The organism is Bradyrhizobium sp. UFLA05-109 (assembly GCF_054185165.1).
This window is the reverse complement of sequence record NZ_JBBIAR010000077.1, coordinates 1-44,021: the sequence shown is the minus strand read 5'-3', so window position 1 is coordinate 44,021 and position 44,021 is coordinate 1. Positions and strand designations below refer to the sequence as shown.

The window sequence follows — 44,021 nt, the reverse complement described above, 5'->3', positions numbered from 1 at the left end:
AGACCCAGACGATGCCGAAATACGTGTCGCTGAGCCCGAGCTGCTGGTAGTACAGTGACAGCGGCAGCAGCACGAGCAGAGGCGGCGCAAAGCGGAACGACAGCAACGTGAAGGCGATGCTTTCGCCGAGCCGGAACTTGAACCGCGCGAACGCGTAGGCCGCGGGCACGCCGAGCAGCAGGGCCAGCAGCACCGCCGCGCTCGACAGCACGAAGCTGTTCATGAGGTTGCGCATGAAGGAGATCTCGAGATTGCCTGCCGTGGTGCGAAGCTGGCCCGAGATCAAAGCCTGATAGTTGGAAAGCGTCGGCTCGAACAGGATGTGCGGTGGAATCCGCAGGATCTGTTCATTCGTCTGGAACGACATCATGAGGATCCAGACGATCGGGAACATGAAGAAGACGAGCACCAGCGCCAGCGCGACGCCCCGGAAGATGCGACCTGCAAGACTGGAATGATCCATCGCTGCCCCCGCCCTTACGCGTGACCGTGGGCGCGTGCACGCAGCCGCAGCCAGTTCTTGATGAAGATGTTCGACAGGATGTTGGTGATCAGCCAGAGGATCATCAGCAGCGCCGCCGAGCGGCCGACATTGGTGTACTGGAAGAATTCGAGATAGGCCTGGACCTGGAACACCATCAGCCGGTCGCCGGGGCCACCTTGCGTCATCGCATAGATGATGTCGAACTGCTGGATGGAATCGAGCAGGCGGAACAGCGAGGCCGTGATGATGTAGGGCGCGAGCATCGGCAGCGTGATGCGGAAGAACACGAAGCTTGCCGGAACGCCATCGAGCGCCGCGGCCTCGAACGGCTGGCGCGGCAGCGAGCGCAGGCCGGCGAGCAGCAGGATCATGATGAAGGGCGTGTAGACCCAGACGTCGACCAGGACGACCGTGAACAGCGCGCTCGATGGGTCGGAGGCCCATTTGAAGTCGTGCACGCCGAACAGGCTGACCAGATAGGACAGGATGCCGAAGCTCGGATTGGTCATCAGCTTCCACATCAGCGCGGCAATCGCGGGCGCCGTCATCAGCGGCAGCAGAAGCACGATCGACACCGCATTGTGGAAGCGTGTCGGCCGCCGCAGGAGCAACGCGATGCCCAGGCCGAGCAGAAGCTCGAGCACCACCGTCAACGCGGTATAGACGAGCGAGATACGCAGCGTATTCCAGAATGCGGGGTCGGTGAGGAAGTCGATATAGTTGTCGACCCCGATGAAGCCGCGCAGGTAAGGCAGGTTCAGCCGGTAGCGCTGGAGTGAATAGACCGCGGCCGTCACGAACGGCACGAGGATGGCGATGCAGACGAGCAGAGCCGGCAGGCTCAGCAGGTAAGGCAGCATGCGACCGCGCAGCCTCGTGGTGCGGCGCGGAAGCGCAGAGGTCTGAAGGAGTTGAACCATGCTCATGATGATACGGGATCATACTCTCACTGCAACACCGCCGGCCCGGATCGTAGGCGTTCCGAACCGGCGGGTTGTCGTGGCGTGGAGGAATTAAGACACCACGAAAGGCGTCAACCGAGGCGAGTTCATCCAAGACCTGCTTGTTTGAGCTGACGGTTGATGCTGTCGGCGAGCTTATCGAGGCCTTCGTCGACGCTGATCTCCTTGGCGACCATCTTCTGGAGCGAGGCTGCCCATTCGGTGGTCAGGTCGAAGAACAGCGGCTGCGCCGTGAAGTAGATCTTGGCGCCCGGGGCCGAAACGTCATGCTGCTCCAGATAGCCGGGATAGGACTTTGCGATGCGGTCGCGGAACTCCGAGTCCTTCCAGACCGAGGCGCGCACCGGGTTGACGAAGTCCATCTTGCGGGCGCCGAACAGGTCGTGCTCGACGGAAGCCGCCCATTGCATGAACACCCAGGCTGCATCCTTCTGCTTGGAGAAGCTCGACATTGCGAGCGACCAGATCCAGACGTTCGGTGTCGGCGCCTTGGCGGCCGGATTGGCGGCAAACGGCGCGTAGCCGAGATTGCCCTTCTCCTTGTTGTCGCCGCCGTTCATGAAGTAGCCGAGAATGTCGGCGTCGAAGATCATGCCGGACGCGCCGGCGCCGAGGTCGGTGCCGACCTGGTACCAGGTGTAGGTCGACCAGTTCTTCGGGCCCGAGGTCTGGATCATCTTGACCCATTTCTCGTGAAAATCCTTCGAAGCCTTGGTATTCATCGCGGCCTTCAGCTTGCCGCCCTCCATCACAAAATCCCTCTGGCCGAAGTTCGAATAGGCCGAGAGGAAGCCCGGATGGATGGTCGCCCAGGAGCGCGAGCCGCGAACGCCGACGCCGTAGGGCCCGCCGGCGTCCTTGGTGATCTTCGCGGCCACCTCGAGCATTTCGTCGAGGTTCGTCGGCGGCTTGACGCCGACCTTGCTGAAGATGTTGCGATTGTAGGTGATGTTGTTGAGCTCGTAGCCCCAGGGGATGCACCACTGCTTGGCCTTGCCCGAGCCGAGCTCGGAACCCGCAACGCCGTCCCACGCGGTCGATGACCGCAGGCCGGGCAGAACATCGTCCCAGGCGAAGGCCGGGTTGGTCTTGGCGGGATCCTTGATGTAGGTGTTGAGGTCCTCGATCCAGCCGGCCGGACCGTAGGTCCAGGTCATGTAGGCGCCGGTCATGAAGGCGTCGTACTGATCCGATTTCGAGGACAGCGCCGCGGTCACCTTGTCGAAATAGACGTCCTCCGGGAAGATGTCGTAGGTGACGTTCATGCCCGTCAGCGTCTTGAACGCTTCGAGATCGCCGATCATCGCATCGACGTAGGGATGCTTGTTCAGCAGCAGCTTGATGGACTTGCCGCTATAGGCCTTCCAGTTGAAGTCCGCGGCCATCGCCCGCGACATCGCGGAGGCGAAGCCTGCGTTGGCCGCTGCGCCGGCGATGCCGAGCTTGGCGGCTCCATCCAGTAGATCACGCCGGCTGATACGTTTGCCGGCGTAGGAATCGAACAGATTCTTCTCGCGGTCGTGCATTGTAACCTCCCATGGTGCGCGTTTACGTTCCCTTCCGACCCTTGTTCTTGGTTTTGCCGGATGTTGCCTCCGGCTTGTCGGTAGCGAGTGCCTGCGCTGTCACCTCATCGATGATGAGGCCGTGCAGGAGGCCGCTGCGCAAAACCGCGCGCAGCGCCGTGACTTTTGCCAATCCGCCGCCGATGGCGACGATGCGATGTTTCCGTAAGTCCGCCGCCTCCATCGAGGTGGCGCGCGCCGACAGATCGATGTCGAGCATCTTGCCATCGGCGTTGAAGAAATGGCCGAGCAGATCGGCGCAGGCGCCTTCCCGCTTCAGTTCCACGACTTCGTCCGGCTTGATCATGCCGCTAGAGACCAGAAAACCCTCGGCGTGGATCTGGCCGATGCCGACGAACAGCAGCGAGGCCTTGCGGGCGAGCGCGAATACGTCGGCGATGCCATATTGCTGCATCAGCACGGCGCGGTCGGCGACGGAATTGGCGAACACGGGAACCGGCAGAAGATAAGCCTCCGCGCCTGTGCGCTCGGCGAGGCGATGGATGACGTCGAAGGGATTGGCCGCGAATTTCCGCGTAAGTCCGCCAAGCAGCGACACGAATTGCACGCCGCGCGCCGGCGTCTGGGGCAATTGTTCCACCATCGCGGCGAGCGTGCGGCCGTGGCCGACGCCGATGATCCTGTGCTCGCCGCGCTCGAGGAGTTGCCGCAGGAAGCTCGCGCCCTCCAGCGCCAGCGCCTTCAGCGGCAAGTCGCCCTCGCCGAGATCGGGCGCGACGCGGCAGAAGGAGAGCCCGTAGCGCTCGATCAGCGTGTTCTCCAGCGCGACGCATTCGGCGACCGGCCCTTCCACGAAGACCCGGATCATGCCCTCGCGGCTGGCGCGCGCGATCAGCCGGTGCGCCTTGGTGCTCTGGATGTTGAGGCGGTCGGCGACCTCCGACTGGGTCAGTCCGGCGGCGAAATAGAGCCACGCCGCGCGCGTCGCGAGCGACGCTTCGCCGTCAATCGTCGCCAGCCTGTCGGGTTGCATCACCACGGCGAAAAAGCTCGCTTGCAAATTTCTTCACGCCCTGCAAAAAATTGCAGAGGCCGGCCGGGACGTCAATCCCCCAAACGTGCTGCAGTGCAATCGCGGCGGTGATTGTGATCTGGGCCGCAATCGTCAGAGGTGCCAAAGGGAGGTGAGATCCAATGACGGGTATGTTCCTCGGCATCGACGTTGGAACCAGCGGCGTCCGCGCCTGCGCCGTCGATGTGCGCGGCGACATCCTGGGCATGGAAGCGGCCACCCTGCCCCCGCCGCGACAGGACGGTGATGCGATCGACCAGGACCCCGAATTTTGGTGGCACGCGAGCGTCGTTGCGATCAGCAAGCTCGGACGCAGCATCGATCTCGAAGCCGTCGAGCGCATTTGCGTCGACGGCACGTCCGGCACGCTGCTCCTGATCGACGCTGCCGGCCGGCCCTGCACGCCGGGGCTGATGTACAACGATGCCCGCGCGGCGAAGGAAGCCGGGCGCATTGCGTCGGTTGCGCCGAAGGAAAGCGGCGCTCACGGCGCCAGCAGCGCATTGGCGAAACTGCTTCACTTGCTGGGCCACAGCGAAGCGAGAGGCGCGCGTTTTGCCGTGCATCAGGCCGATTGGATCGCCGGCCGGCTGGCGGGCACCCACGGCGTCAGCGACGAGAATAACGTGTTGAAACTCGGCTACGATCCCGTCACGCGCAGCTGGCCGGCCTGGCTCGATCAGCTCGGCGTGCCACACACACTTTTGCCGCGCGTGTTGGTGCCGGGGACGCCCTTTGCCGAGATCGATCCAGCTATTGCCTCGGAGCTCGGCTTGTCGAAAGCGGCCCGCATTACGGCCGGCACTACCGACGGTGTCGCCGCTTTCATCGCGACGCGCGCCGACAGCCCCGGCGATGCCGTGACCTCGCTCGGAACGACGCTGGTCGTCAAGCTGCTGACCACGCAGCCGATCTTCGCTGCGGATCAGGGCGTCTATTCACACCGGCTTGGTGAGCGCTGGCTTGCCGGCGGCGCCTCCAATTCCGGCGGCGGCGCGCTGCTCGCGCATTTTTCGGCGGCAGAGATGGAACGGCTGACCCCGCAGTTGCGGCCGGAGGAACCAACCGGGCTCGATTACTATCCGTTGCCAAAACCGGGCGAGCGCTTTCCGATCGCCGATCCGGCCTTGGCCGCACGCATCACGCCGCGCCCGGCAGAGGATCATCGCTTCTTCCAGGCCCTGCTCGAAGGCATCGCGTCGGTCGAATCCCTCGCCTATCAGCGTCTCGCTGCGCTCGGAGCCCCGCAACTGCGCCGCGTCGTCAGCATTGGCGGCGGTGCGAAGAACGCGGCATGGACCGAGATCAGACGCCGCGCGCTCGGCGTTGCCGTCACGACGGCCGAGCAAACCGAGGCAAGCTATGGCGCTGCGCTGCTGGCCTTGCACGGCAGCCCGTCATGAGAGCCGGCACCGTCGAAATCGATGCGCTGAGCGCGATCGCCGACCGGTTCGATCACGTTCTGCTCGACCAATGGGGCACGCTGCATGAAGGCGGCGACGTCTTTCCGGCCGCGCGGAATTGCGTGGCGAAGCTCAAGGCCGCAGGCAAGCGCGTGCTGGTGCTGTCGAATTCCGGCAAGCGTGCACGCAGCAACGAAGAGCGGCTTGTAAGGCTCGGCCTGCCGCCGGAGGCCTATGACGGAATCCTGACCTCCGGCGAGGTGACCTGGGCGGGCCTGCGGCAACGTGTACGCGCCCCGTTCACCGATCTCGGCCGATCATGTTTTCTCATCACGCGCGGCGGCGATCATTCGGTTATCGACGGTCTCGACCTTTCGATCGTGACCGGGATCGAGAACGCCGATTTCATCTTGCTCGCTGGCCTCGATGATGACGTCGCCGAGCCCGAGCACTGGCGTGCGCGTTTTGTCACGGCCGCAGCGCGGCGATTGCCGATGCTGTGCGCCAACCCTGATCTGGCCATGTTCAGCGCGAACGGATTGATCCCGGCGCCGGGCGCCTTGGCGCGGTTCTACGAGAAGCTTGGGGGTGCCGTGGCGTTCGTCGGCAAGCCGCACGCGCCGATCTTCGAGGCGGCGCTGGAGCAACTCGGCCATCCCGATCCGAAGCGGGTCCTGATGATCGGCGATTCCCTCGATCACGACGTCGCCGGCGCGCGGGCGAAGGGAATGCTGACCCTGCTCCTCGGTGCGGGCGTGCACCGGGACGCGCTCGCAGGCGCGCCCGATCTGCCGGCGGCGATCCGCATGCTGGCGGGATCGGAAGGCGCGGCGCCGAACTGGCTGATGAATCACTTGACCTGGTGAGGCCTTTCCATGCGGGAGCCTGCGCAACTCGACGATCTCCGCCAGATGTCGGCCCGCGTCGGCCGCAACATCCTGCTGGTGCAGGGCGCCGGCGGCAATTCCTCGATCAAGGATGACGACGTGCTCTGGGTGAAGGCGTCCGGCACCTGGCTTGCGGATGCGGAAGCAAAGGACATATTCGTTCCGGTGCCGCTTGGTGCAGCACGCGCCGCGCTCAGGCAAGGCGAAGAAAAGATTCCTCTCGCTCCCGATGCCAATACCACGTTGCGCGCCTCGATCGAAACCTCGCTCCACGCGCTCATGCCCCATCCCGTCGTGTTGCACGTCCATTCGGTCAACACGATCGCGTGGGCGGTGCAGTCCGATGCGCGCGAGGAGCTTGCAAGACGCCTCGACGGATTGGCCTGGCGCTGGCTCGACTATCATCATCCGGGACTGCCGCTGGCGAAGGCCTTGAACGATGTTCTGGCCGAGGATGCCGTGGATGTCCTGATCCTCGGCAACCATGGGCTGGTGGTCGGCGCAGAAAGCTGCGCGGCGGCGGAGGTGCTGGTGGACGAGGTGGAGAGACGGCTCGCACTCAGCCCGCGCAGTGCCATACCCGCCGATGATGAGGCGCTCCGTTCAATCTGCGCCGGTACGGATTATCGTTCGCCAAAAGATCCGCTCTGCCACGGCGTCGCGATCGACCGCTTCAGCCGTGCCGTCGCGACGAGCGGCTCGCTGTATCCGGACCATGTCGTCTTTCTTGGTCCCGGCCTGCCCGTGCTGGACCACGGCGAGGACCTGCGCCTCCTGACGTCGAGAGCCCAGGCGGACAGGCTGCCGCCTCCGGTTGCGCTCCTCGTTCCCGGCCTCGGCTGCGTCATTCGCAAGGATGCAAGCGATGGTGCCGAAGCTATGCTGACCTGTCTCGGACTCGTGACCTGCCGTCTGCCTCTGACGGCACAGGTCCGCTATCTCTCGGCGGAGAACGAGCACGCGTTGCTAAGTTGGGACGCGGAACGGTATCGCCAGCAATTGACCGCCGATCGCTGACCTAATGAAGCGGCCTCGCCCATTCAGGAGTCCCACCTGCCGACGAGGAGCGAGGCGGCTGCGAGATCCTCGGACGCCGCCCCGACTGACTTGAACAGGGTGATCTCGCTCTCCTCCAGACGACCCGGCCGCGCACCGCTGGTCAGCTCATGCAGATCGCCACAAATCCTGCCGGCGTCCCAGCGTCCGGCAGCGATCGGCTGGAGCAGATCACCGGCTTCCGCGAGCGCGCCGCCATAAGTATCGACGAAGACGCGGCTGCGGCAGACGGCCTCGTCGTCGCTCTCACGCATGTTGCGCGTGAACGCGCCGACGAGATCGAGATGTGTGCCGGGCCTCAAATATCGACCCAGCACGATGGGCTCGACCGATGTCGTCGCGCAACTGATGATGTCCGCCTCGGCCAATGCCGTCGGCAGATCGACAACCGCCTCGGTGGCGAACCCTTGCCGGGAGATCTCGCCTGCAAAGGCCTGCGCGCGTTGCAGATTGCGGCCCCAAACGAGCACGCGTGCGATCGAACGCGTGGCGCGGTGCGCGACCGGCAGACAGGCCGCAATGCGACCTGTCCCAATGACAAGCAACGTGCTGCTGTTCGGGCGCGAGAGATACCGCGAGGCAAGCGCGGAAGCTGCAGCCGTCCGCCGGTTTGTCAACGTCTCGCCGTCGATCATCGCACGCGGCCAGCCGGTCGTGCCGTCGAACAGCGTGTAGAGCGACGACACGGCACCGAGGCCGCGGGACGCGTTCGCGGGGAATACCGTCACGAGCTTCACCCCCAGCGCCTTACCCCGCTCCCAAGCCGGCATGGTCAGGAGGTGGCCGGGTGTGTCGGGAGTTCCGACGTCGTAGCTCTGCCGAACCGGCATCGCCTCGCCGCCGCGCCGGAAGGATTCGGCCAGCGCGTCGATCAGTCTGGCATAGTCGAGGCCGGCCTCGACCTCAGCAGCAGTGAAGTAACGCAGCAAGGCATCCTCTTTCATAATTCGACGACTCAGAGCCGCGCCTCGGTCAGATGAACGAGCTGGGATCCGGCGCGGTAGAGGGCCTCCTGCGCGAAGCGGAAGCGCGGCTCCTCGCAAGCTGCAACCGGCAGCGGAAGGTCGCTTTCAGCGACATGGCCGAGCACGTAGGACGCCAGCACACCGCCAAACACCGTCCCCGGCGCGATGCCCCGGCCGTTGTAGCCGCTGAAGGCAATGACGTTGCGGTCGAGCTTGTGAAAGCGCGGCAGATTGTCCGAGGTCATGCCGATCATCCCGAACCAGCCGGCCTCGAACCTGATGTCGGCAAGCTGCGGAAACAATTTTCGCAGCGAACGAATGGCCCACGCGCGGTGGATCATGGCACCGCTTCCATCGAGCGCACCGACGCTGCCGAACACGAGCCGGCCCGCGCGGTCGAAGCGGAACGAGGAGAGCACTTGCTTGGTGTCCCAGGCCCCCTGCCTTTCCGGCAGGATCGACGCCTCCAGATTGTTCGACAAAGGCTCAGTCGCAAAGTTGAAATAAGGCAGATGAATCTGCTCCTGCCGAACCTGCGACCACGGTCCCTGCGCATAGGCATCGGTGGCAACGATCACCCAATCCGCTCGGACCAATCCCGCTTTGGTGTCAATCTTCCAGCGCGAGCCGTCCTTGCACGCAGCGAGAGCGGGACTTTGGGTGAAGATCTTCGCGCCCGCCCCGAGCGCGACACGCGCGAGGCCCCGGACATAGGCGAGCGGCTGAATGGTGCCGGCGCGCTTGTCCAGCAGCGCGCCAGCGTAGTCGCCGCCGCCGATCTTGGCGCGCGTCACCTCGGCGTTGAGCACCTCGACGGGCGCACCGCGCCGCCGCCATTGCTCGGCACGGGCCTCGATCTCGGCCAGCCCCTTGCTTCCGACGGCGCAATGCAGCGTGCCCGCCCGCTCCGGCTCGCAATCGATGCCGTGCTTTTCGATGAGATCGAACACCTTCGCCGGTCCGTGACCGAGGAGATCGATCAGGCGCTCGCCAAAGGTCTGCCCCAGCGTCGCGGTGAGAGCATCAGGCATGACCCACATGCCCGCATTGACGAGGCCGACATTGCGTCCCGAGCCGCCGAAGCCGATGTCGGACGCTTCTAGCACAGCAACGCCCGAGCCTGCCTCGGCCAGATGAAGCGCGGACGAAATGCCAGTGTATCCGCCGCCGACGACGACGACATCGACATCCAGCTCGCCCACGAGCGGTCTGGTCTCAGGCGCGGCCGGGGCCGTCAGCGCCCAAAGACCGTGCGATCGGGGATCCTGCATCAGGTCTCACACCACGTCGAACTTGACGCCCTGGGCCAGCGGGAGCGTCCGGCCATAATTGATGGTGTTCGTGGCCCGGCGCATATAGGCCTTCCACGCATCGGACCCGGACTCGCGTCCGCCGCCGGTTTCCTTCTCGCCACCGAAGGCACCGCCGATCTCCGCGCCGGACGGACCGATATTGACGTTGGCGATCCCGCAATCGGAGCCGCGTGCCGACAGGAACGTCTCGGCCTCGCGCAAATCGTTGGTGAAGATCGACGAGGAGAGCCCTTGTGGAACTGCATTGTGCAGTTCGAGGACGGAATCGAAATCGCTGTATCTGATCACATAGAGGATCGGCGCGAAGGTCTCCTGCTCGACAGGCCCGGTCTGCAATGCAATCTCGACCAGCGCGGGACGAACGTAGTGCGCATCCGTGGCTCCCTCGACGGCAATCCGCTCGCCACCGTGAACGGCAGCCCCCGCCGCTTTTGCGGCCTCGAGCGCGCCCTGCATCGCACGATAGGCCGCGCCATCGATCAACGGACCAACCAGCGTGCCGGCTTCCAGGGGACTTCCGACGGCAACAGAGGCGTAGGCCCGCTTCAGCCGCGGAACGAAGCTGTCATACACACTCTCATGAACGAAGAGACGCCGAAGCGTCGTGCAACGCTGGCCGGCTGTTCCCATCGCGGCAAAGGCAACGCCGCGCAGCGTCAGGTCGAGATCGGCCGTCGGCGCGACGATGGCCGCATTGTTGCCGCCGAGCTCGAGAATTGCGCGCGCGAACCGCTTGGCGAGCCGCGGCCCCACGGCTCGACCCATCGCGGTCGAGCCCGTGGCCGATACCAGCGGGACTTTCGTATGGTCGACAAGCAGCTCGCCGAGGTCGCGGCCGCCAATCAGCAGCGCCGCGAGCCCTGCAGGCGCGCTTCCGCCGTCCTTCGTAAAGCGCGTCAGCGCGCGGTCGAACAGCGCCTGTGTCGCCAGCGCCGTCAGCGGCGTCTTCTCGGACGGCTTCCACACGATGCTATTGCCGCAGACGAGTGCCAGCGCCGCGTTCCATGCCCAGACGGCGACCGGGAAATTGAACGCGGAGATGATGCCGGTCACTCCGAGCGGATGCCAGCTCTCCATCATCCGGTGCTCGCCGCGCTCGGTGGCGATGGTCAGGCCATAGAGCTGGCGGGACAGCCCGACGGCGAAGTCGCAGATGTCGATCATCTCCTGGACCTCGCCGAGGCCCTCGGACACGATCTTGCCGACCTCGATCGACACCAGCCGACCCAAAGCCTGCTTGTTGGCGCGCAGCTCTTCGCCGAACAGCCGGACCAGCTCACCGCGCTTCGGCGCTGGCACCAGCCGCCAGATCTGGAACGCCGCATGCGCCTTCGCAATCAGCGCGGCGGCATCGGCGGCGCTGACTTCCCTGACCTTCCCGACGATCTTGCCAGTGATCGGCGTCTGCACGGCGAGCGTGCCTTCGGTGTAGCTCGCACGGCTCACGCCGAGGTCGGTGAGGAGCCTGTCGACCTCAGCGGCAAGATCGGCGGTGTGAGCTTGGGTCTGAGGGGCTGATGTGACGGACATGACAGGCTTTCCGAAGTCGGCGTTGATTTGGATGGCGCCGTTGCGCTTGGCTGGGCGCGCCGGCCCCTTGATCGAACTGAAGTGGCATGCTGGTCAATGGCTAATTTTCGACAGGCGGCAGCTCGGGCATGCCGCGCAGCCATCGAAAACTCGTTGCTGCCCGGCCAAGGAAGCGCCACAAGGAAGTCATGCGGTGTTTGCATGAGCCTGCCGAAGTATTCTAGTCTTTTCAAGGCCGTCAAACGACGATTGCTCAACAGGTCATTCCAACACGGAATAAGATCAACCGTCCCACCGGTTCCTGCCAGATCGATGAAATCCTTGCTGCCATCCACCGCGCCTTGATGACCATAGGCTGAGCAGACCCGAGCGGTCATCTCCAACCTGCTCTCCAGTTTCGCGCTCACGACTCGACGCCAGCCTTAACGAAGATTCATCGACGAAGGCTGCAACTCACACCGATTTGTCTACCCGCGTGAATTGTCAGAGGGATAATTCGCGCGACGCCGAAGTTGACGCCGGGCAAATTGAATGGAGGCTAACATGCAGAGAGCCACGGTGCATGTCGCAGCAGTAATTCTTGTTCTGGTTGCAGCTGCCGCAGCCTATGCAAGAGGCAGCGCACACGGCGGAGGTTTGGCGGCGCCAGCCAATCCGGCGGTCCCGCCTTTCCTAACGCCCAGCTCGCGCCTCTTGGACTATGCGCCTCTGCCCGCCGAGCGGCAGGTAACACGGAACGAGGATCCGTCTCTCGCAAGCGAACTGGGGCCCACGCGCGAAGAGAACACCGTCGACAGCAAGCTGGCGATCTGTCGAGGCTGCTGATCGTGCTGCCCGGGGACCGTCACCGAGACGCGACCTCTCAGGAGGTTGGCCTTTACGGCGCCACCAGCCTCTTGCGAATGGCATAGCGGACCAGCTCAGCCGTCGACGACATCCCGAGCTTGCGCATCGCCGAGGCGCGGTGCGTCTCGACGGTCTTCACGCTCAGCTTCAGGATCGTGCTGATGGACCTGTTGGTATGCCCTTCGGCGATGAGCTGAACCACGCTCTGCTCGCGCGACGTGAGCAGCATGGCCGACTTGTTCTGCTTGTTGAGCTGGTAGTCGTGGAGCAGCTTCTCCAGCAGCAGGCTGGTGAAGTAAGGCCGGCCGTCGAGCAGTGCCTCGATGGCCGAAATCAAGTGGTTTCTGGCATCCGACTTGAACAAGAACCCGCGGACCCCCGCCAGGATGGCTTCGGTCAGCAGTTCCTCGTTCTCGTGCATCGTCAGGATCAGCACTTCCGTGCGCACATGCAGCGCCTTCAGACGACGGCTGACCTCCAGCCCGTTCATGAGCGGCATCGAATAGTCGACGATCACGATATCGGGCCGCGTCTCCAGCGCCAATGCAACCGCCTGCTCACCGTTGGTCGCCTCTCCGCTGACGATCCAGTTGGAGCGGGTTTCGACGATCGCCCGCAGCCCGGAGCGCACGACTTCATGATCATCCGCAATCACGATGCGCTTCACGACGCCGTTCCCGTATGCCGGCCCGCGGGCCCATCGGGCGATCGATGGAGGCGACCGGCAGGAAGATCGAGCGATCATACCGGTCGCGGTCCAGCGGGTTATCCCACAAAACCCTGAAATCCCACGGCGATTGTACTCAAGGGCCTCATACCTTGGGCCTCACACATCGATCAGCCCGGCCCGCACCGCGTAGCGGACCAGCCCGGCCGTCGAATTCACGTCGAGCTTGCGCATCGCCGCTGCCCGGTGCGCTTCCGTCGTCTTGACGCTGAGGTCCAGGATGGAGCTGATGCCTTTGTTGCTATAGCCCTCCGCAACCAGCTTGACGACGAGTTGCTCCCGCGGGGTGAGCGCCTGCCTGCTGTCCATGCCGGGGCTCAGCCCGCGATCCAGTTCGTTCTGACAGCTCCTGGTACAAAACGGCTTGTGCGCCAGAAGCGCCTCCACCGCCGCCAGCAGCAGCTTGTTGGCGTCGGACTTCAGCAGGAAGGCGCGCGCGCCTGCCTGGAACGCCTCCTGCGCGAGCAGGCTGGAATTGTGCACCGTGAAGATCAGCACCTCGGTCTGAAGCGGGTATTCCCTGATCCGCCGTGCGACCTCCACCCCCGTCATGCGCGGCATTGAAAAATCGACGATGGCGACGTGGGGCTGGTTGGCGATCGCAGCTGCAACCGCCTTGCTGCCGTCGTTGGCTTCAGCGACCACCTCCCAATCCGCCCGCTGCTCGAGCACGGCTCGCAAGCCCGACCGCACGGCCTCGTGATCATCTGCGATGAGAAATCGCTTCATGGCAGCGCACTCCAACTTTTTTGACACGGTGGCAGCCCCAGGCGCCAGGCGCGACAGATGATTTCGGCCACCACCGGTGATCAGTTTTCTTTCACGATGTGCCTGCGTGGACCCTCGCGACTGTTGTAGCCTTCCTGTTGCGTTTGCTTTCGACGTAATCGCGCGGGAACACCGCCAGCAATGTGGCGCCGGAATGTCGCGCCGCGGAGTCGGATCGGATATGAAGCGTGCCTCCGATCTGCTGCAATCTGGCCCGCATGGCCGGAATGCCGACGCCCATCACAGCCTTCGTACCGGATCTTGCCCGATCAGCGGGAAAGCCCCGCCCGTTGTCGCTGACCGTCAGTTGAAAATGGCTGCCGGTCGAGGCGATGGCGATTCTCACTTGCGTCGCTTTCGCATGACGAAAGACGTTCGTGAGAGCTTCCTGGATGACCCGGAGCAACGAATGCTGCTTGTCGCGCGACAAGCGATCGATATCTGACGAAATCCGGGTCGTGACGTGCAGCGATGTCCGCGCGGCAAATCCCCGCGAATAGCGTTCGATCGTCGCTTTCAGACCGTCGACGGTCAGATTCTGCGGGTGCACCAGATAGGCGAACGCCCGGATCTCCCGCAGCGCTTCGTCGATCGAGGCATCAATCTCGTCACATAGCTGCGCGGCTCCTGCCTGATCGTTCAGGCAGGTGCGCAGGCGCATCAGGCCGAGGCTTGCAGCAATCAGATACTGGCAGGTTGAATCGTGAAGATCGGACGCGATCCGCTGCTGGATGCGCTCCTGGAGGGACACCAGGCTGGCGCTCGGATGCACGTCGCCTAGTCGTTCTTCCGGACCAATCGACAGCCACTCCCTGACGCTGGCACGGTTCGACTCGCAAGTAGGGGAGCCACGTAGCTTCACGGTACGCACTCACTCTTTGAGCGACCTCGGCATCGAAGCTCGATGCCGAGCCTTCAACGTTCCCGAACGCGTGAGTTGCTCCCTGCCCCGTGATCATCTCTGGATCAGAACCCGCGCCCTCGGGCTTGCGTGATTATACACCGCCGGATCAGGTACACTACCAGGTAGCACCCTATGCCGATTGAAATCCCGAATATGTGAAAGATGAAGTCCGGGTGCGCGTGATTGTGCAGTTCGTGCCAAATCGGCCGCGAACCGACGCTCAACATCGATGCAACAGAGACTAAAACGCCGTCAAACGGGGGGGTGTGGTGGCGGAAACATATTCCGCACCACACCCAAGCGCCCGAGCCCGTCCGCCCCTAATAGTCCACTGCGTCCCGAGTGATCGGGCAGGTCATGCAATGACCGCCACCCCGGCCGCGGCCGAGTTCTGCGCCGACGATGGTGATGACCTCGATCCCCTCCTTGCGCAGCAAGGTGTTGGCGTAGGTATTGCGGTCATAGGCGAATACGACCCCGGGCGACGCGCAGACCAGATTGGCGCCGCTGTCCCACTGCGTACGCTCGCGCATATAGGCGCTGCCGCCGGTCTCGATGACGCGGAGCTTCTTCAGGCCCAGCGCCTCCGCAATGACCTGCACGAACGGCTTGTCGTCCTTGCGCAGTTCGATGCCGGTGGCGTTGCTAGCGGGCCGGTAAGAGAACGCCCTGATGGTATCGACGATGTCGGGATAGATCAGCACACAGTCGCGATCGGCGAAGGTAAACACTGTATCGAGATGCATCGCTGCGCGGAGCTTGGGCATTGCGGCCACGATCACGCGCTCCGCCGCCTTCTTCTTGAACAAGGCAGCCGCAAGCTGGCTGATCGCCTGCCGCGAGGTGCGCTCGCTGAGGCCGATCAGAACGTTGCCCTTGCCGATCGGCATGACGTCGCCGCCTTCCAGCGTGGCAAGACCATGATCCTGGGTCGGATCGCCCCACCAGACGTTGACCTTGCCCGCAAAATCTGGATGGAACTTGTAGATGGCCGTGGCGAGGATCGGCTCTTCATGCCGCGCTGGCCAGTAGAGCGAATTGAGGGTGACGCCGCCATAGATCCAACAGGTCGTATCCCGCGTGTACAGCGTATTCGGCAGCGGCGGCAGCAGATACTCGGTCATCCCGGCTGCCTCGCGAATGAGCCGCAGCGTCTCGCCGCCATGGGCGTCCGGAAAATCGTAGGTCGAAACACCGCCGATCAACGTTTCGGCCAGTTCACGCGGCTTGAGGCTTTCCAGATAGGCGCGCAGGTCATCGACGAGATCCGGCCCGACCTGGTTGGGAACGACCTGATTATCGAGAATCCATTTCCTGGCCTCGGGGATCGCGACGGTCTCGGTGAGAAGGTTATGCATCTCGACCACTTCGATGCCGCGGTCGCGCATCTTCTGCACGAAATCGAAATGATCGCGCTTGGCGTTGTCGACCCACAACACGTCGTCGAACAGCAACGTGTCGCAATTGGACGGCGTGAGGCGTTGATGGGCACGGCCAGGCGAGCAGACCATCACCTTGCGCAACTGTCCGACCTCAGAATGCACGCCGAAAGCAGTGGAGGAGTCCGAAGCTTGCTTTGCCATGGGGGCTGCCTTGCCTAGATGGTGATGTAGCCGGTGACCAATCCGTGAATTCCGACCACGGCGCCGATCACGGCCACGATGAAGATGATCCATTCGACCGGCTGAAAGACCTTTGCCTTCTGCTCCAGGCGAGCCCAGAAATACAAAACCGTACCGGGCGCGTAGAGAATGGCGGCCAGCAGCAAGTATTTCATCCCAGCCGCATAGATCAGGAAAAGCGTGTAGACGACGGCGATGCCGGTGAAGATCAGGTCGCGCCTGCGCTGGTCCGGACGTTTCTCGTAGGTCTCGCCCCGCTTGACCAGCAAGAGCCCGTAGGCGGCAACCAGGAAAAACGGAATGAGATTCATGACGCTCGTCAAATTGAGCATGAATGCGAACGCGTCTCGCGACCAATAGGTGCTGATCACGAAGAGCTGGACGACCACGTTCGTCAACCACAGCGCCGCGGCCGGCACCTTGTTCGCGTTCTCGGTGCCGAACACCGCCGGCATGTCTCGGGTCCGGCCGGCGGCAGAGAGCACTTCGGCGCAGATCAGCGACCAGGCAAGATAGGCGCCCAACACCGAAATCAGGAGTCCGATACTGACGAAGACGGCGCCCCAGTGCCCGACGACCGCCTCCAGCACCGTCGCCATCGACGGCTGCCGCATGTCCGCGATCTCGGCGCGCGGGAGCACGGCATAGGGCAGCATGGTGACGAACACCATCAGGGTCGTCACGATTACGAAGCCAAGGATCGTTGCGGCTCCGACATGGGAACGCTCCCTGGCATAGCGCGAATAAACGCTGGCGCCCTCAATGCCGAGAAAGACGAACACGGTGACGAGCATGGTCGCGCGAATCTGCTCGAACAGGCTCTTGTCCGGCATGCCCTCGCCGCCCCAGAAATTGGCGCGGAACATGTCCGCCTTGAAGGCGAAGATCAGGATCGCGATGAAGACCAGGATCGGCACGATCTTGGCGATGGTGACGATGGTGTTGATCGCGGTCGCCTGCTGCACGCCGCGCAAGATCATGAAGTGGAACAGCCAGATGCCGATGGAGGCGACAATGATCGCGGTGACGGTGTTGCCATCGCCGAACACGGGAAAGAACGCGCCGAGCGTCGACTTGATCAGAACCCAGTAGGACACGTTGCCGATGCAGCTCCCGGACCAGTAGCCGAGCGCGGACAGGAAACCGGGATAGTCGCCAAATCCCGCCTTCGCATAGGCATAGACGCCGGCATCGAGATCGGGCTTGCGCTCCGCCAGCGACTGGAAGACGCGGGCCAGTGTGTACATGCCGCCGCCGGCGATACACCAGGCAAAGATGGCTCCGAACGGGCCGGTTGCGATACCGAAGGTCCGCGGCAACGAGAAGATGCCAGAGCCGACCATCGATCCGACCACCATCGCGGTCAGCGCGAACAGCGAAAGCTTTTGCGTCGATGACGTCGCGGTCATGGAGGCCTCGCACAGCCGGCAGCGTCTTCCAGCACCTTCGGGTTGCGACTATGCGCCGTCGATGTCACAGGGAACATCGGGTGATTACCTAATCGCGGATCAGGATTCCCCTCGCTGGACACCGGCTTCAGGCGATCGCAATCCTAGCTTCGTCCTTGTTGACCGAACCAGGTCACGTACAATGTCGGCAGGAAAACGAGTGTCAGAACGGTCGCAACCAGAAGCCCGCCCATGATGGCGACGGCCATCGGTCCCCAGAATACGGTCGGCGCAATGGGGATCATGCCGAGAACGGTCGATACGGCCGTCAGCATGATCGGCCGAAATCGCGAGCTGCTGGCATCTACGGCCGCCTCCCAGGGACCCTTGCCTTGCGCACGCTCCGCGTCGATCTGGCTGATGAGGATCACGGCGTTCTTGCTGATCATGCCAAGCAGCGCGAGCACGCCGAGAATTGTGACAAAGCCCATCGGCCTGCCCGAGAGCAGCAACGCGGCTACCACGCCGATCATCCCGAGCGGCGCCACGCTCAAGACCATCAGCAATCGCGGGAAGCTCTGCAACTGAACCATGAGAACCGTGAGCATGACGAACAGCATCATGGGTACGACCGCGATGACGGACGCCTGCGACTTCTGACTCTCTTCCACGGTCCCGCCGACGACCACATCGTATCCAGGGAGAAGCGTGGTCCTCAGCTTCTCCATGGCGGGCGACAGTGAGTCCACGACGGCGCCCGGGAGTACGCCGCCGGTGATGTCGGCACGGACCGTCAGGGTCGGAACGCGATTGCGCCGCCAGATCAGGGGATATTCTTGCTGGTATTCGAATGTCGCAAACTGGTTGAGCGGCACCGTCTTCCCGCTCGGGAGCGGCACCTGGAGCGTACGCAGGGTGGACAGCGAGACCCGCTCTTCATCGAGTGCTCGTGCCACGACATCGACCAGATAGATGTCGTCCCGGACCTGGGTCACAGTTGCACCGGATATGACGGTGTTCAACACGCCGGCGATCGCCTGCGAGCTCAATCCAAGCAAGCGCGCCTCATCCTGATCGACGCGGATGCGCACCTGGCGGTCGGGCTCCATCCAGTCGAAATTGACACTTTTCGCGTTGGGGTTGGAGGCGATGGTCTGCCCGACCCTCAGCGCGATCTCCCGTACCTTCTCCACGTCGGGACCGCTGACCCGATATTGCAGCGGCCAGCCAACCGGTGGACCGAGCTCCAGAGGAGACACGGCCGAAACCGCGCCTGGAAACTCTTCCGCCAGGAAGCGCTCCAGTTTCGCGTGCAGGCGCTCGCGCGCCGCAACATCCTTTGCCACCACCACGGCCTGGGTGAAGAAATTGTTCGGCAGCTCGACGTTGAGCGGCAGATAGAAGCGGATCGCGCCGCGTCCCACATTGGTGCTCCAATGATGGACGTCCGGATCTCCGGCCAAGGCCGTATCGAGGCGCTTCGCCGCCGTTTCGCTCGCGTAGATCGACGCATTCTGCGTCAGGCTGAGATCCACCAGCAATTCTGGCCGATCGGACGACGGAAAGAATTGCTGCGGGATCAATGGCAGAGCCAGAATGGACGCAACGAACAGCGCAAGCGATATCGCGATCGTCAGCCATTTGGCGCGCATGGCGACCGAGAGAAAGCTCCGGTAGAAGCCGTATATCCTGCCTGGCGCCGCCGTGCTTCTCTGCTTCGGCGGAACGAGAATGACGACGCCCAGCAACGGCGTAAAGATCACAGCCACGAACCACGACACCAGGAGCGCGATCGCAACCACGGCAAACAGCGAGAACGTGTACTCGCCGGCCGAGCTCGCGGCAAAGCCGACCGGTATGAAGCCCGCGATCGTCACGAGCGTGCCGGCGAGCATGGCAAAGGCGTGGCTGCGATACGCGAACGTCGCCGCCTCCATCTTGCTGTCGCCTTCCGCCAGCCGGTTTAGCGTGGCGTCCGTGGTCGTCATCGCATCGTCGACCAGCAACGCGAGCGCGATGATGAGAGCGCCAAGCGATATCCGCTGCATGTCGATGCTGATCAGCTTCATGATCGGAAAGACGATCGCGAGCGTCAACGGGATGGCAAGCGCGATGATGAGGCCTGGACGAACGCCGAGGCTGATGAAGCTCACGGCGAGAATGATGGCGATTGCCTGCAGGAGCGACGTCATGAACTCGCCGATCGCGCCGTCCACCACGACCGCCTGATCGGCCACCAGGATCGGCTCGATTCCGATGGGAAGGTTTGCCGTGATCTCGGCCATCGCCTTCTTGATGTTCCTGCCGAGCGCAAGAATGTCGCCGCCGTCACGCATTGCGATCGCGAGCCCGATTGCCGGATCACCATTGACCCGAAACATCGGTTGCGGAGGATCGACGTAGCCGCGCCGCACCCGCGCGATGTCGCTCAGGCGGATCATGCGGCCGCCGGCCACGAAATTGACGTTCGCGATATCCTGTTCCGACGAGAAGCCGCCCGACACCCGGACCGAGATGCTCTCCTTGCCCGTCTGAATCGTGCCTGCGGGCCGCACGATGTTCTGCGCCTGCAGTGCGGCGAGCAGTGCCGCACGATCGATGCCCAGGGTAGCGAGTTCCTGCTTGGAGAATTCGACGAAGATCACCTCGTCCTGCACACCGAGCAGCTCGATCTTCGACACGTCGGGGACCTGCAGCAATCGGGAGCGGATGTCCTCGACATGGTCCCGCAACTCGCGCTGCGTGAAGCCGTCGCTGGTAAAACCGTAGATGATCCCGAAAGTATCGCCGAAATCGTCGTTGAAGCCCGGACCGACCACGCCGGCCGGCAGGGTTTGACGCATGTCGCCGACGCTCTTTCGCACCTCATACCAGGTATCGGAGACTTCCCTCGCGCTCGCGCTTCCCTTCAGGTTGACGAAGATCGTGGTGAGACCTGCCCGGGTGAAGCTGCGCAGGAAATCCAGATGCGGCGTTTCCTGCAACTGGCGTTCGAGCCGCTCCGTAACCTGCTTCATGGTCTCCTCGGCCGAGGCTCCCGGCCAGGCGGCCTGGACGACCATGGTCTTGATAATGAAGGACGGATCTTCGTTCCGGCCCAGCCGGAAATACGCCAGGCACCCGGCAACCACCGCGACTGTCATGATATAGACGACCAGCGAGCGGTGCTTGAGCGCCCATTCGGAGAGGTTGAAACCGGTCATGGCTCCGACCCGAGGACGCGTACCTTCTGGCCCGGGTGCAGCGCCTGAACGCCCGCGGTGACGATGATGTCACCGGCGGCCAGGCCCTGCGAGATGATCACCTGCGCCTGGTCGTAGCGCAGGACTTCGACGTTGCGCGCCGAAACCAAGTTGGTCGCGGGATCGACGATCCACACAGCGGGCTGCTGGTTCAGCCGGGTCAGCGCCGATGCCGGTATGTCGATCACCGGTCCCGAGCTGGTTTCGACGCGTCCGTTCACGGTTGCGCCGAGCTGCATCGCCGCGGGAGGATCGGTCAAGCCGACCTTGACCTCGAACGTCCGGGTGACGGGATCGGCTTGCGCTGCAATCTGGCGAATGCGTCCCCGCGCCGTGACCCTCGGATCGTCGGCCAGGCTGACAATCACCTCCACGCCGGCCGGTGCCGACCTGACCAGTTGAGCGGGAACGTCGAAAACCGTGTCACGGCCATCCTGCCGCGCGATCCTCGCGATCATTTGCCCGGCCTGAACAACCTCGCCGGCCGACGGTCCTGTCGCGGTGATCTTGCCCGGCGCGTCGGCGCGAAGCTCGGTGAAACTGACGAGGTCGTTCGCGGAGTTCAGTTGGGCTTCGGCCGCATCGACCTGCGCCTGGGCAGTCTGTTGGGCCTGCGTCGCCGCCTCGAAGTTCGCCCGCGTGGTCCAGCCCTGCGCCAGCAAGGTCTCTTGGCGCTCATAGTGGTTGCGCGCCTGCGTCAACTGGCCCTGGGCCGCAGCAAGACCAGCCTTTGCCTGACGCAGCGCGTTCAGCTCATTCTGCGACTCCAGTCGAGCCAGCAATTGTCCCGCCTCGACCCGATCACCGATTTTGGTGTCGTTCGCGAGCAGGCGCCCCGAAATGCGGAATGCGACGCTCACTTCGTCCTCGGCCTCGATGCGCCCCGTGAAGGTCACTGGCGAACGGGCCTCGCGCTTTTCGACCGTCTCGGTGCGAACCGGGCGCGGCTGCGGCACATTTTTCGTTTCGTCTTGCCTTCCGCAGCCCGCCAGCAGCAGCGACGATGCTGCCGCAAGCGTCAACAGGAAGACCTGACGAGACGTCGTTCGGCAGCCGCACATGAAGCTGGGCCCTTCGCGTTCCGGAATCGAGTGGTTGCCGGGCGATCAGCGGTTCCGAAGGTTGCGGGTTCCCGGTGTTGTCTCCGGCATTTTTGCTGAAGGGCCCGGCCGTCAACATCGGTAATTCTACTCGGTGTGGCCGGATGGAATCGTGGTTAGCCAGGGTTCGGACCCTAGGAGATTCCCGGGACGCGATCAGGCAATCACCCGATATTCCCCGGTTCCACCGACGGCGCATGATGCAATCGTCCGTCGTTGCAGCGTGCAAGGCCGGTTCAAGACACGGCCGAGCCCGGTGCGTGATCCGCGGGCGATCGAGGAAGCCGACATGACGGGATCCTCAGGCGACCAAGATGCACGCTCGGGCATCACGAATGGTGGCGTGTGGTCGAGTGTGATCTCGCGGGCCGCATTGTTCCTCTGTCTCTGGCTCGTGCTGGCCGGTGCCAGGCCGGCAGATCTTCCTGCCGCGGCGGCGGCCGTGGCGGCCGCAACCTGGACGAGCCTGCACCTGCTGAAGCCGAGCCCATCGCGGCGTTCGCTCAATGCGATTGCCCGACTGGCGCTGCTCTTCCTGTACCACTCCGTCGTCGCCGGATTGGACGTTGCACGACGCGCGCTCGATCCCCGGCTGCCGCTCCGCCCGGGATTCGTGGCTTATCCAACCCGTCTTTCGCCCGGCATGCGACGTAACGTGTTCACGACGTTTACCAGCCTGCTGCCGGGAACGGTGCCATCCGGGGAGAGGAACGGAGATATCCTCTATCATTGTCTCGACGTCGAACAGCCCGTGCTTGCCGACCTTGCCGCAGAGGAAGCGGCGCTCATTCGAGCTCTGTACAATGACTGATTTTCTAACCGCGGCGGTCGGCTTCATCCTGACGATGCTGGCGCTCGGGCTGGTGTCGATCTTGCGCGGTCCGGGGGACGCCGATCGCATGATGTCGGCGCAGTTGATCGGGACCGGAGGGATCGCTGCGCTGCTGCTGCTTGGCACGGTCACGGGCGTGCCGGCTGCCGTCGACGTGGCGCTGATCCTGGCATTGCTAGCCACCTTCGCATCCATCGCGTTCGTCAAGAAGGGGCTTTCGCGCCTCGAAGCCGATTCAACAGACAGCCCATGAGCCTCGCAGGCGACATCGTAACGATCGCGAGCGTATCGACAGGCGCCTTCTTCTTTCTGGCCGGCACCGTCGGCCTGCTTCGCTTTCCCGACACCTTGACCCGTCTGCATGCGCTCACCAAGGCGGACAATCTCGGCCTGGGCTTCGTCGTGCTCGGATTGCTCCCGCAGGCAGCAAGCCTGCGTGACGGGTTGAAATTGATCAGCATCTGGTTGCTGGCGCTGCTGGCAGGCGCAACCGTCTCCCAATTGATCGCGCGTAGCGCGCGCCAAATCGGATCGGCCAGATGAGCATCGCGACAGTCTTCGAGATCGTGCTCGCCGCCGTGGTGCTAGGCCTCGCCCTCTGGACGATTGCCGTACGCGAGACCTATTCGGCAACGGTCGGCTTTGTCGCCTACGGACTATTGGTTGCGCTGATCTGGGTGCGTCTGGACGCCGTTGACGTCGCCCTGACGGAGGCCGCAATTAGCGGAGGCCTGGGTGGAATCGTGCTGTTGGGTGCCGCCGCCCGGCTACGGGACACAGAGGCGACGACCACGGAAACACCGAGCCGGATGGTGCGTCTCGGCGGGGCTGTACTCTCCGCAGCAGTCGCTGCCGCACTAGCGATCTTGATCCTGTTCTTGCCTGATCCCGCACCAACGCTCGCGCCGGCAGCCGTAGCGAATGCCTCGGCGACAAGCCTCGCCAACCCCGTAACCAACGTGCTGATGGCGTTCCGCGGGATGGACACCATGCTCGAGAAAGTCGTGCTCCTGCTCGCCACCATCGGTGTCTGGTCGCTCGCATCGGATCAGGCCTGGGGTGGCCGTCCGGGACCCCGCCACGAGGCCGATCCGAATGGCGTTCTCGCCTTTCTCGCGCGTCTCTTGCCGCCCGCCGGTATCGTCATCGGCATCTACATCCTGTGGACCGGCGCCGATCATCCGGGCGGCGCGTTTCAGGGCGGCGCGGTTCTGGCATCGATGTGGCTCCTGGTCATCATGGCGGGATTGGCGGACACGCCGCCTGCGAGCAGCCGACGGTTGCGGCTTGTCCTCGTGGCCGGGCCCGGCCTGTTCCTCCTCATCGGTCTTGGCGGGCTCTGCTTCGGCTCGGCGTTTCTTGCCTATCCGATCGCCTTCGCCAAGCCGCTGATTCTGGGCATCGAGATCGCGATGCTGCTGACGATTGCGGCCACGCTCGCCCTGCTGCTCGCCGGCGCACCGGAACGGAGTGTGCAGCGATGAGCGCCGTGACGGTATTCGGATTGAGCGCGGCTGCCGCGGTCGGACTAGGGCTCTACGGCCTGATCACGAACCCGCAGCCGCTGCGCAAGATCATCGCGTTCAACCTGCTCGGCAGCGGCGTATTCCTCCTGTTCGGCATCATCGGACGCCGGGGCGCTGCGGCGGGCTTTGGCAACGATCCGGTGCCGCAGGCCCTGGTGATTACCGGGATCGTCGTTGCGTTCTCCGCGACAGCCCTTGCGATCGCCCTGTTGCTGCGGCTGTTCCAGACCTCCAGCTCCACGACACTGCGCAGCGACGCGACGCGCATGGGCCGGCGCGCCGACGCCTCCGGTGGTTGATGCTGCCCGCTGCTCCCGCGCTGGCGACGACGGCAAACGGCTTCCTGCTGGTGCTGTCGATCGTCCTGCCGGTCGCGGGCGTCGTGCTGGCCTTCGCTCTCGGTGACCGTTACGTCCGGCTGGTTGCCTTCGCAGTCATGCCGTTGGGGCTGGCGGTCGCTGTGGCTATTCTGCTGGCGTTGCCGCAGAACGATGGTCACCTCGTCTATTTGCTCGGCGGCTGGGTGCCACCGCTTGGCGTCGCGCTGCGTGCGGACGGACTGTCAGCTGTGATGATTGCAGCGACGGCGGTCGTGATCTCTGCGGTCGCCATCTATGGCGCGTCTGATTTTCGGCCTGCAGCGGCGGCGCGGGCACCGGCCGCATTCTGGATTCTGCTGCTGGCAATATGGGGGGCGCTGAACACGATCTTCGTGGGGGGAGACCTCTTCACGCTTTATGTCGCCCTGGAACTGTTGACATTCGCCGCTGTGCCCTTGGTCTCGCTCGACGGCCGTTCGGAGACACTCCAGGCGGCGTTGCGATATCTGCTCTTCGCGCTGCTTGGGTCGGTGCTTTATCTGGCGGGCACGGCCCTGCTCTATGGTCTCTATGGCACACTCGACGTCGTGCTGCTCTCACGTCGCGCCAACGCGCAGCCGGGCACGCTCATCGCCGCTGCATTGATGACGACCGGCCTTCTTGCCAAGACTGCACTCGTTCCCTTGCATCTTTGGCTGCCGTCCGCCCACGCGGGCGCTCCGGCGACCGCCAGCGCGATCCTGTCGGGCCTCGTCGTGAAAGGGTCTTTCTTCATCATCGCACGACTTTGGTTTCAGTTGATGCCGGCATTGCCTGGCTTCGCGGCTACCCAGCTACTCGGAGCGCTGGGAGCAACGGCAATCGTGCTCGGAAGCTTTGTCGCTCTACGGCAGGAGCGGCTGAAACTCCTGATCGCCTATTCGACCCTGGCCCAGATCGGCTATCTCTTCCTGATGTTCCCGCTGGCACTGGATGCGTCGGACAGGCTGGAGGCCGGCGATGCCCTGGCAGGAGGAATGCTACAGACCATCACCCACGCCATGGCAAAGGCGGCGATGTTCATGGCCAGCGGATCGATTTACGCAGCACTTGGTCATGACCGCGTCGCAGGGTTAGGTGGTGTTGCGCGAGCACTCCCCCTCAGCACCCTGGCTTTCGCGTTCGGCGGAATTGCGCTGATGGGCGTACAGCCGAGCGGCGCTTCCGTTGCCAAAGATCTGCTGTTGCAAGCCGCGGCTGAAAAGGGACAATGGTGGTGGGCAATTGTGCTCCAGGCCAGCGGGATATTCACAGCTGCCTATGTTGTGCTTGTCCTGGCGCATGCGTTCGCACCTTCGCCGAACCTCATTGCTCTTTCGAGCCCGGTGCCACGAATTCGGGACTTGGCGCCGCTTGTGCTGGCTTTCGGCTCGCTCCTGCTCGGCCTCGTGCCCTTCGGAAGTTACCTTCCGGCTGCGTACGACACGGCGCCAAGCGGGTTGAACTTTGCGCCGCTGTCGAAAGCTATTGTCCCCGTTTTCGGAGGCACCGTACTGGCATTCCTCGCCCGCCCGGGGGCTCATTCGCTCGCGTCTCCCACCGCCTGGAGGCTTGTCATGCGCCCGGTTTGTTCGCTCCGGGAAGGCTGCATCGCGCTCGGCGACCTCATCGAACAGGGCAACGATCTTCTTTGCCGATGGCCGACGGCAAGTATTTCCCTTCTTTCACTCGCTGTGCTCTTCAGTACTTTGATGCTTGCAACCGTGTAAAGCGACGGCAGACCGTAGTTCGGATCGCTCGGACGGCCGGGAACTTGCCCAGTTTGCCAATGGTTGAAGGTACTCCTAGTCGAGGATCAGGATTTCCCTCCTCGCCAGGGGCCCGGCCGATCGCCTCGCGCGCGCCCCTTCGCGCATCAGAACATTCATCCCTTGTGCCCAGGGTTTTCTCCGATGCCGCGCGCAGCGGCCGCGGACTACCGTGGTGCCGGAGCGCACCATCAGCAGCATCCCGCCCAGCCGACAGAGCTCAAGGAGGTTTCGATGTCCGATCTCGTCGCGATCGTGTACCCGACCGAGGCAAAAGCCGAGGAAGTGCGTCAGCGGCTGCTCAAATTGCAGAAAGAATACCTCATCACCATCAGCGACGCCGTAATCGCGGTCAAAACCGATACCGGCGGAATCAAGCTCAACCAGCTCGTCAACACGACGGCCGTGGGAGCGATGACGGGAAGCTTTTGGGGACTCCTGATCGGCGTGCTGTTCCTGAATCCGATCCTCGGCGTTGCGGTCGGGGCGGCGTCCGGCGCGCTGGGCGGCGCACTGTCCGATTTCGGCATCGACGATACCTTCATGAAGGAGCTGTCCGGCAACCTCCACACTGGCAACGCGGCCTTGTTCGTCCTGATCAAGCACATGACGGCGGACAAGGTGCTCAAGGAGATCAAGGATGCCGGCGGCGTCGTGCTGAAGACATCCCTGGACGAGAGCAAGGAAAAGATGCTGCGTGACGCACTCGCCAGCGCGGCAGAGCGACCGGCGGCCTGAGGCCGCCTTCCGCTGCTCAGCGTCGGCTGCCGGCGAGGCGCAGCAGCATCATGAACAGGTTGATGAAGTTGAGATAGAGCGACAGCGCGGCAAGAACGGACTTCCGGCCTGCCGAGGTCTCATCGTCCGCGCTGTCGTACATCGCCTTGATGCGTTGCGTGTCATAGGCGGTGAGGCCTGCAAAGACACCGACACCGATGATCGAGATCAGCCAGTCGAGCCCGGACGACCTCAGGAAGAGGTTCACCAGGCTTGCGATGATGATGCCGATCAGGCCCATGAACAGGAAGGTGCCGACGCCCGACAGGTCGCGCCTCGTCGTATACCCGAACAGGCTGAGTGCGCCAAAGGTCGCAGCCGTGATGAAGAACACGCGTGTGATCGAAGCGCTCGTGTAGATATGGAGCAGGATCGAGAGCGATATGCCGACCAGGGCGGCATAGACGAAAAACAGCGTCCTCGCCGTCGAGACCGCCAGCGTATTGATGCGCGATCCCAGGAAGAATACCAGCGCGAGTGGCGCCAGGATGAAGACCCACATCACCGGACTTTGCAGCCAGCTGGGATCAACCAGCTGATAGGTCAGCCACGCCGCAACCGCGGTCACGGCCACGCCAGCGGCCATGTGATTGTAGATCCGCAACATGTAGTCGCGCAGTCCGGCGTCAATCGCAATCGCGCTGCCGCCGGCCTGACCTGAGGCGGCCAGGTTCTGATCATAGTTCGACATCGCTTTCCTCCTCTCGCGCGTCGGCGGGATGAGATCAGGCTATTCCAGTGCGCAGCTCCCGGACATCGGCTGATCACCCGAGGAACCGGGGCAAGATTCCCCTAGTTCGGGGAAGGCCGCCTCAACCTTACGGAAGCGAAATCCGCCGGGCCGCCCGTCATTCCTTTGGCGGATGTGCCTTACGGGTTTGTCACTGGCAGCCGTCCACGCGCCGGCCTAGTTCAGCAGCATGCGCTACTTCTTTCATATCGTCGACAGATATGGCGTCTTCCCCGACTGGATTGGATGCGTGCACGCCGACCAGGATGCGGCGCTGGAGCACGCCAGGCGGATTGCAGCCGAGCTCGCCAAGACCGGAGAGTTTTTTCGCGAAAGCTTCGTGTTTGTGGCGTGCGCTGCGGTATCCGGTTAACTGTCGAGTTCCGAGCGATGCACGGTCGCTGAAGGCTGAGCCGCTGTCCGCGAGCTCCCGGCGATGCCGATTTACGGCCATCACCCTCTACAGAGAATCCCTGATGTGCGGACGGGAAAGCCGCCTCTAAGGTTGCAGGCCTCAAGGGTCGACGCCATCCCGCGAACCCCGCGGTCTGTCGTATCAGGCTCATCTCCGATCGGGAGGCGATTCCCGTCATGGCTCCTTCGTCGCACGAGGCCGCTCAGACGCTCTCTCGAAGCGCGCTCACCGCGCTCGTGGTCGGGTCGATGGTGGGTTCGGGCATCTTCGCATTGTCCGCATCCTTCGGTCGTGCCACGGGCGTGCTTGGGGCGATCATCGCTTGGATCATTGCCGGTACCGGCATGCTGATGCTGGCACTGGTGTTCCAGGCGCTCGCACGCCGCAAGCCGGAGCTCGACGCAGGCATCTACGCTTACGCCAGGGCCGGATTCGGCGATTACATCGGCTTTGCCTGCGCCGCCGGCTATTGGATCGGTTGCTGTCTTGCCGACGTCACCTGTCTCATCCTGATCAAGGCCACGCTCGGGCAGTTCTTTCCTGTGTTCGGTGACGGCACGACGCCGACGGCGATCGCGGCGGCATCCGTGCTCCTGTGGGGCGTGCATGTCCTGGTGCTTCGCGGCATCAAGGGAGCGACCACCCTCAACACAATCGCAACCTACGCCAAGATCGTCCCGATCCTGACGTTCATCATCGTGGCGATCTTCGCCGTGGACGCCGGACGGTTGTCACAAAGCTTCTGGGGAACGGACGAGCCAGCTCTTGCGGACGTTTTCATTCAGGTCCGCGGTACGATGCTGCTCACCGTCTTCGTCTTCGTCGGGATCGAGGGGGCAAGCGTGTACTCGCGTTATGCCAAGGACCGCTCCGACATCGGGGTTGCGACCGTCATGGGCTTTCTCATCGTTTTGAGCCTCCTCGTCCTCGTGACGCTCCTTTCCTACGGCGTGCTGCCGCGCGAGGCGCTGGCCGCGCTTCCGACGCCGTCGATGGCCGGCGTGATGGAGGCGATGGTCGGCCGCTGGGGCAGCATCTTCATCAGCGTCGGACTCCTGATCTCGATCCTCGGAAACTACCTGTCATGGTCGCTGCTCGCAGCTGAAGTCCTGCACTCGGCGGCGCTGAACCGCACCATGCCCTCCTTCCTCGGCAGCATGAACGCGCACCAGGTCCCGGCGGGCGCGCTCTGGCTCACCAACTGCGTCATCCAGGCCTTTCTGCTCGTCACCTGGTTTGCAGAATATGCCTTCACGCTCGCGCTGAAGATGACCAGCGCGATGACCCTGATCCCCTATTTCTTCGTCGCGGCATATGGGCTGAAGCTCGCCTCTCTCGGGGAGACCTACGATGCAGGCGAGCGCGCCCGCACCATCGACTGGATCCGCTCGGCCGTCGCGACGCTCTATGCCGCCGGCATGATCTATGCGGGCGGTCCCAAGTTTCTGCTGCTGTCGTCCATCCTGTATGCGCCCGGAACGGTGCTATTCTTTCTCGCAAAACGCGAGCGCAAGGAGACGACCTTCAGGCCATTCGAAGCCGTCACATTCGCAGCGCTGACGGTCGCTGCATGCGCCGGCATCTATGCACTGACCGTCGGAGCGATCTCGATCTGAACCCATTCGTTTGGTTGTCAATTGGAGGCGAGCATGAACATCCGGGCCCTCTGCGCCGGTCTGATCTTTGGACTGACGGCAGCGATTGCACCTTCGACCCCATCCCTGGCGCAATCCGACACCAAGGGCGTGGCCCCGCCGAAAGAGCCAGGCGCAGCCGCACCCGGTACAACCGCACCCAATACCAACACGAACCCGACGAAGCACCGCTACTGGCGTCATCGCGGCGGCGTCCATCCACACTATGGCAGCCGTCGGGTTCGCACCTAGAGCAACGCAGGGATCGCCGAAATCCCGCGAATTGGTCGATCGATGAGCGACACACGGATCGGACAAGACAGGCTCCGCGAGGTGGTGCGGCGCGACGAAGCCGACCCCACCGGCAGCGATGGCCGGCGCAGCCTGCTCACGACGGGGCTCACTCTGCTTGCCGCATGCGTCGCACTGTTCCTGGCATGGCAATCCGTTTCGAGCCTCCTCGTCGTTTTCGCGGGCGTGTTGTTTGCGGCCTTGCTGGATGCCGCCGCGCGGGCGCTCGCGCACGCCCTCCCGCTGAAGCGGGTCTGGCGATTGACGCTCGTGCTTCTGTTCCTCACCGCCCTGTCGGGACTTGGCCTCGTCTGGGGTGTGCGCAAGCTGCCGGAGCAGACGCGAATATTGCTCAAGGTGATGGACACCCAGCTCGACATCCTCCAACAGCATCTGTTGTCCTACGGCGTCGATCTGCTCGGCCCGGAGTGGGGTCGGGATTTCGCGCAATGGCTGCTCTCCGATCAAGGCCGGCTTCTCAGCCACGCCCAGTTCGTGCTGGGCGGCGCCTCGAGCGTGCTGACCGCTACGCTTGTGATCCTGTTCCTCGGAATCCTCTTTGCGTTCGACCCCACCAGCCATCGCGAAAGCCTGGTGATGCTGGTGAAGCCGTCATATCGGGCACGGACGCGCGAGGTGATGGACGAGATGGGCAACGTCATGCGGCTCTGGTTCGTGGGACAACTCATCCGCATCATCCTGATGACGCTGTGCGTCTGGGTCGCGCTTTACCTGATCGGGCTGCCCGGCCCATTCGTGCTTGGCCTCCAGGCAGGGTTGTCGAACTTCATCCCCTATCTCGGGCCGATCGTCGCCGCCATTCCGATCGCGCTCGTCGCGATGCCTCTTGGCGGCTCGCTGCTGATCTGGGCCGTCGTCGTCTACACCATCATCCAGTCGGTCGAAGGCTATGTGATCGGGCCGCTGATCCAGCGCCAGGCCGTGGAAATCCCGCCGGCCTGGACCCTGGTCGCGATCGTCTTGCTGGGCGCGCTGTTCGGCGTCATGGGCATTGCGCTGGCGATGCCGCTGGTTGCCATCGGCCGGGTCGCGATCATCAGGTTCTATGTCGAGGATTATCTCGGCGATGGCCCCAGACTGGCGCTCAACAACGGCAAATCACGCGTGGGTGACCCATGAACGACACTGAGCGCGAGATGGATACGCAGCAGGCCGAGAGCGGCGAAGCTCATTCGGGCATGGCCCATTTCCTGTGGCAGCAGCTTCCTTATATCGTGGCGCTAGTGCTGGCGATTGCGGGCGTCGGCTACACCAATGTCTCGCACCAGCCGCTCGTCGGTTATTGGGAGTTCCTGGCGCTGGCCATCGGCGTGGTCTGCGTCATCACCAAATGGCGGGAGGTCGAAGCTAGGGATGCCAAGTTGCGGTTGATCTGGACACAGGCGCTGCACTGGGTCGCCGTCCTGGTCACGATGAACATCATCCTGGTGTCGGGCGTGCAGCAGTTGCTTCCGACACCGGCAACCGGGCTCGTTTTGCTGACGTTGCTCGCGCTCGGAACGTTCCTGGCGGGCGTCAGTCTTCTGTCGCTGCAGATCGCCTTCCTCGGCCTTGCGATGGGCTTGGCCGTTCCGGCGATATCCTGGCTGAAGCAGTCTTTCTTCTTCTTCCTGCTGGGCGCCGTGCTCCTCATCGGCCTCGGCCTGACCTTCTGGCTTCGCCAGGATCGGCGGCCGAGGACCGCGCCTGCCGACACCAAGACGCACATGGAGACCTGACATGCGAATGACACGGATCGTTGCAGTGATCGGCGTATCGGCGCTGCTATGCGCGCTCACCCTGCCCGCGCGCGCGCAGACCTTCAGGGTCGGCCGGCTCCTGTGTTTCAGCAACCCGCGCGTAGGGCTGGTGCTCGGATCGGCGCAGACGCTGCGCTGCGTGTTCCACGCGAGCAATCCGCCGCGGCAGTACATCTATGAGGGGCGGATCAGGCGCATTGGTCTTGATATCGGCGTGACCAGCGCAGGCACTCTCTCCTGGGCCGTGCTCGCCAAGAACTCGCGCATCGGCCCCGGCACCCTGCGCGGCAACTATGTTGGCGCGAGCGGCAATCTCGCACTGGGGCCCGGCCTCGGCGCCAATGTCCTGATCGGCGGCTCGCGGCGCAGCGTGATGCTGCAGCCGCTCTCCATCGAGCGATCGATCGGCCTCAATCTCGCAGCGGGTGTCACCAATCTGACTCTGGGGCCGAGGGGACGGCGATAGCAATTCGCTGGCGCCTCTCGAGCGATCGCAGCGTCACCATTCATGCAAATGGGAATATTCCCGCTCCATTGATCAGGGTTTCGTCGGATGTCGGCGTTGCGGGTTCCAAGCTAGCATTCAGGCGTGTCGATCGAGCCATTGCCGATGAGGAGAATGGCATGGCAGCCTATGACAGCCGAACCGACATCGAGGGCCTCGCTCCGCCCCCATTCTGCGTCTGCGCGCTGCTTGGCATCGTGCTGATCGCCGCCGGTCTCTTTGCACTCGGTGACGTCGTGTTCGCAACACTCATCAGCGTCAAGCTGATCGGCGTGATCGCGATTGCGGCCGGTGCGTTCGAGATCATGCGCGCCTTCTGGACCACGGGATGGGCGGCTTCCTGTGGCAGGTTCTGCCTGGCGGCTGCTCTATGCGCTGCGGTCCGTGGGGCGAACTGAGTGACAAAAGAGGAGAAGATGATGAATGCTCCCTCCCGCCGTGCTTTCCTCGGCTTTGCCCAGAGTGCCGTTGCCGCCGCAGCGATCGGCGCCATCGGCGTTCGCTTGATCGAGACCGCGGAAGCCATGCCGATCGCTCCCGATCTCGGGCAGGCGGGGACGCCGTCCGATCTCGTGACGCAAGCGCAGTGGGGACCAGGACCTGGCTGGGGACCTGGAACTGGCCCCGGTTGGGGACCCGGCCCCGGCTGGGGACGACCGCCACCACCGCCGCCGCGGCGCAGGCGCCGCTGGGTCTGCTGGTGGCATCGCGGCCGTCGTCAATGCGGATGGCGGTGGCGCTAGGAGCCGTCGCAAAGGCTACGACGAGCCTGCACGCAGCAACCGCGCGCCGCGGGCGTGAGTGAGGCCTGCGCCACTGATGTCAGGGCCGGGGCAAGGAGCGGACGATGGACCTTGCGCAAGCCTCGGTCAGACTGCTGCTGGCAAGCCTCCTGACGATCAGCGCCGGCGGGACAGCCTGGACACAGCCTGCTCCCGCCGGGCCGCCTGCGGTCGGCGTCGTGGAAGCGGCCAAGCGGCCGATCACCGAGACCAGCGAATTCATCGGTCGGATCGAAGCGATCAATCGCGTCAACGTCGTCGCACGCGTCACCGCGTTTCTGGAAAAGCGGCTGTTCGTCGAAGGCGCAGAAATCAAGACCGGAGATCAGCTCTATCATCTCGAACGTGGCCCCTTCGAAGCCGACCTCGAGGCAAAGCAGGCACAGGTGGCGCAGCTCCAGGCGACGCTCGAAAACGCCAAATTGACCACCGAACGCGCACGTACGCTGCTCGGCGGACCGGCCGGACAACAATCGACCTACGACGCCGCCATTGCGAACCAGCGCAGCCTGGAAGCGCAGGTACAGGCCGCGCAGGCACAGGTCGATGCGTCCCGGATCAATCTCGACTACACCGTGATCAGCGCAGCGATCGACGGCAAGATCGGACGCACGTCAGTCACCGAAGGCAACGTCGTCAGTCCGAGCTCGGGCGTGCTGACCACCATCGTCAGCCAGGACCCGATGTACGTCACCTTCCCAGTGCCGCTTCGCCAGGGGCTGGAATTGCGCGAGCGCTATGGTCCGAAAGGCGGCCTGGAAGCCGTGGTGATCAGGTTGCGGCTCCCCGACGGCCGCATGTATGGCCAGACCGGCAAGCTGAATTTCGTCGACAACACCATCGCGCAAAACACCGATACGGTCACCGTGCGCGGCGAGATCGCCAACCCGATCCTGCGGGCACCTTCGGCTGCGGGCGTGACCGTCCACGAACTGACCGACGGCGAATTCGTCACCGTCGTGCTCGAAGGCGTCGAGCCCGTCGAGGTGCTGGCGATCCCCCGCTCCGCCGTGCTCTCGGACCAGCAGGGTGATTATGTTCTCACCGTCGGTGCCGACAACAAGGCCGAGCAGCACCGCATCAAGCTCGGACAATCGACGCCGACCATCGCCGCCGTGATCAGCGGGCTCACCGCCGGCGACAAGGTCATTGTCGAGGGCCTGCAGCGGGCCCGCCCCGGCCAGGTCGTCGCGCCGGGTCCGGCAAGCCCGCTGATCCTGTCGAGCATGAACGCCGCCACAAGCGATACCGGCACGTCCGGCAAAGCGGTAGGCGCCAAGCCATGATGTCCGCGATCTTCATCGATCGTCCGCGACTTGCGATGGTGATCGCATTCATCATCACCATCGCCGGTGCACTCGCGCTGATGCAAATTCCGGTGGCGCAGTTTCCGGACATCGTGCCGCCGCAGGTCTCCGTCTCCGCCACCTTCCCCGGCGCGTCCGCGGAGGTGGTCGAAGGCAGCGTCGCCCAGCCACTGGAGGCGCAGGTCATCGGCGTGGACCGCGCCCTCTACATGAAATCGACCAGTGCCAATGACGGCACCTATACGCTGACCGTTTCCTTCGCGCTCGGCACCAATCCCGATATCAATACGGTCAACGTCAACAATCGCGTCCAGAGCGCGCTGTCGCAACTGCCGACCGAAGTGCAGCAGCAGGGCGTGACCGTGCGCAAGCGGTCCTCGGCGATCCTGCAATTCCTGGTGCTCTACAGCGCCGACGGGCAGCAGGATCCGCTCTTCATCACCAACTACGCCATCATCAACGTGCTCGATGCCCTCGCGAGCACGCCGGGGGTCGGCCAGACCAACCTGTTCGCCAAGATGAACTACTCGATGCGGATCTGGTTCGATACGCAGCGGCTGACCAGCCTCAATCTGACACCGTCGGACGTCATTGCCGCGATCCGCGCCCAAAGCGTCCAGGCACCGGTCGGCCGCATCGGGGCGCGGCCGATCAGCGATGACCAGCAATTCCAGTTCAATGTGCAGACCCTCGGCCGGCTCGCCACCACCGATCAATTCGCCAACATCGTGCTGCGCGCCAATCCGGACGGTTCCTCGCTGCTGGTGAAGGACGTCGCCCGGGTCGAGATGGGCGCGCAAAATCTCGACAGCGAAGCACGGATCGATGGCCGCTCTGCCGTGCCGATCGCGATCTATCTCGCACCGGGCGCCAATGCCGTGACGACGGCGAAGGCGGTCGCGGCCACGATGCAACGACTGTCCAAGCGCTTCCCGACCGGGCTCAGCTACCTCGTGCAATACGACTCCACGAGCTTCGTATGGGATACGATCACCGAAGTCCTGCGAACCCTGGCCGAGGCCTTCGTCCTGGTCGTGATCGTGGTGTACCTCTTCCTCGGCAATCTCCGCGCCACCGTGATCCCGGCCGTGGCCGTTCCCGTAAGCCTGATCGGCACTTTCGCCGTGCTGCTGATGGCCGGCTATTCGGCCAACACGGTGTCGCTGCTCGCAATGGTGCTCGCCATCGGCATCGTCGTGGATGACGCCATCGTGGTGGTCGAGAACGTGGAACGTGTGATGGAGGAAGAGCCGGCGCTGTCCCCCATCGAAGCCAGCAAGAAGGCCATGACTCAGATCACGGCGCCGATCATCGCGATCACGCTGGTGCTGCTCTCCGTATTCGTGCCGATCGCGTTCATTCCGGGCATTTCCGGCACGCTGTTTCGCCAGTTTGCAGTCACGATCAGCGCGGCCATGATCATCTCCGCATTGAACGCGCTGACATTGTCGCCCGCGCTCTGCGCGCTGTTCCTGCGCCACACCGGGCCTAGGCGCGGCATCATCGGGCGCGTGCTTGGCGGCATCGACTGGTTGCGAGACCGTTACAGCAGCGGGGTGCGCTGGCTGTTGCGCACGGCCGCACTCTCCCTCCTGTTCGCTGCCATCTTCGCCGCCGGGATTTTCGGCATGTCGCGGATCACGCCGACGGGATTCCTGCCCGAGGAAGACCAGGGCGCCTTCTTCACGTCGGTGCAACTCCCCGACGGCGCGTCGGTCGCTCGCACCAGCGAGGTCACCCAAAAGATCGAGGACATCCTGAAGAAAATGCCGGCGGTTGATCACGTCCTCGCCGTCATCGGCTTCTCACTGCTCGACGGCGCATCCGAGCCGAACAGCGCGCTGGTCGTGACCCGGCTCAAGCCTTTTGCCGATCGCAAGGCCGCGGCCGATTCCGCACAGGCATTGATCGCGCAAACCTTCGCAGCCGGCGCGCAGATCCCGCAGGCAAACGTGCTGCCCTTCAACATGCCGCCGATCATCGGCCTCTCCACCTCCGGCGGGTTCGAATACCAGCTCGAGGCGCTGGAAGGACAAAGCCCCGCGGCGATTTCCAGCGTCACCGGCGCATTGATCAGCGCCGCCAACGCCGATCCGCGGCTGGCTCGAGTCTTCTCGACCTTCACCGCGACCAATCCTTCGATCTTCCTCGACATCGACCGTCGCAAGGCGCAGGCGCTCGGCGTCAACGTCAGTGACATCTTCACCGCCTTGCAGGCGACGCTCGGCGGCATCTACGTCAACAACTTCAACCTGTACGGCCGCACCTGGCAGGTCAACGTCCAGGGCGAGGCATTCGATCGCGCCGATATCTCCGACATCTGGCGGATCTATTTGCGCAACGACACCGGCCAGATGGTGCCGATACGGTCGTTGGCCGGCATCAAGATCGTGACCGGACCGCAGGTGATCACCCGCTACAACAACTATCGCTCGGTGACGGTGAACGGCAGCCCGGCGCCAGGCATCTCGTCCGGCACCGCGATCGCCACCATGGCGGAGATCTCCAACGCCGTGCTGCCGGCGGGCTACAGTTTCGAATGGACCGGCACCGCCTATCAGGAGCAGCAGGCCGCCGGCCAGACCGGCATCGTGCTGATGCTCGCCGTATTGTTCGCCTATCTGTTCCTGGTCGCGCTGTACGAAAGCACGGTGATCCCGATCCCGGTGCTCCTGTCGGTCGTCGTCGGAGTGCTCGGCTCCTATGTCGGTATCAAGGTCGCCGGCCTCAATCTCGATCTCTATGGCCAGATCGGCCTCGTGGTCCTGATCGCGCTCGCCGCCAAGAACGGCATCCTGATCGTGGAATTCGCAAAGGAGCAGCGCGAGGCGGGCGTGGCGCTCCACGATGCGGCGATCCAGGGAGCGCACATGCGCTTCCGCGCGGTCATGATGACATCGGTTGCGTTCATCCTCGGTCTCCTGCCGCTCGTCATCGCGAGCGGTGCCGCCGAGCTCAGCCGCCGTGCCGTCGGCACCGCGGTGTTCGCCGGCATGCTGGCCGCCAGCTCGATCGGGATCTTCATGGTGCCGATGCTCTACGTGACGTTCCAGCGCCTGCGCGAGCGGGCGAAGGCGAAATCCGGATCAAACACCCACCTGACGCCGCCCGTCGATGAAACGACCTAGACCATGACGCGCAAGTCGTGGCCGGACGTGTTCTTTCCTAGCCAAGGCCACCGTCGACCTGAAAGCACTGGCGTGTGATGCGCTGGCTATTGTCGGAGGCGAGGAACAGCGCCATCTGCGCAATGTCATCCGGCGTCACGGCGTCCGGAATGGCCTGTCGCGTGCGGAGTTCTACGATCTTTTGCTCGTCCGGGTACCAGAGCCGGCGCTGACGCTCGGTGATTACCATGCCCGGCGCAATCGCATTGACGCGGATGCGGTCGGGGCCGACCAGCCGGGCAAGCGCGTTGGTGAAGCCGACGATCGCCGCCTTGGCCGCGGCGTAAACCGGCAGCGCCGGCGCGCCGCGTATCCAGGCCACTGACGACATGTTGATGATCGAACCACCACCGCGTGCCTGCATCTGCGGCACGACCGCTTGCGCGGCGAAGAAGACGTGTTTGAAGTTGACGCCGATTGTCCAGTCGAATTCTGCCGGCGTCACCTCGGACAGCACCTGGCGCTGGTCGTTGGCGGCGTTGTTCACCAGCACCGCGGCATCGCCAAGCGTACCGTGGACCCGTGCCATCGCCTCGCGCAGAGCCTCGATGTCGAGCAAGTCGCACGGCACGAACAGCGGCGCTGCGCCGCCTGCGCCCGTCACCTCCCGCACCAAGGCTTCGCCGGCATCGGTGTCGATGTCGAGAAAAGCGACGCGGGCCCGTTGGGCCGCGAATGCGCGCACGAAGGCCGCGCCGATACCGCTGGCGCCGCCTGTAATCAACACCACCTGGTCCGCAAGGCTGGGATAACTCGTCTCGGTCATGCGATCAGCCGCTCCGTCTCGGGGTCGAACAGGCAGATGCGGCGCGTGTCGAGCGCGAAGGCGGCGCGCTCGCCGGGCACCGGCCGGATGTCGGGCGCGATCCGCGCCAATGCGGACTCGCCGCCGAGCCGCAGCAACACGATGGTCTCCGCACCGGTGGGCTCGACCATCTCGACCGGCGCGTTGACGACGACGGGCGCGCCGGCGCCGTTGAAACCGCGATTTCCCTCGGCGATGCATTCCGGCCTGATACCGACCACGACGTCGCGACCAACGAAGGACGCGGCCGCGTCGTATCCTTGCAGGCGCAGCCGGGCTTCGTCCGGCCGCCCCGCGCCGATCACGACCACTGGCCCGCCATTGTCCGCTTCGAGACGTGCCTTCATCGTGTTCATCGGCGGTGAGCCCATGAAGCGCGCCACGAACAGATTGGCCGGATAGCGGTAGACTGTGTCGGGATCGGCGAACTGCTGCACCTCGCCCTGGTGCATGACCGCGATCCGCGTCGCCATCGTCATCGCCTCGATCTGATCGTGGGTGACGTAGACGATGGTGGCGCCGATGCGCTGATGCAGCCGCTTGATCTCCATCCGCATCTCGACGCGCAGCTTGGCATCGAGATTGGACAGCGGCTCGTCGAACAGGAACAGCAGTGGATCGCGCACCAGCGCGCGGCCCATCGCCACCCGCTGCCGTTGGCCGCCGGACAGTTGCGACGGCTTGCGGCCGAGCAGCGGCTCGATCTGGAGCAGCTTGGCCACATTCGCCAGCGCCTTTTCCTGCTCCGCTTTCGGCACGTGGCGGCACTCCATGCCGAAAGTGATGTTCTGGCGCACCGTCATCGACGGGTAGAGCGCATAGGACTGGAACACCATCGCGATGTCACGGTCCTTGGGCGGGATGTCGTTGACGACGCGTCCGCCGATCTCGATCGTCCCCGCGCTCGCACGATCGAGCCCGGCCACGATGTTGAGCAGTGTGGACTTGCCGCAGCCCGACGGCCCGACCAGCACGGTGAACTCGCCGCTCTCGATGTCAAGATCGATGCCCTTCAGCACCTCCAGATTGGCGTAGCGCTTCGACAGGGCGCGAATGCTTAGTGCTGCCATGACAATCCCATCATTTCACGGCCCCGGCGGTAAGGCCGCGCACGAAGTACCTGCCGCCGAAGAGATAGATCAACAAAGTAGGCAGCGCTGCGATGATCACCGCAGCGCTCTGCACGCCATGCTGCGGGATATCCGCGATTGCTGCAGATAGCGCGATGAGAGCGGCCGTGACCGGCTGCTGTTGGCCGGTCGTGAACGTCACGCCATAGAGGAACTCGTTCCAGATGTGCGTGAACTGCCAGATCACGGTGACGATCAAGATGGGGGACGAGAGCGGCAGAATGATGCGCCAAAAAATGCGAAAGAACCCGGCGCCATCAATGCGCGCAGCCCTGATTAACTCATGTGGAATGGCGACATAGTAATTTCGGCAGAACAGCACGGTGAAGGAGAGCCCCTGGATCGTGTGAATCAGCACCAGGCCTGTCAGCGTGTTGATGAGACCGATGTCCCGCAGCACGATGGTCCAGGGCAGCAGGCGCATCTGCTGCGGAAGGAACAGACCAAGCGTCACGATGCCATAAATCCAGTTATCGCCGCGGAAGCGCCACAGCGACACGGCGTAGCCAGCGATCGCACCGAGCACGGTGGAGAAGATAGTCGCGGGAATCGTGACCAGCGCAGAGTTCAGCATGTAGGGCCGGATGCCCGCACAGGTCTCGGCGACGCAGAAGCCGCTCCAGGCCTTGAAATAGTTGCTCCAGGCCCAATGTTGCGGCCAGCCGATCATTGAGGCCTGCGCGATCTCCTCGTTGCTACGGAGCGAGTTCAGCACGACGACAACCAGTGGCGCGAGCCAGACAGCCGCGATCAACGACACGAGCAGATAGATCAGAATTCGGCTCGGCTTGAAGGCTCGGTCACGCATGCGTCACCCGCCGTCGCTGGTAATAACGCCACGCTGCATATGGCAACAGCACCGCAAGAAGAATCAGCAGCATGAGCACCGCCGCGGCCGCACCCCGACCGAGCTGGCTGCGCTGGAACATGAGATCGTAGACGACCAAAGCCGGTAGCTGGGTCGCGATCCCGGGCCCGCCGTTGGTGAGCGCGCGGACGAGGTCGAAGGCTGAAATCGCGAACTGCAGCTGAACGACGATCACGGTTATGGTGATCGGCCACAGCGTTGGCAAAATGACGCGCCCGTAGATCCGGATCGGTCCGGCGCCGTCGATCTGCGCCGCCTTGACGATGTCGGCATCGACGGAACGAAGGCCGGCAAGGAAGAGCGCCATGGCGAAGCCCGAGGATTGCCAGATCGCAGCGATAACGATCGTCCAGATTGCCATGTCGCGGTTGACCAGCCAGTCGAACCGGAACGAGGTCCAGCCAAGGTCATGGACGAGCTTCTCGATCCCGATGCCAGGATTGAGCAGCCAGCTCCAGACCGTGCCGGTGACGACGAACGACACCGCCAGGGGGTACAGGAAGATGGATCGCAGCACGTTCTCGCCACGAATGCGCTGATCGAGCAGGATCGCAAGCACGAGGCCGGTCATCAAGCTCAGCAGCACGAAGGCACTGCCAAACAGCAGCAGATTGTCGAAGGCGATCTGCCAGTTTCGTGACGCCAAGACCGACGTGTAATTGCGCAAGCCCACCCAGCCCGAGACCGGAACAAGCGTCGATGGCGTGAACGAAATCCAGATCGTCCACAGCGAAAACGACACGAGATGCGCGGCGGACAAGAGCAGCGGCACCCAGATCATCAGATATTCGGGCAGCCGGCGCACCACGTCGGGAATCGCCGGCCGGCCCGGTCGCGTTGCTGTAGAGACGACGTCGGTCAACGCGCGCCCTCGACGGCGTCGGCGAGGCGGGTGACCGCCTGCTCCGGCGTGATCGTCTTGTTCTTCACATACTCTGTGATCACGTCGATCATCGCGGCGGTCAGGCCGTTTTCCTGCGCCATGTTGTGCGCGAGGCTCAGGACGGCCTGATTGTTGGCGACAGCATCCTTGAGCGCGGCTGCCGTTCGCCGCTGACCATCCGACCAGCCGGCACCGGAGAGGTCGACATCGGTGCGCACGGGTATCGATCCCGTGATCTGCGAATACATTGTCTGGATCGCCGGATCCATGACGAGCTGGGCCATCAATGTCTGACCGGCCTGCAGATCGGCCTCTTTGCGCTGCCAGAATATGAAGGCATCGGCATTCAACAGGAACACCGGCTTGGTATTGTCACTGGGGCCCGGGGCGATGACAAAGTCGTCGAACTTGAAACCGGCGTTGCGTAACACGCCCTGCGCCCACCCGCCCTGGATCATTATGCCCATGTCGCCGTCGACGAAACGCTTCAGGTTGGTGGCAAAGGGTTGGGCGCCGACGTTGGGATCCATCCAGTCGGCGATCTTGCGCACCTGCGCGAACGCGGCCTTTATCTCGGGGCCCTGCAGGGCCTTCGTGTCGAGATTCATGATGGCCGCGCGGTATGAAGTCGGACTGATGCCGGCGAAAGAGGCCTCGAATTTCTGCCCGTCGTCGGGGCGGGTGCCGCCGTTGGCGATGGGAAATGTGACACCCCCCGCTTTCATCTTCTCGGCGAGATCGTTGAAGTCGGCCCAGGTGACGGGGATCTTGTCGGCCTTGGCTTTGTCCATCGCACGTTTGGAGAGAAACAACATGTTGGTGCTGTAGATTTGCAATGGCAGCGAAATCCACTTGCCCCCCGGCTTATGCAATCGTGCAAGATCTGGAGCGACAACCTTTTCGTAGCCGGCGGCAGCAACAAGGGCATCGAGATTGACGGTCGGGGCTATCTTCGACCAAGCCGCAATCTCGGGGCCCTTGAGTTGCGAACAGGCTGGCGGATCGCCGGCGATGATCTGAGCACGCAGCTTGTTCATCATCTCGGTGGTGAACCCCGGGACGGGCGAGTGCTGCCAAATTCCGCCCTTCTCCTCGAATTTCTTGCCGAGCGCCGTGATGGCCGCGCCATCGCTGCCTGCGGACCATTGCGAGATGACGGTCAGCCGCGGCTTGACCGCACCTTGCGCGCGCGCAAGCGCCGGCAGTGCCAGCGCGGCAGCGGATCCAGCGAGCAGATGACGCCTTGTTATTGTTGTGATCGGCATAGCAGTTCCTCCCGGGTGTGAACTTTTTGGCGCGGCGAGCCGCAGGCCTCAGGGCATTTCAGGCAGCCTCCGTCGATGCGGCCGGCATGCCGCCGCGGCACGCCAGGCAACAGGCGGCAAAGGCGAGCGCCGCATTCGGATCGTTACTGTTCGACGGCGGCACGAAAGCGAGCGACACCTCGGCGAGCTTGCGTCCGCCGAGCAGGCTGGCATCGATCCCCTCGACCACGGCCTTTCGGTCGTCCTCGGCGAGAAGGGACGGCCAGCCGCTGATGACAACACCAGGACAGGGCTTAACGTTCAGCGTATTGCCGATCGCAAGGCCGAGCCGGAACAAGCGGCGCCGCAACTCCTGGCGCAGACGGGACGGAACCGAGATTGCATTTACCCAATCGTCGCCGAGCTGGAGCAAATCCGTTTCGCCAATACCAAGAAGCTCGGCGAGTGCAGGAAGCGAGGCATAGGCTTCGACGCAGCCATGATGGCCGCAGCGGCATCGCGGACCGCCCTCGCCGAACACCATGTGGCCCAGCTCGACCGGCCGCGAGGCATTGGCCTCGATCGCGTCGTCCACCCATGCGCCCGCGACACCCTGGCCGACGAACACGAACAGATGGGCGCCCACAAGCGGATAATGTTCGGTGCGGCAGCGATGAAACATCGCATGCGCCACGACCGAGTTGGTGAACTCGACCGGCACGTCCGCAAACATCTCGCTGAACATGTCGCGAACCTGGGTAATGTCGCAGGGAATGATCGGATTGTGCAGTTCGCTCAGCCGGCCGAGTCCGGGAACCGAAACTCCGATCTGCGCAAGGTCGACCCCTCGCCGCCGCGTCCAGGTCTGGAGCAAATGCAGCGCGTCGCGGAAGACCCCGCCGACGGTGTCGACCGTCAGCGTCTTCGGCAATGGCAGACGCTCGACGTAGCTCAGCTCACCCGAAAGCGCCCCGACCGCGACACTCAGCCGCTGTGTGGTCAGCTCGAATGCCGCCAAGGCCACGGACGTGTCGAGCGACACCAGACCGGTTGGGCCACCGATGTAAGGCGCAGGTCGCCTCACTTCCGCGATCAGGCCCTCCGCCTTCAGATCAATCAGGATGCGCGACAGGCTTGCCTCAGACAGGCGCACCGCCCTGGCCAGAGGAGGCCGAAACATGCCGCCCGACTTGAGCAGATGCCCAAGAATGGCCGCACGCGTCTGCCGCCGACTTCTCGGCTGCTCCGACATTTCCGTCCCTGTCGTCATTCTTACTTAGTGTAAGAATGTGCGCGCGGAGCGTTTCGACTGTCAAGTCGCCTGCTGACTAGACGTTGGACTTAGTGTTGTGCGCGGCAGCAAAGCGGCGTGTGATCAGAATGCCGCCTGATACATCTTCAGGATGGCATCGCGGCCGAGATCGCGCGGATTGTTGTCGAGAAGGCGGCGGATCGTGTGGGCC

The 44,021-nt window shown here is 63.7% G+C and carries 42 protein-coding genes; 21 read left to right on the top strand and 21 right to left on the bottom strand.

What is annotated here, in order from left to right:
• The 4 genes from Q3C01_RS37695 to Q3C01_RS37680 form a co-directional block, all read right to left on the bottom strand.
• Positions 1-463: ABC transporter permease family protein (locus Q3C01_RS37695; RefSeq protein ID WP_479684019.1), on the bottom strand; the 463-nt coding region annotated here is incomplete at its 3' end.
• 14 nt (positions 464-477) lie between these two features.
• Entirely contained in the window at positions 478-1,404 is a 927-nt protein-coding gene (locus tag Q3C01_RS37690) for a carbohydrate ABC transporter permease (protein ID WP_458150367.1), read from the bottom strand.
• A 128-nt stretch (positions 1,405-1,532) separates the two neighbouring features.
• Positions 1,533-2,972 carry an extracellular solute-binding protein gene (locus Q3C01_RS37685; protein WP_458150362.1) on the bottom strand — a complete coding sequence of 480 codons (1,440 nt, stop codon included), beginning with the start codon at positions 2,970-2,972 and terminating at the stop codon, positions 1,533-1,535.
• A gap of 22 nt (positions 2,973-2,994) precedes the next feature.
• Complete coding sequence (locus Q3C01_RS37680) at positions 2,995-4,005, bottom strand: sugar-binding transcriptional regulator (RefSeq protein ID WP_458150366.1); 1,011 nt, start codon at positions 4,003-4,005, stop codon at positions 2,995-2,997.
• Positions 4,006-4,166: 161 nt separating this feature from the next.
• Between Q3C01_RS37680 and Q3C01_RS37675 the strand changes: the two genes are divergently transcribed.
• Genes Q3C01_RS37675 through Q3C01_RS37665 form a run of 3 tightly spaced genes read left to right on the top strand, consistent with a single transcriptional unit; the run spans position 4,167 to position 7,351 of the window.
• Entirely contained in the window at positions 4,167-5,447 is a 1,281-nt protein-coding gene (locus Q3C01_RS37675; protein ID WP_458150361.1) for an FGGY-family carbohydrate kinase, read from the top strand.
• Positions 5,444-6,313: a TIGR01459 family HAD-type hydrolase gene (locus Q3C01_RS37670; protein WP_458150360.1), complete on the top strand. Its 870-nt coding sequence runs from the start codon at positions 5,444-5,446 to the stop codon at positions 6,311-6,313. The genes Q3C01_RS37675 and Q3C01_RS37670 overlap by 4 nt, the downstream gene beginning before the upstream one ends.
• Positions 6,314-6,322: 9 nt before the next feature.
• Positions 6,323-7,351 carry a class II aldolase/adducin family protein gene (locus Q3C01_RS37665; RefSeq protein ID WP_458150359.1) on the top strand — a complete coding sequence of 343 codons (1,029 nt, stop codon included), beginning with the start codon at positions 6,323-6,325 and terminating at the stop codon, positions 7,349-7,351.
• 23 nt (positions 7,352-7,374) lie between these two features.
• Here the strand turns inward: Q3C01_RS37665 and lhpI are convergent, their stop codons facing one another.
• The 3 genes from lhpI to amaB are packed head-to-tail and all read right to left on the bottom strand — an operon-like array spanning position 7,375 to position 11,198.
• Positions 7,375-8,334, bottom strand: a complete 960-nt coding sequence (lhpI, locus tag Q3C01_RS37660) for a bifunctional Delta(1)-pyrroline-2-carboxylate/Delta(1)-piperideine-2-carboxylate reductase (protein ID WP_458150358.1) — start codon at positions 8,332-8,334, stop codon at positions 7,375-7,377.
• Positions 8,335-8,345: 11 nt separating this feature from the next.
• Positions 8,346-9,629: an NAD(P)/FAD-dependent oxidoreductase gene (locus tag Q3C01_RS37655; protein WP_458150365.1), complete on the bottom strand. Its 1,284-nt coding sequence runs from the start codon at positions 9,627-9,629 to the stop codon at positions 8,346-8,348.
• A gap of 3 nt (positions 9,630-9,632) precedes the next feature.
• Entirely contained in the window at positions 9,633-11,198 is a 1,566-nt protein-coding gene (gene amaB, locus Q3C01_RS37650; RefSeq protein ID WP_458150357.1) for an L-piperidine-6-carboxylate dehydrogenase, read from the bottom strand.
• Between amaB and Q3C01_RS37645 the strand changes: the two genes are divergently transcribed.
• Positions 11,197-11,403: a hypothetical protein gene (locus Q3C01_RS37645; protein ID WP_458150356.1), complete on the top strand. Its 207-nt coding sequence runs from the start codon at positions 11,197-11,199 to the stop codon at positions 11,401-11,403. The genes amaB and Q3C01_RS37645 overlap by 2 nt on opposite strands.
• Before the next feature lie 672 nt (positions 11,404-12,075).
• On the opposite strand, the gene Q3C01_RS37640 is transcribed toward Q3C01_RS37645, so the two are convergent.
• From Q3C01_RS37640 to Q3C01_RS37610, 7 genes are all read right to left on the bottom strand, one after another.
• Positions 12,076-12,711, bottom strand: a complete 636-nt coding sequence (locus Q3C01_RS37640; RefSeq protein WP_027521051.1) for a response regulator transcription factor — start codon at positions 12,709-12,711, stop codon at positions 12,076-12,078.
• 159 nt (positions 12,712-12,870) lie between these two features.
• Positions 12,871-13,500, bottom strand: coding sequence for a response regulator transcription factor (locus Q3C01_RS37635; protein WP_458150355.1), 630 nt, complete (start codon positions 13,498-13,500; stop codon positions 12,871-12,873).
• Between the two features lie 91 nt (positions 13,501-13,591).
• The gene (locus Q3C01_RS37630) at positions 13,592-14,290 is read right to left on the bottom strand and encodes a sensor histidine kinase (RefSeq protein WP_458150364.1); all 699 of its coding nucleotides are present in this window, start codon (positions 14,288-14,290) and stop codon (positions 13,592-13,594) included.
• A 473-nt stretch (positions 14,291-14,763) separates the two neighbouring features.
• A complete protein-coding gene (arcA, locus tag Q3C01_RS37625) occupies positions 14,764-16,026 on the bottom strand; it encodes an arginine deiminase (RefSeq protein WP_458150354.1) in 1,263 nt (420 codons plus the stop codon).
• A 14-nt stretch (positions 16,027-16,040) separates the two neighbouring features.
• The gene (locus Q3C01_RS37620) at positions 16,041-17,474 is read right to left on the bottom strand and encodes a basic amino acid/polyamine antiporter (protein ID WP_458150353.1); all 1,434 of its coding nucleotides are present in this window, start codon (positions 17,472-17,474) and stop codon (positions 16,041-16,043) included.
• Positions 17,475-17,617: 143 nt separating this feature from the next.
• Positions 17,618-20,656 carry an efflux RND transporter permease subunit gene (locus tag Q3C01_RS37615; protein ID WP_458150352.1) on the bottom strand — a complete coding sequence of 1,013 codons (3,039 nt, stop codon included), beginning with the start codon at positions 20,654-20,656 and terminating at the stop codon, positions 17,618-17,620.
• On the bottom strand, positions 20,653-21,756 hold the full coding sequence (locus Q3C01_RS37610; RefSeq protein WP_458150351.1) for an efflux RND transporter periplasmic adaptor subunit: 1,104 nt from the start codon (positions 21,754-21,756) through the stop codon (positions 20,653-20,655). The genes Q3C01_RS37615 and Q3C01_RS37610 overlap by 4 nt, the downstream gene beginning before the upstream one ends.
• Before the next feature lie 328 nt (positions 21,757-22,084).
• Between Q3C01_RS37610 and Q3C01_RS37605 the strand changes: the two genes are divergently transcribed.
• The 7 genes from Q3C01_RS37605 to Q3C01_RS37575 all read left to right on the top strand — a co-directional run bounded on the left by Q3C01_RS37605 (position 22,085) and on the right by Q3C01_RS37575 (position 26,998).
• On the top strand, positions 22,085-22,606 hold the full coding sequence (locus Q3C01_RS37605) for a Na+/H+ antiporter subunit E (protein WP_458150350.1): 522 nt from the start codon (positions 22,085-22,087) through the stop codon (positions 22,604-22,606).
• Positions 22,599-22,880, top strand: coding sequence for an MrpF/PhaF family protein (locus Q3C01_RS37600; protein ID WP_458150349.1), 282 nt, complete (start codon positions 22,599-22,601; stop codon positions 22,878-22,880). Before Q3C01_RS37605 ends, Q3C01_RS37600 begins: the two co-directional genes overlap by 8 nt.
• Positions 22,877-23,170 carry a cation:proton antiporter gene (locus tag Q3C01_RS37595; protein ID WP_458150348.1) on the top strand — a complete coding sequence of 98 codons (294 nt, stop codon included), beginning with the start codon at positions 22,877-22,879 and terminating at the stop codon, positions 23,168-23,170. Before Q3C01_RS37600 ends, Q3C01_RS37595 begins: the two co-directional genes overlap by 4 nt.
• A complete protein-coding gene (locus Q3C01_RS37590) occupies positions 23,167-24,111 on the top strand; it encodes an MnhB domain-containing protein (RefSeq protein ID WP_458150347.1) in 945 nt (314 codons plus the stop codon). The genes Q3C01_RS37595 and Q3C01_RS37590 overlap by 4 nt, the downstream gene beginning before the upstream one ends.
• Positions 24,108-24,452 carry an NADH-quinone oxidoreductase subunit K gene (locus Q3C01_RS37585; RefSeq protein WP_458150346.1) on the top strand — a complete coding sequence of 115 codons (345 nt, stop codon included), beginning with the start codon at positions 24,108-24,110 and terminating at the stop codon, positions 24,450-24,452. The genes Q3C01_RS37590 and Q3C01_RS37585 overlap by 4 nt, the downstream gene beginning before the upstream one ends.
• 50 nt (positions 24,453-24,502) lie before the next feature.
• Positions 24,503-26,221, top strand: a complete 1,719-nt coding sequence (locus Q3C01_RS37580) for a complex I subunit 5 family protein (RefSeq protein WP_458150345.1) — start codon at positions 24,503-24,505, stop codon at positions 26,219-26,221.
• Positions 26,222-26,494: 273 nt separating this feature from the next.
• Complete coding sequence (locus Q3C01_RS37575; protein ID WP_458150344.1) at positions 26,495-26,998, top strand: DUF1269 domain-containing protein; 504 nt, start codon at positions 26,495-26,497, stop codon at positions 26,996-26,998.
• Positions 26,999-27,014: 16 nt separating this feature from the next.
• On the opposite strand, the gene Q3C01_RS37570 is transcribed toward Q3C01_RS37575, so the two are convergent.
• Positions 27,015-27,728, bottom strand: coding sequence for a Bax inhibitor-1/YccA family protein (locus tag Q3C01_RS37570; RefSeq protein WP_458150343.1), 714 nt, complete (start codon positions 27,726-27,728; stop codon positions 27,015-27,017).
• 229 nt (positions 27,729-27,957) lie between these two features.
• Here Q3C01_RS37570 and Q3C01_RS37565 point away from each other — a divergent pair, with 229 nt between their 5' ends.
• The 10 genes from Q3C01_RS37565 (at position 27,958) to Q3C01_RS37520 (ending at position 37,589) form a co-directional block, all read left to right on the top strand.
• Entirely contained in the window at positions 27,958-28,140 is a 183-nt protein-coding gene (locus tag Q3C01_RS37565) for a DUF6894 family protein (RefSeq protein ID WP_458150342.1), read from the top strand.
• Positions 28,141-28,358: 218 nt separating this feature from the next.
• Entirely contained in the window at positions 28,359-29,798 is a 1,440-nt protein-coding gene (locus Q3C01_RS37560) for a basic amino acid/polyamine antiporter (RefSeq protein ID WP_458150341.1), read from the top strand.
• Positions 29,799-29,831: 33 nt separating this feature from the next.
• A complete protein-coding gene (locus Q3C01_RS37555) occupies positions 29,832-30,068 on the top strand; it encodes a hypothetical protein (protein ID WP_458150340.1) in 237 nt (78 codons plus the stop codon).
• Between the two features lie 42 nt (positions 30,069-30,110).
• A complete protein-coding gene (locus tag Q3C01_RS37550) occupies positions 30,111-31,247 on the top strand; it encodes an AI-2E family transporter (protein ID WP_458150339.1) in 1,137 nt (378 codons plus the stop codon).
• Positions 31,244-31,846, top strand: coding sequence for a hypothetical protein (locus Q3C01_RS37545; protein ID WP_458150338.1), 603 nt, complete (start codon positions 31,244-31,246; stop codon positions 31,844-31,846). Before Q3C01_RS37550 ends, Q3C01_RS37545 begins: the two co-directional genes overlap by 4 nt.
• Position 31,847: 1 nt before the next feature.
• Positions 31,848-32,333: a DUF992 domain-containing protein gene (locus Q3C01_RS37540; RefSeq protein WP_458150337.1), complete on the top strand. Its 486-nt coding sequence runs from the start codon at positions 31,848-31,850 to the stop codon at positions 32,331-32,333.
• A gap of 158 nt (positions 32,334-32,491) precedes the next feature.
• Positions 32,492-32,770, top strand: a complete 279-nt coding sequence (locus Q3C01_RS37535) for a DUF308 domain-containing protein (protein ID WP_458150336.1) — start codon at positions 32,492-32,494, stop codon at positions 32,768-32,770.
• 21 nt (positions 32,771-32,791) lie between these two features.
• On the top strand, positions 32,792-33,115 hold the full coding sequence (locus Q3C01_RS37530; RefSeq protein WP_458150335.1) for a twin-arginine translocation signal domain-containing protein: 324 nt from the start codon (positions 32,792-32,794) through the stop codon (positions 33,113-33,115).
• 104 nt (positions 33,116-33,219) lie between these two features.
• Positions 33,220-34,440, top strand: a complete 1,221-nt coding sequence (locus Q3C01_RS37525; protein WP_458150334.1) for an efflux RND transporter periplasmic adaptor subunit — start codon at positions 33,220-33,222, stop codon at positions 34,438-34,440.
• The gene (locus Q3C01_RS37520) at positions 34,437-37,589 is read left to right on the top strand and encodes an efflux RND transporter permease subunit (protein ID WP_458150333.1); all 3,153 of its coding nucleotides are present in this window, start codon (positions 34,437-34,439) and stop codon (positions 37,587-37,589) included. The genes Q3C01_RS37525 and Q3C01_RS37520 overlap by 4 nt, the downstream gene beginning before the upstream one ends.
• Before the next feature lie 37 nt (positions 37,590-37,626).
• Here Q3C01_RS37520 and Q3C01_RS37515 read toward each other — a convergent pair whose 3' ends face one another.
• The 6 genes from Q3C01_RS37515 to Q3C01_RS37490 form a co-directional block, all read right to left on the bottom strand.
• Complete coding sequence (locus Q3C01_RS37515; RefSeq protein ID WP_458150332.1) at positions 37,627-38,394, bottom strand: SDR family NAD(P)-dependent oxidoreductase; 768 nt, start codon at positions 38,392-38,394, stop codon at positions 37,627-37,629.
• The gene (locus Q3C01_RS37510; RefSeq protein WP_458150331.1) at positions 38,391-39,503 is read right to left on the bottom strand and encodes an ABC transporter ATP-binding protein; all 1,113 of its coding nucleotides are present in this window, start codon (positions 39,501-39,503) and stop codon (positions 38,391-38,393) included. Before Q3C01_RS37510 ends, Q3C01_RS37515 begins: the two co-directional genes overlap by 4 nt.
• 10 nt (positions 39,504-39,513) lie before the next feature.
• Positions 39,514-40,371 (bottom strand): carbohydrate ABC transporter permease, encoded by an 858-nt coding sequence (locus Q3C01_RS37505; RefSeq protein ID WP_458150330.1) that lies wholly within the window; start codon positions 40,369-40,371, stop codon positions 39,514-39,516.
• A complete protein-coding gene (locus Q3C01_RS37500; RefSeq protein ID WP_458150363.1) occupies positions 40,364-41,212 on the bottom strand; it encodes a carbohydrate ABC transporter permease in 849 nt (282 codons plus the stop codon). The genes Q3C01_RS37505 and Q3C01_RS37500 overlap by 8 nt, the downstream gene beginning before the upstream one ends.
• Positions 41,213-41,289: 77 nt before the next feature.
• On the bottom strand, positions 41,290-42,579 hold the full coding sequence (locus Q3C01_RS37495) for an ABC transporter substrate-binding protein (RefSeq protein WP_458150329.1): 1,290 nt from the start codon (positions 42,577-42,579) through the stop codon (positions 41,290-41,292).
• Between the two features lie 58 nt (positions 42,580-42,637).
• On the bottom strand, positions 42,638-43,810 hold the full coding sequence (locus Q3C01_RS37490) for an ROK family transcriptional regulator (protein WP_458150328.1): 1,173 nt from the start codon (positions 43,808-43,810) through the stop codon (positions 42,638-42,640).
• Positions 43,811-44,021: the final 211 nt, after the last annotated feature.

Excerpts from the sequence above, each read along its gene's own strand:
- Q3C01_RS37690 (WP_458150367.1), bottom strand. The coding sequence starts at position 1,404 with ATGGTTCAACTCCTTCAGACCTCTGCGCTTCCGCGCCGCACCACGAGG.
- Q3C01_RS37685 (WP_458150362.1), bottom strand. The coding sequence starts at position 2,972 with ATGCACGACCGCGAGAAGAATCTGTTCGATTCCTACGCCGGCAAACGT.
- Q3C01_RS37680 (WP_458150366.1), bottom strand. The coding sequence starts at position 4,005 with ATGCAACCCGACAGGCTGGCGACGATTGACGGCGAAGCGTCGCTCGCG.
- Q3C01_RS37675 (WP_458150361.1), top strand. The coding sequence starts at position 4,167 with ATGACGGGTATGTTCCTCGGCATCGACGTTGGAACCAGCGGCGTCCGC.
- Q3C01_RS37670 (WP_458150360.1), top strand. The coding sequence starts at position 5,444 with ATGAGAGCCGGCACCGTCGAAATCGATGCGCTGAGCGCGATCGCCGAC.
- Q3C01_RS37665 (WP_458150359.1), top strand. The coding sequence starts at position 6,323 with ATGCGGGAGCCTGCGCAACTCGACGATCTCCGCCAGATGTCGGCCCGC.
- lhpI (WP_458150358.1), bottom strand. The coding sequence starts at position 8,334 with ATGAAAGAGGATGCCTTGCTGCGTTACTTCACTGCTGCTGAGGTCGAG.
- Q3C01_RS37645 (WP_458150356.1), top strand. The coding sequence starts at position 11,197 with ATGACAGGCTTTCCGAAGTCGGCGTTGATTTGGATGGCGCCGTTGCGC.
- amaB (WP_458150357.1), bottom strand. The coding sequence starts at position 11,198 with ATGTCCGTCACATCAGCCCCTCAGACCCAAGCTCACACCGCCGATCTT.
- Q3C01_RS37635 (WP_458150355.1), bottom strand. The coding sequence starts at position 13,500 with ATGAAGCGATTTCTCATCGCAGATGATCACGAGGCCGTGCGGTCGGGC.
- arcA (WP_458150354.1), bottom strand. The coding sequence starts at position 16,026 with ATGGCAAAGCAAGCTTCGGACTCCTCCACTGCTTTCGGCGTGCATTCT.
- Q3C01_RS37620 (WP_458150353.1), bottom strand. The coding sequence starts at position 17,474 with ATGACCGCGACGTCATCGACGCAAAAGCTTTCGCTGTTCGCGCTGACC.
- Q3C01_RS37615 (WP_458150352.1), bottom strand. The coding sequence starts at position 20,656 with ATGACCGGTTTCAACCTCTCCGAATGGGCGCTCAAGCACCGCTCGCTG.
- Q3C01_RS37610 (WP_458150351.1), bottom strand. The coding sequence starts at position 21,756 with ATGTGCGGCTGCCGAACGACGTCTCGTCAGGTCTTCCTGTTGACGCTT.
- Q3C01_RS37605 (WP_458150350.1), top strand. The coding sequence starts at position 22,085 with ATGACGGGATCCTCAGGCGACCAAGATGCACGCTCGGGCATCACGAAT.
- Q3C01_RS37600 (WP_458150349.1), top strand. The coding sequence starts at position 22,599 with ATGACTGATTTTCTAACCGCGGCGGTCGGCTTCATCCTGACGATGCTG.
- Q3C01_RS37595 (WP_458150348.1), top strand. The coding sequence starts at position 22,877 with ATGAGCCTCGCAGGCGACATCGTAACGATCGCGAGCGTATCGACAGGC.
- Q3C01_RS37590 (WP_458150347.1), top strand. The coding sequence starts at position 23,167 with ATGAGCATCGCGACAGTCTTCGAGATCGTGCTCGCCGCCGTGGTGCTA.
- Q3C01_RS37585 (WP_458150346.1), top strand. The coding sequence starts at position 24,108 with ATGAGCGCCGTGACGGTATTCGGATTGAGCGCGGCTGCCGCGGTCGGA.
- Q3C01_RS37575 (WP_458150344.1), top strand. The coding sequence starts at position 26,495 with ATGTCCGATCTCGTCGCGATCGTGTACCCGACCGAGGCAAAAGCCGAG.
- Q3C01_RS37570 (WP_458150343.1), bottom strand. The coding sequence starts at position 27,728 with ATGTCGAACTATGATCAGAACCTGGCCGCCTCAGGTCAGGCCGGCGGC.
- Q3C01_RS37565 (WP_458150342.1), top strand. The coding sequence starts at position 27,958 with ATGCGCTACTTCTTTCATATCGTCGACAGATATGGCGTCTTCCCCGAC.
- Q3C01_RS37560 (WP_458150341.1), top strand. The coding sequence starts at position 28,359 with ATGGCTCCTTCGTCGCACGAGGCCGCTCAGACGCTCTCTCGAAGCGCG.
- Q3C01_RS37555 (WP_458150340.1), top strand. The coding sequence starts at position 29,832 with ATGAACATCCGGGCCCTCTGCGCCGGTCTGATCTTTGGACTGACGGCA.
- Q3C01_RS37550 (WP_458150339.1), top strand. The coding sequence starts at position 30,111 with ATGAGCGACACACGGATCGGACAAGACAGGCTCCGCGAGGTGGTGCGG.
- Q3C01_RS37545 (WP_458150338.1), top strand. The coding sequence starts at position 31,244 with ATGAACGACACTGAGCGCGAGATGGATACGCAGCAGGCCGAGAGCGGC.
- Q3C01_RS37540 (WP_458150337.1), top strand. The coding sequence starts at position 31,848 with ATGCGAATGACACGGATCGTTGCAGTGATCGGCGTATCGGCGCTGCTA.
- Q3C01_RS37535 (WP_458150336.1), top strand. The coding sequence starts at position 32,492 with ATGGCAGCCTATGACAGCCGAACCGACATCGAGGGCCTCGCTCCGCCC.
- Q3C01_RS37530 (WP_458150335.1), top strand. The coding sequence starts at position 32,792 with ATGAATGCTCCCTCCCGCCGTGCTTTCCTCGGCTTTGCCCAGAGTGCC.
- Q3C01_RS37525 (WP_458150334.1), top strand. The coding sequence starts at position 33,220 with ATGGACCTTGCGCAAGCCTCGGTCAGACTGCTGCTGGCAAGCCTCCTG.
- Q3C01_RS37520 (WP_458150333.1), top strand. The coding sequence starts at position 34,437 with ATGATGTCCGCGATCTTCATCGATCGTCCGCGACTTGCGATGGTGATC.
- Q3C01_RS37515 (WP_458150332.1), bottom strand. The coding sequence starts at position 38,394 with ATGACCGAGACGAGTTATCCCAGCCTTGCGGACCAGGTGGTGTTGATT.
- Q3C01_RS37510 (WP_458150331.1), bottom strand. The coding sequence starts at position 39,503 with ATGGCAGCACTAAGCATTCGCGCCCTGTCGAAGCGCTACGCCAATCTG.
- Q3C01_RS37505 (WP_458150330.1), bottom strand. The coding sequence starts at position 40,371 with ATGCGTGACCGAGCCTTCAAGCCGAGCCGAATTCTGATCTATCTGCTC.
- Q3C01_RS37500 (WP_458150363.1), bottom strand. The coding sequence starts at position 41,212 with ATGATCTGGGTGCCGCTGCTCTTGTCCGCCGCGCATCTCGTGTCGTTT.
- Q3C01_RS37495 (WP_458150329.1), bottom strand. The coding sequence starts at position 42,579 with ATGCCGATCACAACAATAACAAGGCGTCATCTGCTCGCTGGATCCGCT.
- Q3C01_RS37490 (WP_458150328.1), bottom strand. The coding sequence starts at position 43,810 with ATGTCGGAGCAGCCGAGAAGTCGGCGGCAGACGCGTGCGGCCATTCTT.